Source organism: Streptohalobacillus salinus (genome assembly GCF_003201605.1).
GTDB classification, from domain to species: domain Bacteria; phylum Bacillota; class Bacilli; order Bacillales; family Amphibacillaceae; genus Streptohalobacillus; species Streptohalobacillus salinus.
On sequence record NZ_QJJR01000001.1, the window covers coordinates 288,358 to 339,036 of the forward strand.

Sequence of the window (50,679 nt, forward strand, 5' to 3'; positions counted from 1 at the left end):
TAGCGATTGCTCCCTATGAAGCGGATGATGTCATTGGTGCTTTAACCGAACGTTGGTCAAATGAAACAAGTGGGCATGGCTATATTTATAGTAATGATCGAGATCTTTTACAGTTGTTAAATTCACAAACAACACAAATAGTCGCAAAGAAGAAAGAAGAAATAATGTTTACAGAGACTTATTTTAAAACGCTCTATAATATTACGCCAAAGCAATGGATAGACGTTAAAGCTCTATTAGGCGATCCATCCGATAATATTCCTGGCGTACCTGGTGTAGGAGAAAAATCAGCTTTACCACTGATTCAGCAGTATCAAAGTGTAGAAAGCCTCTATCAAGCCTTGCCTAATATAGATCCGATTTTTAACCGTTATAAGAAAAAGTTGATCGCAGGGGAAGAACATGCAAAATTATCGAAAAAATTAGTTACAATTGATACCAACATTGAAGCTGTTCACGCCATAGATTTAATGGATTTACAGTATCAACAGGCGATCCATCCCATTCAAGATGTTTTATTGGACTTTGGCCTAAAGATAAAGATATACCAGTAAAAAACAAGCAGCTTCTGCCGAGGCTGCTTGTTTTTATTGGATCCACCACTTAGCGAATCAGAACTTTCTAAACTTAGTGTCGGTCCTTTATTGTAATGACAATCAAAGTTGTGAGTGACGGGACACCAACATAAATACTTAGCGCACCTAATCCAAGTCCAGTCCAACCACCAATCATGTAACTAATGGCGAGTACAATGATGGACATAACAAGTAAAACACCAAAAATAATTTTAATCACCTTAGCACTGACACTAGTTTTTTTGATGATAAAATAAATGAAATAGGCAAAGAGAAGTGAAGCTGCAAAGACGCCTAATATGATTCTGATATCCACCGTTGAAAGTCACTCCTCTCATAAGAATAATTCTTTTGTTAAGCCAAGTAGAATTATTTTCTAACGACGCAACGTTAGCATGCAATGTTCAACTAAAAATTAAATGGTCCATTCATCAGAAAGAATCCCAATCAACACATAGTCACCATTTTCTGTTTCTTCTAAAACAAAATGTAGGCTACGCCAATCCATGCCACTGTATTCTCCAGAGCCTTCGTTATGAATTTCAACAACAGCATCATGATTTGGGAAAGCTTCCTCAATATTATTCAATGAATTCCCATTTTGACGGTACTCATTAATGTAGGCATTTTGTGGTTCTTGTAATGCATCCGAATGGATATACTCTTCGTAATAAGTTTCAGGTGTGACGTCGATAGGTTCACCTCTACCGTCCGTGTATCCGAATAAATAAGTAGACGAATCTTGACTAAAGTTCGCGACAGTTGACTTATCAAAGTTTAATGATTCATCGTCAACATGTAGATATGGTACGAGTGTTAGCCCGTTATCTTCAGATACGTATTGACTTAATTGTTCAAAATCACCATCACGTAAATGTTGAATTATTGGTTGCACGAAAGTCAGCGCTTCAATATCTTCACCGGTAACAAATAAGTATTCGAATGTTGAAACAGCATCATTTGTTAAAGCCTTCTTCATTGTGTAACGCGTAAGGAGTTGACCAGTTAGTTCTGTTTCGGTGAACTGGGACAATACAGCGGTTTCTGAATCAATATCTTGAACCGTCATATCATCTTCTGGATCAATAACGCCGTAGTCATCTGTTGGAATTATTTCAACCCCTTCATCGGTTTCTTCATAATAGGTATCAGTGATTTCTGTGGCAACGGATTCACTCATTACTTCAGTGAAATAACTTTTCACATCATCAAGGGATTGATAACTTTCAAGTATATATTGATCGTTAGCATCATTTAATACAGTGTAATAATGTTCTTCGAACTGTTCAGCTAAGACTTCAGCACGGTGTTCAATGTTAAAGAGCCGAAGTGAACTTTCCCGATCTTGCTCGCTTAGGAGCGGATAGCCTTCGTATGTCGAAGCAACTAAACGTTCATTCGTTGTACTACACGCGACTAGGAAAAAAGTTAGTAAGAGTATGGAAAGGGTTAGCGTATAATGTTTTAATGATTTGTTAGACATAAGATAACCTCCAGAACGATAGTTTAAAAGTACATATAAAACTATTCCTTTTTTGAGTATGATTAAACATGAAAAATTAGGTGAAGTGATTAAAGGGTTAGTTGATACTTTTGTGACTTCAATAAGGGACGATTGACATGAAAAGTCTGAGGATTATTTTATGGATGGCGACGATGTCTCCAGTAAGTAGAAATGCTAAAAAGATAGTTCAACGATGGATTGTGACATGCTATACTAAAATAAGTAGTATATAAATTAATAGCTTGAAACAGTAGAGAGAGGGACATATATGTTGTTATTGTATGCATTGATTGGGCTTTTTGCGACAATTCTTGGTTCACTTGCTGGTTTTGGTGGCGGAATTTTAATTAAGCCGATACTAGACTTTTTGGGTCACTATGATCTAAAGACAATTGGGGCACTGTCTGCTTCAACCGTTTTAGCAATGGCTACAGTGTCTGTTTATACGCGTAGACGTACACTTAAAGACATGAACAAGATGCATGCACTTTTACTTGCGCTTGGCTCAATTGTTGGTGGTGTTTCTGGAAAGTCTATCTTTAAGTCTTTACTTGTTTATCATTGGATTGGTATGGTGCAAACTTTGAGTTTGATTGTTATTTTCTCACTCGTTCTTATCTATGTGAATAACAAAGAGAAGTTTCCACGTTATCAAATAGAGAAGTTGCCAATCATATTTATCGTTGGTCTCATGCTTGGTCTCACGGCCTCATTTTTAGACATTGGTGGCGGCCCGCATAATGTGGCGATTCTCAGCATGTTATTTGCGTTTGATACACGTAAAGCTGGTTTTTATTCTATCTTTATTATTTTCTTTAGCCAATTAGCGTCGGTCTTATCCCTCATCTTTACTTCAGACTTATCAACCTATGACTTATCGATGTTGCCGTACATGGTCTTAGGGGGTATCAGTGGTGGTGTGATTGGTTCGCGATTAGCAAAGTTTTTACCAATCAAAATTGTAGAAAAAGTGTTCAATATTACAATATTTAGTTTGATTCTATTGAATACGTATAACTTCATACAGTACATGTAAGGCTACTATTTCTTTATTTAAATATTGGAAAAAATCCCCCACTGCAAACGGCTCGTAAGCGCGTTAAGTGGTGGGTAGTTCAAAAGGGGTGTTTTAAATGGAAGCAATCGAGATTATTGATGTGTTTGATTTAGATTTACCTGAACGTACAGCTTCGTATTATTTAAAAGGAGAGGTACCGACGTTGATTGAAACGAGTGCCGCACCGTCGATTCCTTTTTTACTCCAAGGGTTACAAAAACGAAACATTGATTTAGATGCAATTCAATATGTCATTGTTACGCATATCCATCTCGACCATGCAGGTGGTGTGGGGTTGTTACTTAAGTGGTTACCAAATGCAACAGTTATTGTTCATCCACGTGGCTTACGTCACTTAGTTGATCCAAGCCGTTTAATTGAAAGTGCTAAAATGGTCTACGAAGAAGCGTTTGATCCATTATTCGATCCAATTATACCCGTTCCGAAAGCGCGTATCCGCTCGGTAAAAGATGGTGAAACCTTAGTGATTGATGCTGACCGTATGTTAACATTTTATGACACACCGGGCCATGCAAAACATCATTTAGCAATTCATGATTCCAAAACGAATAGTATTTTTACTGGTGATACGTTGGGCACACGCTATCCTCAGCGGTTCACACAAGGCACGGATTTTATTTTACCATCAACATCACCCGTTGATTTTGATCCGGATCAGATGCTGTCATCAATGAAACGCATCCGGGATTTGGACGTTGCGCGTATTTACTTTGGTCATTTTGGATACTCAGACGAACCAATTGATGTGTTTCATGCTTTAAGTGTATGGTTGCAGCGCTTTACTAAGATTGCTGAGGCACAGTATCACCATCACAAAGAAGAAAGCGATGAGGCACTTGTTGAACGAATTCAGGAAGCGTTATTCAATAAAGTTGAAACAGAAGTCGATTACCTTGATCCTGGTATTTTTGACTACCTAAAACATGATTTGCACGTAAATGCACAAGGATTAGTCCATTATTATCGGGCGAAATCATCTTGATGCAAGTGCGTATCCATTACGCGCTCGTTGTTAAAAAAAGACGACTTTCTTTTCGTTCTGATATACTCGAAGCACAGTCGGCCCTATCTTTCCTGGAAGTATTAGAAAGCAACAAAAAAATTGAGGACTTAATGATAGAAGATGATACTGGTGATCATTATACACCGAAATTATTTCGTAAACGGTTAGCGAAGGTTGCTGAAGAAATTAGTCAACTTAGTCTTTACTTTGATGCGAACTGGCAAGACGCAAAACAAACGGCAGGGCTTGGTGTCGTTATTTATTATTATAAATCAGAGAAATCTTACCGCATCCGGAAGAATTTGATGACAAATTTGCCCTCTTCTAATAATGAGGCGGAATACTTCGCGCTCTTTCATGGTTTAGAGCAATTGAAAGCACTCGATCTAAACCCACAAACCATTGATATTTATGGAGATAGTTTAGTCGTTATTAATCAACTGAAAGGTGAGTGGCCCGTCTTAGACGAAGGCCTCAACAAATGGGCAGATGATATCGAGCATTTACTTGCTGATTTAAAGATAACACCGACGTATCATGCGATAAAACGAGAAAAAAATAAGGAAGCAGATCGCTTAGCAACAACAGCTTTAACGGGTGTAGATGTATTTAGTACGATAAACAGGGAGGCAAAGCCTAAATGAAGCTTGGGTTCAGAAAACCCAACCTTAAAAAACGGCTACGTGCTCGAACATCAGTTAAACGTCAAATGACCCAACGCCAGAACATCAAGATGCCTAAAGGTAAAGGATGGTTAAGAAATCCTAAAAGGTCTGCTCGTAATAAGGTTTATAATCTAACTAGTTTTGATCTATTTAAAGTAATAAAAAAATTGTTTAAGTAAAGTGAGAGTATGTTGATTGAACGTAAAATGGTGCGAAGAGGTTAGCAATTTAATGATAGTGAAATGAGACTTTTACCTGCAATCAATGGGTAAAGGTCTTTTTTGTATGAGGAAAAGTCTAAACAGGTGAAAATAGTGAAAAAGTCATGTTTTTTTGAAAAGGCTTGATTATTTTCGTTATGGTGTTATATTTAACTATAACAGTATAACAAATAAACGAAAGAGGGAAAAAACATGATTAAAGTCGAAAACTTATTATTTAATTACGGAAAAAAGAAAGTATTTGATCACTTTCAGTTAAATCTATCAGGCGGTTCGATTTATGGCATCCTTGGACCGAATGGTGTAGGCAAGACAACGCTCTTTCAATTACTCTCTGGCTTAACATTTCCAAATGATGGACGCGTGATAGTGAATGGACACGTACCAAAAAAGCGTGAAGAAGGATTCTATCAAAAAATGGTCTATTTGCCAGAAGACTTAACAACCCCGACAGTTTCTCCTTATCAGTATGTGAAATTGTTAGGGCCCATGTACCCGAATTATGATGAACAGATATTTCTTACCTATAGTGAAAGGTTTGGAATAGATTACAATCAAGTTTTTAATACAATGAGCGCGGGTGTCTTACGGAAAGCATGGCTAGCGGTCGTGTTGAGTTATCAAACGCCGTTATTAATGCTAGATGAGCCATCAAAAGCAATGGACATTGAAGGACAACGGTTATTACGCAAAATGTTGCTGGAAATCCAGGCTGAGGGCCGTACGATTGTGTTATCGACGCATCATCTAAGAGAAATGGAACAATTATTTGATCATGTTACGATTATGAATGAAACCGGACATGTTGTCCTAAGTCAACCTGTTGATACGTTGACTCAAGACTTTAGAACCGAGTGGATTGATGTCAAACCAACGTCTACGGCAGTAATCAGTTATGAACGATCATCACGTGGCTACTTGGCACTTTTTAAAGAGCCATCAGATAGTGGTAGCGATATTCCATTAGAACTGATATATAATGGCCTTACTAAACGTAAGGAGGTGTAGATGATGAATATATTCAAGCGATTGAAGCAATCGAATCTTTACACCATAAGTAAACTGACGATTTTTTCACCCATGTTGCTGATTTATGTATTTATTGGTTTTACCATAAGTGTGACGAGTTTTGCGTTTAGCAAGATAGGGGTTCAATATTTTTCGATCACAGAAGAAACACTTCGGCAGTTAAGTTTTTTTACTGCTTTTGGCTTAACGATGATGGGTTGGACAACGCTCATTCGGGACGGGGTCGTGACTTCAAAACGCCTCATGCTCTTTATTCAATTACCTTTGTCGTTCACTAAGAAAAAATGGTGGTTGTTAGGAAGCTATCATCTTTTACCAACGTTTTTGGTGATTATGGGGAGTCTGACCTACGAAGGTGATTTTCTCATCAATCATCTAGATAAGCTATTGGTTTACGTATTTATTTCAACCCTTCTTTTCTTTTTGCACTATCAAGGTGGCTTTCACACGTTTGATACTGATACCTTGTTTGGAGGGGTAGCGACAAGGAATATCCCGGGTATTGGCTTTTTACAACTTTTAATTGCACTATCACCGATCGCTTGGGTGTTCTTGAGTCAACAAGCATTGCTTATCTTGTTGGTTTTACTAGCGTTAGTGACCATTATTTATTACCGTAACGGCTTTTTACGAACAGAGTACAAAGGCGGAGATCCTAGGACAAAGAAAAAGGTAAATCGTTTAGTCGGTGAATCGTGGCTGAAAAGAAATAAAAAACCGACGGTTAACTATTTCTTATTCCTCCATGTTGAAGAGTTAAATCGCCCTTATCAAACCTTTATTGTCCAGTTAATCCTTAACCTTTTTATTCTACTTACTTATTATATAACCGCAGGTTTTCTTTTTAATGACACGGTGTTTTTTGAACAAATGCACTTTATTGCGGCCATTAGTATTTATAGTTGTTTTTTCTTGCGAGTGAGTTCAATGATAACGCCAACAGCGGCGATGTCGTTTTTACTCCCGCTATCAGATCAAAAGAAGATATTAGCAGAAGCGATAGATAAATTACTGTTACCGAGTATATATGGTCTTGTGAATTTAGGAATTGTTTCTGCTATTATTTATTCACTGCACAACTTACCGCTTCGGTTCATTGTGCCTTTCCATGGCAGTTATTGGTCAATGATTGAAGTGCTCTATGCGAATTATATTGGTTACCTTATTTTAAGCTATGGCTACATTCAATTGACACTCTTAATCAATGAAGGACTGATTGTTTTAAAACAACGTTTCTTCGTTAAATTGAAAGCGATGTGGGTAACGCTGATTAGTTTTATTATTGCCTTGCAGTATTTAATCATCATTTTAATTGATAAGGCACAAATTCTCTCAGCTTTAATGGTGGATTACTATGGAGAAATTGTGAGCTATACGTTATTATCTATAGTGGTGAGTATCGTAATTAGAATCAAATTAAGAAAACGACTGCAGGTGATGCCTTCATGACGCCATCATTTAATGATGATCAAACGATATATCGACAAATTGCACACGGGATTGAAAATCAAATATTGGGCCATGTATTTAATGCGGAAGATAAATTACCTTCATTAAGAGAACAAGCGTTAGAACTTGAAGTGAATATTAATACCATCACTAAAAGTTATAATGTTTTATTAGATGAAGAATTAATAGAAAAGCGACGAGGCCTAGGTTTTTTCGTAACATCAACAGCTTACCAAGCTATTTTATCCAAGCGTAGGCGTCAGTTTTTTGAGACCGTCGTACCTCGTATTAAGAAAGACATGTCATTATTACAGATAGAGACTGAAGAATTAGTGAAAGCACTTATTCACGAGCAAGAGAAGTAAATGGCTGTATTGAAGAACGCAGGTGGCGATGGTTATGCGTAAAACAAAGACAGAAATTAAGGGAAGAAATCATTCCTTTGATTTCTGTTTTTTTAGTTTTTGAAACAGGTTAAAACATCTTGTTGACGTGAACACTGTTCTAGTTATTTTAATGTGTGCGTATAAACACACAGCTTTCTTTTAACAAGCTACGTTTGATTCTAGGAAAGCTGTCGATAAAATCATAAATCTATAGTTTTTAAAGTGAATTAAAAATAAATGGTATAGTTTTTTGGATGAAGTCTAAATTAGTTAGGTGTCAGCGTTGTAAGCGCTTTACTATAATGGAGTGTGTACTTAGAAATTTGAAAGGAGGACCCAAATAATCGAAAACTAGTTTTCATTAATTTTTAGGAGGATGGTTATGGTAAAACAACGTTTAACTAATTTTTTTGTGCGAGTTATGATTCTGTTATTATTCATATCAAGTGTATCACCAGCAATTGTAAGAGCAGAATTAACGGGGAATCCCCCTGTGTATCACACTGATTTTTCCGATGGGAATGATCGATTGACGGTGGATAATGGAACGGCTGAGCGGACAACCGTATCAATTGACGGAACAGATACAAGTGCGTTAAAAGTAAGTGATCGTGTCGGAAATTATTACGGAGCTGATCTAACGTTTGCTAATGCGAATATGGAAGACGGCCGAACTTATTCAATCACAGTTAATGCATACATTGGAGCTGAAGAAGTTGTTCCGGATGGTGCTGAACTACTCATTCAAAATATTGAAAGCTACAATGGTTTATACTTAAATGCGCCGATGGTAGCGGGAGAAACAATCACCCTTCAAGGTGAGTATACGGTTAATCCTGATGTTGACCGTGCGATACGCATCCAATCGAATGAACCAGGTGCAACGGTATCATTTTATTTAACACAAGTGACCATTGAAGATATTACACCGATTGAAACACCAGTAGAAGAGCCAACTGCAGAATTCACACCGTTTACTGTTAAGTCATTTGACTTTGAAGCGGGTACGACAGACGGTTTTGTTGCGCGTGGTGATAGCGTAAATATTGCAGTGACAGACGAAGCAGCCTCAACGGGTTCACACAGTTTGAAAGTTTCAGGACGTGAAGCTAACTGGCATGGTGCTGCTTATGATTTGACCTCCCTTTTACAACAAGGGGCACGTTATAAGATTACCGGTGATGTACAAGTTGTTGACCCCATAACAGACGCAGAAACCCTAAAAGCATCAATGCTTTCTACTGTTTCGGGAGAAACGGCTTATCCAACCATTCAAGAATTTAGTGTTAGTGACAATGGGTGGATGGCTTTTGAGGGTGAATTCATACTTGATTATGAATCGGATCAATTACTTCTCTACGTTGAAGCGACAACGGAAAATTTAAGTTATTACTTAGATAACGTGGTCATTACAATGGTTGCGCCTGGAGAAGTTGCACCGAATAGACCAGCCGCACCCGTTTTAGAAACCATCACTTTTGAAGATGAAACAACTGGTGGGTTCGCACCACGCGGGGAAGTTGAAACAGTTACAGTTACAAATGAGACGAATCATACTGAATCTGGGAACTTTTCCTTAAAAGTTGAAGGCCGTGAACAAAACTGGAACGGGCCGTCACTCAATGTGATTGATTATGTTGATCAAGGCGATGAATATTTAGTTAGCGCCTGGGTTAAGATGGCCTCCGGAGAAAGTGCTGAATTACAACTTTCAACACAAGTTGGAACGGGAGATACAGCAAGCTATAATAACATTACTGCAGGAAACGTGACAGATGCTGAATGGGTAAAGCTCGAGGGAACTTATCGTTATTCGAGTCTAGGTCAAGGTGCCTTGTCAATCTATATCGAAAGTAATAACGCGACTGCTTCTTTCTATGTTGATGATGTAAGCTTTACCAAGACAGCAGCCGATGAAGTGGTTGTCGAAGATATCACACCACTGAAAGATATTTATCAAAATGATTTCTTAATTGGTAACGCCGTATCCATGTCTGAATTTGATGGGATTCGTTTAGAAATGTTAAACAAACATCATAATTTAGTGAGTGCAGAAAATGCAATGAAGCCGAGCTACGCTTATGATGCCGATGGTAACTTTGATTTTACTGGTGAGGATGCGTTAGTTGAACGTGCGATTGAGGAAGGGTTTGACGTTCACGGACATGTGCTTGTCTGGCACCAACAATCACGTGAAGCGTTATATCAAATGGCAGATGGAACGCCATTATCACGCGAAGAAGCACTTAACAATATGTATACACACATTGAAACGGTCATGACACATTTTGCTAAATACGATGATAACCTTATTTCTTGGGATGTTGTCAATGAAGCAATTCGTGATGATGCTCGTGCGCCTTATGAAAATTGGGAAGATAATTTGCGTGAGTCAGGTTGGTTAAAAGCCATCGGGACGGACTATCTTGAACTTGCCTATAAAAAAGCAAGAGAAGTTGCGGATCGCTTAGGTCTAGACGTTGTGCTCTATTACAATGATTACAACGATGATCAACAAAACAAAGCACAAGCAATTTACCATATGATTAAGGATATTAATGCGCGTTACAGTGCTGAAAATAATGGGGAGCTACTTATTCAAGGGATGGGTATGCAATCACATTATAATATGAATACAAATCCAGAAAATGTTCGTTTATCAATGGAACGCTTTATTGATTTAGGTGTAGAGATTGGCGTAACAGAATTAGATGTAACAGCTGGTGATGGTGGTGTGCAGACAGAAGCACAAGCAAATCGTCAAGCGTTCATCTATGCGAGTCTATTTCATCTATATAAAGAACATAGTGAACATATTTCTCGGGTAACACTTTGGGGTTTAAACGATGCAACAAGTTGGCGTTCAGAGCAAACCCCTCTGTTATTCGATAATAATATGAAAGCAAAGCTTGCTTATGAAGCTGTTGCTAATCCTGAAGCTTTCTTGGCAAACTATCAAGAAGAGGAAGTGCCGGTTCGTCAAAACGAAGCACTTTATACTAACATAGCACCTGTTTTAGACGGGAAGATTGATGATGTTTGGCAAGATGCTCCTCGTTTAGCTATTAATCGTTTCCAACAAGCATGGGCTACAGCAACGGGTGTTGCTCGCATTTTATGGGATGATAATAATCTCTATGTCTTGTTTGAAATAAGTGATAGTGTCTTAGATGCTAGTAACGAAAACGCTTGGGAGCAAGATTCTATTGAAGTATTCCTCGATCAAGAAAATGGAAAAGCATCGAGTTATCCAGAAGTGGGTGTGGGCCAATATCGTGTTAACTTTAACAATGAACGCTCCGCCGGTGCTGGGGGTTCCTATGATGGATTTGACTCAGCGGTAACAGTGAATGGTTCATCATATGTTGCTGAAATGATCATTCCACTTTCTGAAATTAACCCAACAAATGGGGGCGTGATTGGTTTTGACGCACAAGTCAACGATGCCGCAGATGGTGCTCGTGCTGGTGTGGCAACCTGGAATGATACTACCGGTCAAGGTTATCAAGATCCATCAGTGTTTGGTGAAGTGACCCTTGTTAATGAAGCATCTGATGAATCAGAAGAAACAGTTGTTCCAGTTGATAATGAAGCGATCGTTGTCTATCCAGGGGAAAAAATCAAGGTGGAAAATAGTCAAACAGCTGTTACGATGCCACTTGATTTACCGATTGGTACGACGATTGAAATTAATAAGTATCAGCAAGATCAGTATCTGTCTGATGATGGTGAAGCACTTACCCCAGCAGGAGAAATGATCACGATTGATTTAACTTTCCCTGCAGGAGAGGAAGATTATACTGGTGATTTTGTTTTAGAACTTGGTTACGACACACATGTGAATGAGGTGGCGATTTTCTATCTTGGTGAGAGTGGTTGGGAATTTAGAGGTGGAGAAATGGCTAATGGCATCATTCGGATAACTGTGCCAGGCTTTTCAACTTATGGTGTCTTTGAAGTTGCAACAAATACAGTACCAGAAGAAGAAGCAGAAACACCAACAAATGAAACGGAAGCACCAACAAACGAAAACTCAACGACTGATGACTCAACTGCTGGCGATGCTGACGCAGCTGACAGTAATGAAGAAGTAGACGTCGAAAACGGCGAACCATTGCCTAATACGGCAACAAGTATGTTCAATGTGATGACAGTTGGATTCTATCTTTTACTAATTGGGGCAGCTTTCTTGTATCTTAGTCGCAAAAAAGCTTAATGATTCCTTGTGTTTCTTTAGCAACACATGTGTTTAGCTGAGAGGGGAGGATGAAATGAAAAAGACGATTTGTCTCTGTTTCATGTTATTAGGGATTTTGTTGATAACGGGTTGTAATGACTCAAAAGAGTCGGTTTCATTTACAGGAGAAAGTGATGATTGGACGGTTGAGCTAACTGTCGAATCCGCAGAGTCCGTAGGTTCATATCTGCATGAGATTGAAATGAACGTAAAACCTATCGGTGATGATTATTCTTTTGAAGCAACGGATACTTTTTCTTACCACTTAGAAATGAGTGAACTTGGAATCAGTAAGCAAGCCGAAGATTTTGAAGTGACCGTCGATGTGCGTGCTTATCACATCACTGACAGCTTTACAACTGAACAACCCTTTAACGCAAGCCAATCGATTCAATTAACACTCACTTGGCAAGACCGAACAGACACCATTGATTTAACACCTATAACTGAATAAATCAAACAACCATGAAGTCAGCAGTGCAACGACGCACTGCTGACTTTTAAGTTGTCTACGGAATGTTTTAAGGAAGTTAATTTATTACTAGTAATGATAAAATATCACCCGTGAATACGCTTACATAACCTTTTTTAATCGATTATAATCTAACTTGTAAGACAAAAACAAAAAGTGAGAGGGGTTACAAAAATGTTAAAAAGTCGTAAGTATTTATTGATGTTGCTAGTCGGTTTATTGATGAGTGTATTGCTCATTGGTTGTTCAGGGGATGGGGAAGAAGATACATCAGGAGATAACGACACAGATACAACAGAAGATGACTCAGAAGATACAAGCTCAGATGGTGTAAACGTAGGGATTGTTTTACCAACGCGTGACGAACCACGTTGGGTACAAGATGAGCAACGTTTTAAAGATGCTTTAGCTGATTCAGATTATACAACAGAGATTTTATTTAGCCAAGGATCATCAGCAAATGAACTACAAAATGTTGAAACGTTAATTAGTCGTGGTATTGATGTACTTATCATCAGCCCACAAGATGGTGACGCTGCTGGGGCGGCTGCTCGTGCTGCCAACTTAGAAGGGATTCCTGTTATCTCTTATGACCGTTTAATCACAAATACAGATGCGGTTGATTATTATGTAACCTTTGATAGTTTAGCAGTTGGTGAAGCACAGGGTCAATATTTAGTTGATAACGTTGAAGGAGAAGGTGTTCCACTTTACCTTTATGCAGGAGCTGCTTCAGATAACAATGCATTCTTATTCTTTGAAGGTGCATGGTCTGTGCTACAGCCTAAAATTGCTGATGGTACTTTCGTTGTAGCAAACTCAAGTATTGCAGAAGAATTATCTGACACTCAAGAATTAACACGTGATGATATGGGCCGTATTCTAGGCCAAATCACGACAAACTGGGATCCAAACGAAGCAATTAACAAAGCACAAACACACTTAACGTCTGCAGGACCTGAATTAAAAGGTGACATTGCTATTTTAGCTCCAAACGATGGAACAGCACGTTCAATTGCAGATACATTTGCTGCAGATTCAGAAGTAACTAACTATGTTATTACTGGACAAGATGCTGAAAAAGCTTCAATTCAATACATTATTGATGGTAAACAATCAATGACTGTCTTTAAGGATGTTCGTCGCTTAGTTGAAGATGCAATGGGTATGGCAATTACAATCTTAGATGGTGATACACCAGAAACAACAGGTGCATATGATAACGGTTCAGTCGAAGTACCTGCATTACAGTCAGAAGTTATCGTTGTAGACGAAGAAAATGTTCAATCAGAACTTATTGATTCAGGCTATTACGAAGCAAGTGAATTCACAGGACTCGAATAAACAGTAAACAATTGAAATGGACAAGACGACATGCACTCGCTGTCGTCGTCCATTTCAACTGTTATTGAAGGTGGAATTAATATGGCGAAGACGATTTTAGAAATGGATAATATCACAAAAACCTTCCCAGGTGTCAAAGCTTTAGACAACGTTAATTTCAAAGTTGAAGAAGGCGAAATTCATTTTCTAGTGGGTGAGAATGGAGCAGGAAAATCAACACTAATGAAGGTGTTAAGTGGTGTGTATCCTTATGGTGAGTACGAAGGAGATATTGTTTATCAAGGAAAAGTACAACAATTTCATAAAATTAACGACAGTGTTGATGTCGGAATTGCAATTATTTATCAAGAGCTTGCACTTTTTCCGGACTTATCAGTCTATGAAAATATTTATATCGGTAATGAAGTTAAACATAACGGAATCATCAACTGGAATCAAACAATTGTAAAAGCAAAAGACATGCTTAAAAAGGTAAATCTGAAAGTAAAGCCAGAAACACTCATTAAAGATTTAGGGGTTGGAAAGCAACAATTAATTGAAATAGCAAAAGCCTTGAGTAAAGAAGTTAAACTGTTGATTTTAGATGAACCAACAGCAGCTTTAAACGAGGATGATAGTGAGAACTTATTAGAACTAATCAAAGAATTGAAAAAACAGGGCATCACTTGCATTATGATTTCTCACAAGTTAAAAGAAGTGGTTGCCATTGCAGATAAAGCAACAATTTTACGAGACGGACAAACCATTTGTACCCTAGAAAAAGCAAAAGGTGAAATTGATGAAAAAACTATTATTCGTCATATGGTTGGACGTGAGATGAATCAAATATATCCGAAACGTGAAAATCATGAAATTGGCGATACCATTTTAGAACTTAAAAATTGGTCAGCTTATGACGGACAACTCGGCCGTCATGTTGTTAAAAATGCTGATTTAAAATTAAATCGTGGAGAAATAATAGGAATTTCAGGTTTGATGGGTGCTGGGCGGACAGAACTGGCATTAAGTATGTTTGGCAACCCTAAGAATTACAAATTAAAAGGGGATTTAGTCCTGAATCAGCAACCTGTTCACTTTAAGCATACCAGTGATGCGATTAAAGCAGGCATGGCTTATGTGACCGAAGATCGAAAAGGAAATGGGCTTTTTCTTTTACAAAACATCACGAAAAATGTCTCAGCATCTAAGTTACAAGGCATCGCCCATCACGGGATTATTAATAATAATGAAGAAATAAAGATTGCAGAACACTATAAAAATTCACTCCATATTAAAGCCTCCTCGATTGAACAACTCGTCGGAAAATTAAGTGGAGGGAACCAACAAAAAGTTTCGCTTGGGAAATGGTTGTTCGCAGGACCTAATATTTTAATTCTTGATGAACCGACACGTGGCATTGATGTCGGAGCGAAATTTGAAATTTACACGGTCATGAATGAATTGGTTGAAAAAGGTTTAAGTATTATTATGATTTCTTCAGAGCTCGGTGAAGTATTAGGGATGAGTGATCGCGTTTACGTAATGGCTGAGGGCGAGATTAAAGGTGAACTCGATAGTCAGTCAGCGGATCAAGAAAAAATTATGGAACTCGCAACGCAATAGGAGGCAGAAAACATGAAAATATTACAAGAGACACAACAGTTAATAAAAGATAACATTAGAGATTATGGGATGTACATTGCATTATTTGTCATCATGTTGACATTTAACATGATGACAGATGGAACGTTTATGTCTTCTCGAAACATTAGTAACTTGCTTGATTCGGCTGGATACATTGCTGTTCTTGCGGTTGGTATGACCTTAGTAATTGTCATCCGTCACATTGACTTATCCGTTGGCTATGTGGCTGGTTTCCTTGGGGCCATCGCGGCGATTCTATTGATGCAACAAGGCCTTTCGATTTATCTAGTGATTCCGATTATTTTAGCGTTAGGGATCATTATTGGTTTAGCAAATGGTTTCCTTATTGCTCAACTTGGTATCCCGGCGTTTGTTGCTTCACTAGCCGGTATGTTAATCTTCCGTGGTGCCCTTCTAAAAGTAACGGAAGGCACAGGAACAATTATTGTGCAGAATGAAGTTTTTAATGCATTAGGTAATGGATTTATTCCTTCACTAGGAATGGTTAATGCACGTCATTTACTTACAATCATTATTGGTGTACTCGGGGTTTTATTCTTTGTCTACAGTGAACTTAAAACACGCCATGATAAAGTGAAATACAATTTCGATGTTATCTCGGTGCCGATTTTCGCGGTGAAACTGACACTGATTTCACTAATTATTGCTTACATTACTTGGATATTAGCTGGTTATAATGGCTTCTCTTGGACATTGATGATCGTTTTATTTGTCACCATTGTCTATCACTTTATCTCAAATAAAACAGTACTAGGGCGTCAAATTTACGCCGTCGGTTCCAACCCAGAAGCTGCACATTTAAGTGGAATTAATGTTAAAAAAATCACTTATCTCGTCATGGGTTCAATGTCGATGTTAGCAGCGCTTTCGGGTATCCTTTATACCGCTCGTCTTCAATCAGCAACAACAACGGCAGGTATGTTGTTTGAGCTTGATGCCATCGCTGCAGCTTACGTTGGTGGGGTATCGTCTGCAGGCGGTGTTGGTAAAGTTACCGGTGCAATAATAGGTGCAATTGTTATGGCGTCATTAACAAACGGAATGAACTTACTCGGTGTTGGTATTTCTTATCAATACATGATTCGTGGTGGTGTCTTAGCAGGAGCAGTTATCTTCGATGTATTGACACGTAAAAGAGGTAAATAATTTAGGTGAGGAACCCAGAAGGGCTCCTCACTTTTCGGTGTGTTTGTTCATCTATAAAAAGAACGATGACAAAGAAAATGCAGCAATGATTGTTACAAAGATTTCTTCTGTATTCCAGACAAGCAACAGATTATGTGGTAAAATACGAATATTCTATATCACTAGAGGAGTTTCTTTATGCGTAAAAATGTAACCGCTTTATTTATTATCGGTTTCTTAGTGATCTTATTTTTTACTGTTCGCGCATTTGTTGATGTTGTTAAAGGCGATTGGCAGGCACCTACGCAAGTCTACGTTGAAGATGATGACACGCGATTGGTGTTAATTACCCAGCAAATCAATACCCCTTTTTTTGATGCGGTTGCACGTGGAGCCATTGAACAGGCCGAGATGGAAGGGGCAAGCTTAGAAATCGTCGGTGACTATAGTCAAAATGAAGAAGCTTTTCTTAACCATCTAGAATTAGCGATTCATGCAAAGGTAGACGGTATTATTGTGCAAGGAAAAGATACAGATCGTTTTAAAGAATTAACCAAAATAAAAGCGGCCTTTTACAGTATTCCGGTGATTACCATCGCCGAGGATGTCCCGATGGAAGAAAGCTTACGTCGCACGTATGTGGGTTCAGATCAAGAAGAAGCTGGACGAATGCTAGCTAATGCGTTAGTGAGTCAAGTTGATGCGACAGGTTCAGTTATTTTATTAATGGATCAATCTCATCCATATATCCAAACAGAACGGTTAATCGGTATTGATTCTGTTTTTAATAAATATGCTTCGCTTGACGTTGTCATGGTTGAATCAGATACATCGCGTGAACAAATCAAGGAAGCTACGCAGCGATTATTAAATCTTTATCCGGACGTTGAAGCGATTCTACCGTTAGATGCAGCTTTTACGGAGCCTATGATTGATGAAATCACATCACGAATGCGTTTATCTGACGTACGTATATATTCCTTTGATGATGCACCAGATATCTATCCACTCTTTAACGCTGGCAAAATAGAAGCCCTCATTCAACAGACGCCTGAAGATATGGGAAGATTAAGTGTCGAACTTGTATTTAAATGGTTGAACGGTGAAACCTTACCGCTTGATTTTGATGGCTATCATACGCCCATTTCTTTGATAAAGCGAGCTGATACTGATGCACACGATTAAGCGGAAAGTAACCCTACTCGCCGGTAGTGTGATTGTGATCTTGTTAACGATTTGGATTTCATTGACCTTTTTCAATCGTCAAACGCAAGCACAATATAATGTCATACTGGAGCGCTACCTCGTACTGAATGAGGTTAACCAGAATAGTCAACTGTTGATGACCGATTTGAATGCCTACTTAAATCAACCAACGGAAATGACACGTAGCGAGTTGATTGATGACATGGACGACTTGTTGCAACAAGAACATAATATTTTGAAATTGGAGCATCAAGGGAATCACTACCCTTTAACGAATTATATCAACTTGGTCGATAGTTTAATTGAATCAATGAATCGTTCGCTGAGTTTATTTGACCAAGATGATCCGGAAGCAGCACGCTTAGAGTTCGATGATGCGACACGGATTCAAAATTATATTTCAGAAACAACCTTAGGGTTACTCAATCAAGAACTTACCACGTATGAAGATTTTTACCGAAATATGATTGGTCAGTCTGTTAAAATTAATCGTTTTGGCATTTGGTTACTGTTGTTACTTGTCGCAAGTGTCATGTTGGTGACGTATCTTTTTCAAAAGAGTATTACGCGTCCAATCCATCAATTAACAGATGCGGCCAATGCCCTTTCTCGCGGTGAATTTGATGAAGCTATTTATGTTGATTCAAAAGATGAGCTAGCTTTTCTAGGTAAAACATTTAATCGCATGCGAATTAATATCAATCAATTGATTGAAGAAATACAAACAAAAGCTCAACTTGAGAAAGAACTGCAAGAAAATAAATTACTTCTCCAAGCGTCGCAGTTTCGCAGCTTACAGAGTCAGATTAACCCACATTTTTTATTCAATACATTAAATACCGTTTCAAAGAAAGCTTATTTAGAAGGATCAGTTGAAACAAGTGATTTACTTGTTAATGTTGCTGATCTCTTACGTTATAACTTAAAGCAAGTCGATCGTGAAGTGACCTTAAAAGATGAAATTGAGGTACTCCGTCAGTATATTGCGATTCAACAAGCACGTTTCGGCAAGCGGCTACATTATGTTGAAATCATTGATCAATCAGCGCTCGACTTACCGATGCCTGCATTAACGTTACAGCCGATTGTTGAAAATGCGGTGATCCATGCGATTGAGAAAAAACGTGAAGGTGGCACGGTCACATTAGAGATACAAAATCAAGCAGATATCATACAGGTAACAATCAAAGATGATGGACCTGGAATGACAAAAGAGACAAAGCAACAGTTGTTGGATGGTTCAATTGTACCTAAAGAAGGTCACTCTACTGGCATTGGTTTTAATAACGTCGTGAAACGCTTAAAGTTGTTTTACGAAGCGGACGGAATTGTGACGATCGATACGGTGTTAAGTGAAGGAACAGCTATCCACTTGACGATACCTAAAATAAAGGGGTGAGTCGACATGTTTAAAATTTTAATTGTCGATGATGAAGAAATCGAACGCGAAAGCATGAAACAAATCTTAAATCAGGCATTTGAGTCACTAACCATCATCCAAGCAAGTGATGGTCAAGAAGCAGTTGAACGAACGCTTAGTGACCAGCCTGATTTGGTGTTAATGGATATTAAGATGCCAGGTATGTCAGGCTTAGAAGCAATTAAAGCAATACAAGCGCAAGGTATAAAAATGAACGTTGTCATTGTGACAGCTTATGATACCTTTAGTTTTGCGAAAGATGCGATTAAATTAGGCGCACGCGACTATTTACTAAAACCAAGTAAAATTAGTGAGATTGTTGAAACAATGGGTCGCATTATTGATGAAATAAAAGAAACAAAACTAAAGATGGAAGAAAGTGAGAAGCGCCGACTAACATTTGAACAATCAAAACGAGTGATGGAACGCGATTTGGTGACGCAAGTATTGCTTGATCACGTCCATGATGTCGAGGCTGAGCACTTGTTGGAACTTATGGAACGAGAAGTCACAGAAGAAATGTTTTGTTTTGTCGTAGTTATTGAAGCGCATCAGTCAGATGTTTATCCTGTTTTACAAAACGCCATTGCTCGTCTTGGGGATGGGTTTATTGGCCCGCTATATCGTCATCAACTCCCGGTCATTTGCTTTAGAGATGAACGTAGTTATCGACAACAGGCAACTGAGGTAGCCAAAAAGCTCATTAAAGTTTTACAGCATGAGTTAAAGCTGCCCGCTGTCATCGGTTTAGGGCAACCTTCTACTAAGTTAGAAGAGATGAAAGATTCTTATCAACAAGCAATTATCGCATCGATGGAATTAAGACGCACCTATGCCTTTAGTTTCTATGATGATATGAAGATGAGTGAACATCAATGTGATATTCACTATCATACGTATTTATCTGGTCGTTTCTTTGATGACATTAGAGAAGCAGATTTTAGAGAAATTAAACAACAAGTGGATAAGATTTTATTGTGTTATGAAATGGAGAAGTTTCCTGTTGCAGAAGCCAAACAAAAAATTAGTCAACTTATCTGGATGATGGGAAAAACATTAGAAGAGGTGCATATCTCGATTGAGTGGGAGAAGTATTCATTTTTTGCGACGGATTATCAAGCGTTGTTTGAAGAAGTTGATGTGTACTTTAAAGAATTGATTGCTAACTATAATGCGTTCACGGAAGATAAAGAGACGGACCGGATGACACAAATTAAACAATATGTGATGGAACATGCAACCGAAGATTTATCTTTAGATGTGTTAGCGAGTCACGTCCATTTAAGTCCCATTTATATTAGTAAATTATTCAAAGAAAAATTAGGGGTCAATTACATCGAATTCTTAACCACGTGTCGGATCAAGCATGCAAAACGATTGTTAAAAGCTGATCAGCTCAGTATTAAAGAAGTAGCTTATGAAATAGGTTATCATGATCCAAACTATTTTAGCAAAGTGTTCAAAAAGTTCACTGGATTTTCACCAAAAACATACCGTGCGCACCGTCTAGTTGAACAGCAATAGTTTGATAAGGTCGGTGTGACTGGTTTTGTATGTGGTCATCTATTATTCGATGAGATGCGAGGAGAGGTATCAATGCAGCGTCAAGCACTGATGAAGATTGGATTATTACTAAGCCTTGTTACACTAGTAGCCTGTGAGACAACAACAGCACCAACCGAACCGAAAAAAGAAAAAGAGGTTGAACGTGAACAAGAAATTGTTGTTGGTTTATCAATGGATACTTTAATAGAAGAACGCTGGGAAAAAGACCGCGATATGTTTAAACAAGCGATTGAAGCCAAAGGTGCTCGTGTGATTGTTAAAGCAGCAAACGGAAATGATGCTTTACAAATAGCTCAAGCTGAAGCGCTGATTAGTCAGGGTGTTGATGTATTAGTACTCGTTCCGCATAATGCAGAGGCTGCAGCAACCATTGTCGGAAAAGCACAATTGGCTGATATTCCAGTGATTTCTTATGATCGATTAGTCAAAAATGCAAATGTTGATCTGTATATATCCTTTGATAATGAAGAGATTGGCCGCCTTCAAGCAAGTGCGATGCTTGAAGTTGTTCCAAAAGGAAACTATGTCTATATTGGCGGTGCAAAAACCGATAATAATGCCCACTTGATGAAGGATGGGGTGCTATCGGTATTGGCACCAGCGATAGATCAAGGAGATGTTACGATTGTCTATGATCAATGGACCGAAGGGTGGATGCCCGTGCATGCAAAAGAAAACATGCGCAAAGCCATTACGGCAAACGCGGGCGATATTGATGCGGTAATTGCCGCAAATGATGCCACGGCAGGAGCAGCGATTGAAGCGATTGAAGCGCTAGGTTTAGCACGGGAAATTCCAGTTGTTGGCCAGGATGCTGAACTCGAAGGCATTCACCGCATTATTAACGGTGAGCAATTGATGACGGTGTATAAATCAATTCGGGAATTGACTGATAGGGCAGCAGAAATAGCAATAAGTATGGCTAATGGTGAAAGCATTATAACAGAACATACTATTAATAACGGTAAAAAGGATGTGCCAACGGTTTTTTTAGAACCGACACCAATTGATGAAAATAATATTAACCTTGTGATTGAGGATGGTTTTCATACCTACGAAGCTGTCTATCAAACGAATTAACAAAAAGCATGCGAAGGGATTCGCATGCTTTTTGTTAAGCATAAACGTAAGCATCTGCAAGTGAAGACCAAGTAAAAGCATTACCCAGTCAGGGTAGGTGATAACAAATTGGAGGTGAGTACACCAAGAGAACAAAACACCAAGGATTCTTTCTAACGTCACGATTAAAGAGATCGTAAAAATAACCTTTTAGCGACTTAATATCAGTGAAGATAATTCGACATGTCTTTTCATCGCTGATGAGAGGAAAGATGCAGCAATTTATGTCGATCTTTGGTAATATTGAATGTGTAGAGGTGGTGTATAAATGGAAGCACGCATAGACGAATTAAGATTAGGGCTAACCAAAGGTTTTATTGACCGTGATTCCCCGTACGGTGGTAGCTTTGAACCTGAGCTACTTGTCAATGAAAAAGCAACAAAACAAATGGTTTTAACAACCATGCTCGAAGAGTTAAAAGCTGCTGAAGGTTTCATGTTTGCGGTAGCCTTTATTACAGAGAGTGGTCTGCAAGCGTTAAAGGCACATTTATTTGATTTACATAACAAAGGAATCAAAGGACGCATTTTGACGTCTACCTATAACTATTTCAATCAACCGAAAATCTTTAAAGAATTGCTTAAATTGAAAAATGTTGAGGTGCGCATTACAACAGTCGAAGGCTTTCACTCAAAAGGATACATTTTTGAACACCAATCTTACCGTTCACTGATTGTAGGGAGTTCGAATTTAACAGCTAGTGCTCTAAAGGTAAACTATGAGTGGAATATAAAGTTAACCTCGCATGAACATGGCTCAATTGTTGGCTATTTTAATGATCAATTTGAAACAATGTGGCAAGATGCTCAGCCCTTAACTGAGATATGGATCAAACGGTATCAAGAACTGTACCTCATCCAGCACGATCAGAAGGTGGCAGAGTTTCCAGCGAGTTATCAGACGAATAAAGTTGAAGATGCACTAAAGGTTATCCCGAATCAAATGCAAAGCCAAGCGCTCGAAGGGCTCAGAGCCATTCGTGAGAAGGGTGCGAAACGCGGCCTTATCGTCTCAGCGACGGGGACCGGTAAAACGTACTTATCTGCATTTGATGTGAGGCGTTTCAAACCAAAACGCATGTTATTTATCGTCCACCGGGAACAAATACTCACGAAATCGATGGAGGATTACCGCCGTGTTTTAGGAGGCGCTGAATCGGATTTTGGCTTACTTACGGGTACTAAGAAAGATTTGAACGCACGTTATTTGTTTGCGACGATTCAAACCATTTCGAAACAAGAAACACGGGAGCAATTTCATAGCGCTGCATTTGATTACATATTAATTGATGAATCACATCGGGCCGGAGCGAATACGTACCAATCGATTATTAATTATTTTCAGCCTGAGTTTTTACTCGGCATGACAGCAACCCCGGAGCGGTCGGATGGCTATAATTTATTTGAACTTTTTCATTATAATATCGCCTATGAAATCCGACTTAAAGAAGCACTAGAAGAAGATTTACTTGTACCCTTTCACTATTTTGGCGTGACGGAATTAATGGCACCGGATGGTCATGAGCTTGAGCTTTCAATTAATGATTTAAGTTTGGATCATCGGGCAAAACATATTGTTGAAAAAATCAATTATTATTCGCATGCGGGTGACACCCGGTGTGGTTTAATGTTCTGTCAAAGTAAAAAAGAAGCGCATGCGTTATCAGGTGCTCTCAATCAACAAGGATTAAAGACAATTGCATTGACCGGTGATAGTTCGCAAGAAGAACGAACCATGCAGGTGAATCGATTAGAAGCGGGTCGACTTGATTATATTTTGACGGTTGATATTTTTAATGAGGGGATCGATATTCCAAAAATTAATCAAGTCGTCATGCTTAGACAAACAGATTCCAGTATTATCTTCATCCAACAGCTAGGACGAGGCTTAAGAAAACATCATCATAAGGCGTTTCTAACCGTCATCGATTTCATCGGTAACTATGAAAATAACTATTTAATTCCTGTCGCCCTATATGGTGATTACCGCTTTAATAAGGATCGGTTACGAAAACAGCTCGTTGAAGGAAGTCGATCGATTCCAGGTGAGTCAACTATTAATTTTGAAGCAATTGCTGAAACGCGCATTTTTAATGCAATTGACCAAAAAAACCTAAGTTTAAAAAAAGATTTAGATGATGATTATGTCCGTTTGAAAAATAAATTAGGAAAGCAACCGATGATGATGGATTTCGTTAATTACGGATTTCGTGATCCGATGTTGTATGTTAGGTATGGGAAATCTTATTACAATTACGTGAAAAAGCAAGAAAAGTTCACAACTGAAATTTCAACGGATGCAAAGATTATTTTAGAAAAGCTAAGTGAACATGTTTTAGACGGGGTTAGACCCCACGAAGCTGTGTTAATGGTGTTACTATTAGACAAAGTTGCTGTATCTGACGATGACTTCGATCAACAATTAATCCGCCTTGGTTTACCAGCACTCACGAGCGCTACAAGGGCATCCGTTGTGCAAAATGTAAATTTACGTTTTGCGAGAGAAAAACACAAGTCACAAATGATAGCAATTGAAGCACGTTACGGCATCACGATGGTTGTGTTTGATGAGGAAGATTTACAATACAAGCGGCATCAAGATTTCGATCGCTTATTAAATGAAGAAGATTTTGCACGTTATTTAGCTGATCAAGTGACCTTTTGTTTACATCGTTATCAAGAACAACGGAGTGAAAGCCAGTTAATTGATGGGTTTTTACTTTATCAAAAGTATACTCGAAAAGATGTATTTCGAATTTTAGGCTTTTCAGAGAATCCAGTTGCGCAAAATGTTGGCGGCTATCTTGTGAGTCAAGATAAGCGCTTTTGTCCGATTTTCGTTAATTATCTTAAAGAAGAAGGGATAAGTGAAACGACGAAATATGACGATCAATTTATTACACCTGAATTGTTGCAGTGGATGTCTAAGTCTAATCGTCGTCTTTGCTCACCAGATGTTGATGCAATTTACCACCATCACAAACACCAGATGCGCTTGCCATTGTTTGTGAAGAAGCATAACGATGAAGGGGCATCGTTTTATTATTTAGGTGATGTTGAACCGGTGCAAACATCGTTTGAAGAAACGAACATGGAAAAGGAATCAATGAAAATGGTGCCAGTGGTTAAGATGTTGTTGAAATTAAAACAGCCGGTGGAGCGCAGCTTGTATACGTATATCACTAAAGAAAGTCATTAAATGAAGCAACGTGATTTTGCTGAAGGAATAAAAAATCGTGCCCGTGTTGGTAAATAAATGAAGAGATAAAAAACAGAGACGAATGGATCACAGTTGTGATCCATTCGTCTCTTTCTGTAAGGCCTCGACAATTGGAAGATCAGCGGGTGCCCAGTTTAGTGTTTCTAAATAGTCCGGTTTAAGCCAGATAACTGCCGAGTGTTCAAGTGCCGAAGGCATTCCATGCTTTAATTTCGCTTTAATTGCGGTTAGGTTGATGGTGAAGGTAGGATAATCATAAATAACTTCTTGGAAGATTTCATCTGCGAGTTCTACTTCACACGATAATTCTTCTTTTATCTCACGTTTTAGTGCCGTGAAGGCATCCTCACCAACTTCTACTTTCCCACCTGGAAACTCCCAAAGTTTAGGTAGTTTCATCGTAGCTGAACGCAAGGCACAAAAAATTTCATTGGCTTCATTTTCAATGACTGCAGCAACGACGTGGACATGATTTCTACTCATAACGAGCCCTCCCTTTTTAGTTGTAATCTCTTTAAACAAGCTAGATTAATCGGTTGAAAATTCAGCTTCAAATGCTACTAAAGCACGACAGAGTTTGCCTACGGGTAAACCAACAACCGTCGTGTAATCACCATTGATTTTTTCTACAAACCGTGCAGCATATCCTTGAATGCCATAACCACCAGCCTTATCATAAGGGTCGTCTGTCTCAATATAAGTATCAATTTCCGCCTTTGTTAAGGGGAAAAAGGTTACTTCTGTCCGTTCGACGAGTAGCTTTTGCTTCGTTTTACTACGAATCAGTACCCCAGTATAGACAACATGAGTCTGACCGCTTAGCGCTTGTAACATCGTGAATGCTTCTTGTTTATTATTAGGTTTTCCAAAAATGATTTGCTTGTAACTAACGACGGTATCAGCGGTAATAATCACTTCATCGTCAGATAAAAAAGGTAAAAAGGCGGCTTTTAATTTTACGAGTGCAGAAACCTTCTCGATCGGGTCTCTAGTTTTGATCTTAGATTCATCAACATCAGGTGTCCGTATACTAAAGGTAAGACCAACCTGTTCTAATAACTCTTTTCTTCTTGGTGAAGTTGATCCAAGTGTTAATTTCATCGTCTTTCCTTTCTTGTTGCTCAATGGATTTAAGTATCAGACTGGCTAGTTATCGCTCCAACTTACACTATAGCATAAATATCTCCATTTTTCTGTGACTGTAGATGCTATTTTTATAATATTGGCTTGTTGTAGGTCTAAAGTGGGAATAGTAAAGTATTAAAATTGAATAAGGCGGGTGAAGTCAATGTACAAGCAGCACCGGTTAATATCACTCATACTCACGTTTTTATTGATGACCCTTGTGGGCCTTTTTCGGTACAGCAGTGGTTACTTAGCACAAATTGATCTCATTATCATTATTGGAGTGATTATCCTTAGTTTGTTCTTGAGTTGGCGTCAACTCTTTTTGGTAGCACTAATGATCATCTTAGTTGTTGGTTTCAGTTTAATTTTCCTTACAGATCAGACCTTTTCAAATCAATTTGATTTGATTCAAGAACATGTGTTGCTCTCGGCAACTATTTTGTTGATTTGGGTAATCTCGGCCGTTGTTAAACAGCGGGAAAAACGGTATTTTGAACAGGCGTTACGTCTGAAAACACTAGAAAAATTTCAAGGAACAACCGAATTATTAACCGAAGCTGAATTTAAATCTCGGGTGCACCTTATCCAAAGTGGGACCAGCCGTCGTCAGGAACATAATACAGTGGTCATCGTCAATGTGCATAGTAAAACATTCACAAAAAATGCGATGCACCACTACATTAGTGATGTTTTGCAACATACGATACGTGAAGAATACGACCTAATCATGCGCAATCACGCAGGTCACTACATTATCTTTTTACAAAATGCTAATAAAGCAGGCGTTGAAAAAGTTGCAGAACGATTTTTTGCAGCGATTCGACCGCATCTAAATGAAATCGATTTACCTGTAACCTATACCTGCTATGGCGAAGAAGATTTTGACTTTGATACATTGACCCCAATTAAAGTAGGTGATGACAGATGATTTATCTATTGTATGTCATCATGGCGTTCTTTTGGTTGATGTTAATCTATTACTCAGTCTTGACGCTTGCTGGTGTTTATCGTCGTTTAAAGAAAGTTGATGATCAACCGTTGGCATTGTATCCATCGGTCGCTGTGCTCATTCCTTGCTATAATGAAGGGGTCGTTCTTAAAGAAACGTTAGAAGCTATGAGTCAACTGAATTATCCTGGAGAGCTGAACATCTATGTACTTGATGATCAGTCAACAGATAATACAAAGGCTATTGCACAGGCATTCATGACAACCTTCAGTTTCATACATTATTTGCTAGTTCCCGTGACAAAACATAAAGGAAAGTCATCAGTATTAAATTATGGAATAGCGGTGACGACTTCTGAATACTTTTGTGTTTTCGATGGAGATAATCAACCAGAACCCAATAGTGTCATGCGACTCGTACATGAAGCGGAACGAACGAAAAAGGCAGGGGGTGCCGTGGGTTACGTAAAAACATTTAATCAAAGCAAAAACTTATTAACGCGGATGATCGGTTTAGAATTTCAAGTCTTCCAACTGTTAATGCAGAGCGGTCGTTATCAATTGTTTAAAACAGGAGCACTCGCAGGAACAAATATGTTATTAAAGCGATCCGTGTTAGCAGAAGCAGGCGGTTATGATCCAGTTGCACTAGCAGAGGATGCAGAGTTGACTGTTAGAATTGCAGCCTTAGGTTACTTACTACCGGTTGTTCACCATTCACGCACCTGGGAACAAGAGCCCGAACAATTACGAGCATTAATAAAACAACGCACACGGTGGTTGAGTGGTAACTTGTATTTATTGGAAAAGTCGCTTTACCAATTTAAATTTTGGAAAGGTCGAACGTTTGTGCATTCGATGCAACATATCCTCACCTATCTAGTCTTTATCGTCTTTCTAGCGATTAGCAATGTATGGTTTATCTTAGGGCTAATCGGTTACCCGTTACCCGTTGTTGGGACACCCTTACTGCTCATCTGGTTTTTAAGTTATGTGGTATATACGGCCCAAATTATTAGTGCAATGGTACTTGAATCAACCCTGACGCCGAGAAATGTGGCCGTTGGTATGATCATGTATTTTACCTATGCACAGTTGTTTTTGATTTTACTATTCAAAAGTTTATTTCAGTACATCACAAGCCGCTTACGCCGGAAAACAATTCAATGGGACAAAACAAAGCGTTACAATAAAGGTGATGTTCAATGAAAAAACTTGGTTTAGTTGTTATCGGACTTGGAGTGATTTTTGTGAGCCTCTTTTATCTATATCAACAATTTGTTAGTAAAGTAGAAGATCCTCGCCAGGTCATTAAAGAATATTACTGGGATGACACATCCGGTATTCGAATGTATCCTGATCATGACACATTTCTAGTTGAATCACTGGGACAATATCTTTTGCTAATGGTTTATTTGGATGATCAAAAAGCTTTTGATGAAGCCTATACAATAATTGATGACTTATATCGAGAAGATGACTTTATAAAATGGCGTTTAAAAGATACCAGTGCGGATGCAGTTGTAGACACATATCGCATCAGTGAAGCCCTATTTAAAGCGACAGAGGTTTTTGACGATGCTTCTTATGCATCAATGGGGTTATCGTTCTTACGAACGATTAAAATGCACCATCAAAAACAAGGGATAATTAGTGATTTTTATGACTGGGCGTATCAATTACCTGGTGATACCATGCACTTGAGTTATCAAAATGTACCGATGTTAAGGACCTTAGATTTAGATTTAACGGTAACTAAACAGTTGTTTAATCAAGCAGAAGAAAAGCCATTTTTTAAAGAAGTCTACATTATCTCTCAATCATCCTTGCATGTGACCAACGAATTAACGGTTAATTTGATTGATCAATTGTTAACAGCGATTAGCTACGTAGACTTATTTCAAGAAACTCCGGCAACTTTTCATGAATGGCTAATGAATCAGTTAGCTGAAAATAATCGTCTAACCGGTTTATATTACCGTGATACATTAGAAGAAGCAGTCGACTATGAAGCAAGTGCAGTAAATAGTTTAGCGCTGATATATTTTAATAAAACGGAAGAAAAAACCTATGAAAAATTGATGTATGAGAAAGTAATTGAGCAGTTACAAAATCATGAAAAAAATAATTATCAAGATGTTCATGCTTTTGATTTCTTATATTTACACCTGGCTATAGAGATCTACCAAGCAAATCAATAGGTGATCTCACGATTACAATAGCTAAAGCTAAAGCATAAAGAAAAGAGAAGCAAAACTGTGCTCGTTTTTGCGGACAAAAAGATAGCCTAGTTGAAGAGACAAAACAAAAGATTGACGAAATTTACGGATAGCTATTTTCTAGCTGTAAAAATTATTGTATAATTAAAACGTTACCAATAGTTGTAACTGGGAGAGTTGGCTGATTAGCTGCACCATTCGTGGTCGTGTTAATCAGCTATTTTTTTGTTAGCGCTTTATCAAATGTCTGCAAAATAGGCGTGAGTTTGTATAAAGGGGTTGTTTTATCATTAAGGCGGATCTAAGTTAACCACTTGTTACGGACTGTCATGGTATGATTATGATTAGGTCCATCAGTTTTTTGAAGGGAGACGATTATTATATGACTCAACGTTACCGTGTTAAACCTAGTAAAGGTCAGTCAATGTTTGGATTTATAGTAGGATTAATGTTTGTTGTTTTAGGGTTTGTGCTCGTCGTGCCTACTTTTGGCGGCTTCGGTATAATCTGGTTGTTGGTATCGATTGGTATTACGATCATGCATGGGATCAATGCTTTTAGTGAAAAAGGCGTTGCTACCCACCAAGTCGACGTCCAATCTTCTAAAGATATCATGGATCAAGAAGGCGGATACGATCAAAAGATTCGGCAGTTACATAAGCTAATGCAAGACGGGATTATTTCAGAAACCGAATATGAAAGCAAGAAACGCGAGCTATTAAATGAACAATGGTAAGTGCTGGAGAGAAATCATTTAAGGTCAAGACTTGAAAGGTAGTCTTGATCTTTTTTTCTTTTAAAAAAGCTGAAATCATCACACATTCTTAAAGGTACTAGTAGTGTGTGACTGTCAGGAATTTCTACCATAAAGACACTTTTGGTTGAAAAACAGCTGTGTTTTGTCTAAAAAGGGTTCGATTGGTACGGTTATTAACATAAAGAGCCACTTTTTAGAACAATGACCGTATTGCTAAATTGGATTAAACTTTAGTTACCGCGGAATACTAAAGGATCCGATTTAGGGGATTTTATGATGGAACAAGATTTTAATCAATTACTTAATGATTTTGAGCCGATGATGTATCATTTATTAAAGAAATATCATGTGCGTGATGGTGAAGGTGAGTTTTATCAAGAATTAGCGATTGTTTTGTGGCAAGCAAGTTTAACCTATCAAGAAGAGAAGATGAAGTTTTCAACTTATGTCTACAGTAAAATGCAGTTTCATTTAATTGATTTATTTAGAAAAGAGGAACGTGCCCGCAATAAAATTGAGGCCTATCAACAACATCTGCGCAGTGACCTTAATCAATCGAGTCAGAATGATTATGATCCTACCTTTGTTGAAAAGATCAAAGCTATCTTAACTGACAACGAGTGGCTCTGGTTTGAGGGACAGATATTAAAAGGCCAAACACTCGTTGAAATAGGAAATGACCATCACGTAACAGCAAATGCCATCCGTCATTATAAACGTAAAGCTGTCTGTAAGTTACGTGATGCTATCCGAAAAGAACGCTAATTAAACAGGGGGTCAGGTGGTGGAGAGATGTGATAGGAAGGCGAAGGCTTGTTGATAGGGGCTAGCGTGAAAAGGAATGGGTGCAAATGCGCCTAAACGAAAAGCGGTGATGTTTTTTTAAAAAGCTACCACAAATAATAGGTTAGCCGGTTAATTCTTGCTTTGTATTTGTAAGTAAGTTTGTTATGATAACAGTAGTAATTACCTGCTTATGTTTTTAGTGAATGATTAGTTTATGAACGAAGATTGTAAGAAGCTAAAGGAGACAAACCATGCGTGATACATCACAACGGATTATTGATGCAGCGATCGATATCTTTATCGAAAATGGCTATCAAGCGACGACACAAGATATTGCGAAACAAGCAAAGGTTGCGGAGGTCACTTTATTTCGGAAATTTAAAAACAAACAAAATTTGTTTTTAATAGCGATCCAATCTAAAATTGAAATGATGTTTCAATCAGAAGCTATCCTTCGTGAGAATGAAGCGGAATTAGGCGACGTTCTTGTTGATTTATTTATGACAAGAATGATTACATTGAAGCAAAATCAACCTGTGATAAAAATGTTATTGGCAGAAAGTTTAAAAGGGCATTTACCCAGTCATATTAATTTTCCGGTACTCTTTTTTAATCAAATGACAGATCAACTGGCACCATTGAATGATTATGTGGATGTAAAAGCAATGGTCAGAGGCTGGATGGGTCATTTCATGACCGCGATTGTCCTTGATTTAGAGACGGAAACGGAAGCCATTCGTCATGTACTGATTCAACCCTTTTTAAAAGGAAATAGCTATAAGAGAAAGGATGGGCGAAATGCAACCTAACAAATTTAATTGGCGCATCATGCACGGCATCATGCTTGGTTTTTACCTATTAGGCTTAATTGCTTTCTTAATAATCGGTGACTTATCAAGTACGATCAATCAAATCTTATTTGCCCTCTTTGTGTTAATTGTGATTCGAGAAAGTCTGCGGTTCTACCGACGATTGAAACGCGAACAAGCTGCAGTGGAAGAAGAAGAGTAAAAATAAAAACTGGGAACAGTCACGAGTGTCCTCTAATTGGGACATTTACTAGGCTACTGTTCACCAGTTTTTTTAATGTCAACGATGCTTTGATTGATTTGAAGTTGAGAGGAAGTGATCCATTGAACAATAACACCGTCAGGATTGCGATCAACGTGTAATTCTTGTCTGAACCATAACGGACCATTGCGTTCGGCCATTAATACTTTAGGATTGTCACGTTGGTAAATATCGACCGTATAGCTGCCATCCGGTGAAGTGGTTGTCATCACCTTTTCTTTACCCGATACGAGCGCTTGCAGTGTTGGAAGCATTAACGTGATAGCTAACAGACTGGGAATCAAAATCGAGACATACTTATAGAAGCCACGACCTTCTTTTGGGATGCGAATGGCACAAAATAACCCGAGAAGCAAGAGGGGCCAAATCCATAGAACAGACGGCATGAATTTCCAGTTGTTATAAGTAGGGGCAAAATAAAATTCGCTAATTGATAATAAAGCAATAAAACTTGCTATCCATGAGATAGTTATTCTTTTTTTGCGCATCATTCAAACTCCTTTATGAAACACTTTGCTTAAATATATCTGACTATTCTTTATTTTACCTCGGATTGGAAAGGATTTCAAGATTGATTTCTGTTCCTAAACGTGGATGAGAGGTAAATGTCTGGTCACTAATCTATAGACGAAAACACGTGCGGCTAGGTTACATAATTTCATTGTCTAATACCGTAAACTATGATAAAATTTTGTTGCTTAAGCGGTGCATGAGTGCGTGACGTGAAACGTGTGATTAAATTCCTGTGACGCAATAAATAGCTTCTACCAAAGATAGGGTAGCGATCTCTATTTTTGATAGCAGCTATTTTTAGTATTTTATCAAAGGTGAGGAGGACACATGTATGTTAGAAAGTATCGCGATACTGTTACTTGGCGGGTTTATTGCTGGCATGGTGATGACAAAGTTCAACTTGCCTCCCCTGCTTGGCATGTTAGTAATTGGTGTCCTATTTGGTCCATATATGTTCGATTGGTTAGGGAATGATTTGTTACATATTTCACCAGAGATTCGCACCTTTAGTTTAATGGTTATCCTCATCCGAGCAGGTTTAGGGATCCATAAGCATGAAATACAAAAGGTTGGCTGGAGCGCACTGAAAATGAGCAGCATCCCCTCGTTAATGGAAGGCTTTGCGGTTACCGCTCTTGCCTATTTCTTTTTTAACTTTAGTTTTGCAGAGGCTGGTATGCTAGGGTTTATTTTGGCCGCGGTCTCACCAGCGGTTGTTGTTCCAAGCATGTTAGAATTAAAAGAAGCACGATTAGGTGAAGATAAGCAGATTCCAACCTTATTACTCGCGGGAACTTCGATTGATGATGTGTTTGCAATTACGTTATTTACCTTCTTTCTAGGACTTGGTACATCAGGTGGAGAGTCGATTGTCTTTTCGTTATTAAAGATTCCATTTAGTATCATTGTCGGTGTAATGATTGGGTTAGTTATCGGTTTGATTTTTGTGAAACTGTTTGATTTCAAGAAATTTCTTAAATCGAACAGTGAACGCTTATTACTTGTTCTTTCAGGGGCAATTTTCTTTTATCACTTTGGTGAACAGATAGGTATTGCGAGTTTGTTGGGGATTATGACATTAGGATTTATGATTGTTGAGAAACGACCAGAAGTAGCGAAAGGCTTAAGTAAACAATTGTTAGGCATTTGGGTATTTGCTCAAATCTTATTATTTAGTTTAGTAGGTGCTGCAGTCGATATTGACGTTGCTTTTCAAGCGGGCTTGATGGGATTGGTGATCATCGGTGTTGGCTTAATGTTTAGAACATTAGGGGTCGTGATTTCGCTCATTGGTACGAATTTAAATAGACGCGAACGTCTTTTTTGTGTGTTCAGTTATTGGCCTAAGGCAACCGTTCAAGCTGCCATTGGTGGCATCCCCTTAGCAAGTGGTGTGGGTGAGGGTGGCACCATCCTCGCGATCGCGGTATTGTCAATTTTATTAACGGCACCGATGGGTGCGATCTTAATTAAAAAAACAGCTCCACTGCTTTTAACACGCGCAAAAGAGCAATAACGTTTGTAGTTACATGAAGATTTGTTATTATTCTGGATGTAACTACACGTCATTTTGTGTATAATGGTAAAAACTACAGAAAAGGTGAGGTAGATGTTTTCATTTGAAATTGAGAAAAATTTAGAGCTTAGACCTTTACAAGCAACCGATACATCAAAGATATACGAGATGATTCAATATTCGCGTGAGCATTTACGCACCTTTTTAATATTTGTTGATTTAACAACAAAAAAAGCGGATACTGAACAATTTGTTAACGAAACAATGATTACAAATGCTAAAGGTGAATCGTTTGTCGCAACCATTTATAAAGACGGAAAGTTTTGTGGCCTTGTCGGTTACAATACAATTGATCAAACGAATAAACGTGCGGAAGTCGGTTATTGGCTCGGTGAACCGTATACGGGACTTGGAATTATGACCAAAGCGACCAAAGTGATTATTGACTATGGCTTTAACGCGTTAGCTTTGAACCGTATAGATCTGAAAGCAGCAACGGCTAACCATAAAAGTCGCGCCGTCGCAAAACGTCTAGGTTTTAGTGAAGAAGGTGTGATTCGTGAAGCTGAATGGGCACATGACCGCTACCTCGATCACGTCCATTACGGCTTGTTGAAGCGGGACTGGCAACAGTGAAGGCAGTGATAAAATGATAAAGTATAGGTTTAATCCGGATGAAGATGTTCAGCTACTCGATTATCTCTATAAACATGTTCCTGAAGCTAAAAATAAAGTAAAAGGCTATTTATCACGTGAACAAATTCTCGTTCAAGACAATGTAGTAACACAATTCAACCATCTTGTGAACAAGGGTGAAACGATTAAAGTATTAACGAAAAAACAAGACACAAAAGCGGTGCGACACATGGAAATACTTTATGAAGATGATGCCATTATTGTCATCAATAAACAAGCAGGTCTGTTGACAATTGCAACACAAAAAAATGAAGTGAAACCAACAGCCCATCGTCTTTTGAGTGAATACTTACAAAAGCAACAACCACATACGCGCATTTATATTGTCCACCGACTCGATCGAGACACATCAGGGGTACTTGTCTTTGCCAAAACTGAACAGGTAAAAAAGATCCTCCAAGAGGAATGGAAAACACGTGTGTTGGAACGTACCTATCAAGCACTAGTCGAAGGTCGAGTTAAAAAAGATAATGACACGATTGAGTCATACCTTAAGGAAACAAAGACATACCAAATGTATGTAACACAATCAAGTAAGGATGCAACGTATGCGAAATTAACTTATCGAGTAACTAAGCGCTTTAAACAAGAAACGTTACTGGATGTTTCCTTGGATACGGGTAGGAAAAATCAAATTCGTGTTCAACTTGCATCGATTGGCCATCCAATTGTGGGAGACAAAAAGTACCGTGCCCATACGAATACCATTAAGCGATTAGGGTTACATGCGAAGACGCTCGTTTTTAACCACCCGTTAACGAATGAAACATTAACCTTTACCAGTGCTTTACCAACCAGTTTTTTGAAGCGTCCTTAATTAGGAGGTGTTACCATGTATGTTGATTTAAATGAAGCTGCTGAGTATCTGGATATTCATGAAGAACAGGTGCGGAAGTTAATATTTGAAGGTAAAATTAAAGCGCATTTTGATGGTCAGGCCTATATGATTAATACCGGTCAATTTGATCAATATTTCAAAAACTTAGAAAAAGTACGTGCGCAAATCCAAGCATATCTCAATGAACCTATTCCTGAAAGTCTCTATGTCAAAGACGAAGATTAAAGGATAACAAAACGCTAATGCATTCAAAATAAGAAAGGACCTGGAGAACGTTTTCCGGGTCCTTTCTTATGGTCTAAGCTAAAACGTGAAGTTGTAGGATTATTAACATCAGTCAGAATGGTAGGTGGCACTAATCACTGACATCGGGGTCTTTCTCTGACCACGTAAATCAAGTTCATAATTTTCAAACGGATAGAAAATTATGAAGTTTTGACTGACGTTATCTGATAATTTACGAGGTAAGTTTTCGAGACTAGGGTGCCAGCCAATTGTACCTTGTCGCGCACTAATCGCCATGACTAAATCCTGTTTAGCTAATTTTAGGCAATACCGCTCGAGCATTTCCCAGTCAGGGAGATGCGTAAAACTCAACTGATTAATTGGTTTAATTTCTTCAATGACAGATTTTGTAGCTTCAAAATCATCATCCATCACAATATATAAGACGGTACAATTTAATTGCTTAATGATGTTTTTAGTGATGCGAATGGCATCTTTAAATCCGGGTTTATAAAGAATTTGTTTCGGTAAAATGACTACTAATCGTTTTGTCATTTGAATCGGTTCAGTCTCTTTTACAATCAGATGGCGAATATAGGTATGATCGATTACATTGTCAATAACACCGCCAAAGACTTTTTCTGAGTGTGTTTTTGGCCCCTTCCAACCTGAAATAACAGTGGTAATACGTTCCTCTGTAATGGCGCGTTCAATCCCTTTACCAACAGATAAACTAATCCGAGTCAGTGGTCGAATGGGCACTTCAGCGCCTGCGGCATAAAACATAGCATGTCCCAGCATCTTTTCAGCAGTTGCCACATCAGCTTCTGCTTGTTTAGCATGATTTTTAATTACTTTTAGTGGATAGAGCGGTTCATCAGATTGAAGGGATGCCCGAACAAGAAAACCTAAATCCATTAATGCTTCCATTGTATGCGGATTCGCAATTGGAATCAAAATACGTTCAGGTCTTTTTTCAGGATCTGGTTCCGTTTCAGTTTGCGCTTTTACTAATCGGCGACCATATTTTTCGGTCAGTGATGGTCCAACAATCGTTGAAATTAAAATCATGATGATAATCGCATTGACCGTATTTTGGTTGATCAAATTCAAGTCAAAACCGACCAACGTAGCAGCAAGTGTTGCCGCTGCTTGTGGAATGGTCAGGCCTAAGATAACAAGGCTTTCTGTCTTCGAGTAGTTAAATAGTTTTGCACTTAAGAAGGCAGCTCCTGACTTTCCAATAAACAAGCTAAAGGTAATGAGAAAAGTAAGCATAATTGATTGGACACTAGCGAATAACGCGGTAACATCCATCAACATACCAACACTTAATAAGAAAAACGGAATAAATAAGGCATTCGCGGTAAAGTCAATCCGATTCATTAATGATCCTTGACTGAAAATATAACGGTTTAAGCTTAAACCAGCAAGAAAGGCACCAATAATTGGCTCAAGTCCAGCGTATAAAGCCATCCAACCGCTAACAAATAAAATAACCAGGACATAATTAAATTCACTGGCACCATCGAGCCCATCAATTTTAAAGAAGTGCTTAGTTAGAAAGGGGACAAGTAAAAAAATGAGTAACGCATAGATACCTGTGGAAAGGATTAATTGTAACCAGAAGTACGCATTAACTTGACCGACTGACATTCCAGATATAACAGCTAAGAATAGCATGGCGAGAACATCAGTGACTAACGTACCGCCAACCGTTGTAATGATTGCCTTGTTCTTACTGATGCCCATTTTACTGGCGATGGGATACGAAAGTAACGTATGTGACCCGACAATTGAACCGAGCAGTAAGCTTGCTGGAATACTAAATTGAAAAACAATCCCAACGGAAAACCCGAGAATGAGAGGAAAGCCAAATGAAAGCAAGCCGAATATCAAACTTCGATGGCGATATTTCATAAAGCCTTCAATATCAAGTTCGAGTCCAGCAATAAAGATAATAAATAAGAGGCCGACCGTCCCTAAGAGCTCGATTGTTGCGTCGCGCGCTAATAGGTTGAGGCCATAGGGGCCAACCATTACGCCAGCAAGAATCGGTCCAACAATCCCAGGCATATGTAGCTTTTTCATAAGGATAGGGGTAATTAAGAAGATGAGCACAGCAATCGCAAAAATAATCACTGGTTCAGTTATAGGTTCGAACATCATGTATCACTCCGTTTTTTGAACTGTAAAAAATGATTATAACCTAAAGAATAAACAAGTACTAGTAAAAAGAACAAACACGCCTGCTCCAAAACTTGCATTGGGTTTCGACGTGTTCTGCTCAGATTATTTATGGTAGAATACTCAGTAGTTTAAACAGTAAGTTCTGTTAAGTCAGTTGTCTTGAAACAATGGTGACTAAAGATAATTGTCCAGATTGTTGCGTCGTTTGGTAGAAGAGTTAAATCATGAATCATAAAGCTTGTCGTAGCTGTTTGGTTTCTCTCAAGATAATTTGTCCTTATGGGCTCCCCACGATAAGGTGAAGATGTCTCGTTTACAACCAATGTCGTAATGAGTAACTGTTGTTTATGATTAAAGGCCTTCCGTAGCGGAATTAATGTTAATAAGTCGGAACTTAACGTCGACTGAGAGATTAAGTTTTTTTCTAGATAAGTTAAGTAGAGACGCTTATAATGATTGAAGTCATCATCAGCAATCTGTTTTTGCCAGTTTCTTTGCAACGTAAGTGTCATTTATATCACCTTTCTTTCCTTTAGTATAGCAAACCTTGAAAGAAACGAATAGAAAAGCTAAAATAAATAGTAGAAAAGAGGGATAAGTGATGGAAAATAATACAGTGAAATTATTGAAAGACTTGGTTCGTATTCCGAGTCCTTCTGGTAACACAACAGAAGTGATTCAATTTGTTAGTCAATACTTTGACACGCTAGGAATCGAAACAAAACGGAATCGCAAAGGCGGCCTTATCGCCACTTTGCCCGGTAAGAATAACAAGGAACAACGGATGTTAACAGCACATGTTGATACATTAGGAGCAATGGTAAAAGAAATTAAAACAGATGGTCGCTTGAAATTAGATCTTATTGGCGGGTTCCGCTATAACGCCATTGAAGGTGAGTACTGTCAGATTGAAACGAGCACGGGAGAACGGATAACTGGAACCATTTTAATGCATCAAACGTCTGTACATGTGTATAAAAATAATGGCGCGCTCGAACGAAACCAAGAAAACATGGAAGTGCGTTTAGACTTAAAAGTAGAGAATGCAGCAGATGTCCGCGCACACGGTATTGAGGTTGGAGATTTTGTTTCGTTTGATCCGCGTGTCGAAGTGCTTGATTCAGGATTTATTAAATCGCGTCATCTTGACGATAAAGCAAGCGTGGCCATTTTATTACAAGTTGCTAAAAGAATTGTGATGTCTGAAAAAACTTTACCGTATACGACACACTTTTTAATTTCAAACAACGAAGAAATAGGCTATGGTGGGAATTCAAATATCACTGAAGAGACGGTCGAGTATTTAGCGGTTGATATGGGAGCGATGGGTGATGGTCAACAAACAGATGAATTTACTGTCTCAATTTGTGTGAAAGATGCTAGTGGGCCGTATCACTATGGTTTACGAAAGCACCTTGTCGCTTTAGCAGAGTCAGAGGATATCGGCTACAAACTTGATATTTATCCTTATTATGGCTCAGATGCTTCCGCAGCGATGAATGCCGGGCATGATGTGATTCACGGTTTAATTGGTCCGGGAATTGATGCGTCACATGCTTATGAGCGGACGCATGTGGATGCGTTGCGTGAAACAGAAAAGTTAATTGAGCGCTACTTGTATAGTTCCTTGCAAAACTATTAAAGAAAAACTTCACAAGATTAGTATGTCGTTCTCCTTTAAAGGCACAGTGAAAAGTGAACCGGGTCGATTATCTGTTAGCAACCAAAGCTAATGAGATAGCGATCGGGTTTGTTTTATAGCTGTGTCTTTTGCGTCTTTAAATACCTGGGGTAATTAAAACACAATGTTTCTATCCTAAAAGAATAAACAAGTGCAAGCAATGAATAAATAGATGAAAATGTTAAATTTTAGCTTTTAACTTAAGCTGAAAACGGGTATACGTAACTACACAGCTATTCAAAACAGTGATTCAGTTGTAGTGGTTTTGGTGAGACGATTGCTTTCTTAAAACCCACGAGGATTTTAGGTTAAGTTGGTTCAAGCTTGAAAATTAAATAAGAGAAAGCCGAGGGAACTTCGATGGAAAACGCCATGTTGATTTATAATCCATCGTCAGGTGATGAACTTGCCGGTGAGTATTACTTAGATATTACAGAAGCAATTGAACAAAAAGGTTATCAATTAGAAGTCAGAGAAACAGAAAAATCGGGGGATGCAACAGTATTTGCTGCGGACGCTTGTAGACAAATGTTTGATCTAGTTGTTGCTGTAGGTGGAGATGGAACGATAAACGAAGTCATTAACGGGTTAGCGGAGCAACGTCATCAACCTTTATTTACGTTCATACCTTTCGGTACGGTTAATGATTTTGCCCGGGCGATTGGTATGCCAATGGATCCTGATAAAGCGATTGCTTATTTAAAAGAAGCAGATACTGAACAACGGGTTGATATTGGGAAAGTAAACGACCACTACTTTGTCAATGTGATTGCTGTAGGTGCTATCGCGGAAGCTACTTATGATGTGTCACCCGAACAGAAAACACGATTCGGGGCCTTAAGTTATTATATTGAAGGTGCGAAAAAGGTGACAGAAAATAATAGTTATCCAATTCGGTTAACACTACCTCATCAAGAAATTGAAGAACAAGCATTTTTAGTAATTATCGGTATGACTAACTCAATTGCAGGGTTTGAAAAGTTATCACTTGAAGCAGAACTAGATGATGGCTTAATGCATGTTTTTATCGTGAAAGAGTTAAAAGGTCTAGACATTGTGAGAATCATATCATCGGCGATGACCGGTACGTTTAGTGAACAAGATCAGGTCATCTACATAAAGACAAATTATGCCCGGTTGTCTTCAAAAGTGAAGCTTCATACGAATATTGATGGAGATGAAGGAGAAGATTTACCAATAGAGTTAAATGTTTTAAAAAAGCATATACGTTTATTGCGATGTCATGAGAAATAATCTGTAATAAAGGGGTGTTAATACGATGGATAATTGGATTGATGACTATCTCATTGATTGGCATACAGGAAGTGAATTGAAAATATATCGTGATTTTGAAGTGATTTCATTTATTGGCATTAAGCAGAATTGGATTTATACAATTGATCATTTGCTGGATATCGACTTACAAGCACTTGTAGCTAAGCAAACAGCGACAGAAACGTTCAATGAATTACTAAGACTTATTCCTAACGATGAACCAGTCTATATCACATCTACACCACTGGGTGCACACTTAAATAACAGCTACTTTTATAAATTGGCACTACCTTTACGCATTGATTATGCCATTCAAGTTGGCTTAGGTGTGGCTCGATCAATCCATCAACCTTCAGATTATTGTTTATATCCAATCGAAACAACGCTAGCGCATACTGATGAGGTTGATCAAAAAGCAATCGATTTATTACGTTTACGGCTCTATGTGCAGTTAATTCGAGGGAAACAAGCAATTGATCGGCAATTACAACAATTATGGATGCAAAATAAAGCATTCATTCAACAATTACTTTTTGCAGATGTTGATGATACAATGTCCCGTTTCAGTCAGTTATTTCAACGTGAATATCATCGCTAAGTAAACTTAAACCATTCGAAAAGAGGCTAATTTATGAAACACCAAATTGAAGCATATATTGATTTGTTATTTGAAGATGCAGAAAAAACAGAAGCCGTTCAGGAATATCGCCAATCCCTTACCTTAAAAGCTGATGCTGCTTATGAACAAGCGCAAGCACAAGGTCAATCTAAGGAAACAGCATACGGTTATGCGTTGCAAGCACTCGGCGATTTGGGTGCAATTAGACAAAAAATTCAACAAAAAGAACAGGAAAAAGATACAACGTTTCTTCCGGACGAATTATTGGAACGGTTTATTCACCATAGTTCTCGAGAATCAAAACGAATCGGTTTTGGTGTGATGTTGATCATTCTAGGTGTCAGTATAATGATTTCTTTAACCCGGTTTGCCTGGTTTGACCAATATATTATTTTAGGGTTATTGCCCCTGTTTTTAGCCGTTGTTATTGCTGTAGCAGGTTTTATTTACAGTGGTTTTAAGTCAGAGGCTATTAACGAAGAAATTAAAGATTATCAGCTATCAAAGGAACAAAAAGACACCGTTAAACAAAAATTAGCTGATAAGCGACAACATTTTGTTGTAAAGACCATTGTCGGGGTTAGTCTTTGTATTTTATCACCGTTAATTCTGATCGGATTTGCAACTGTTGATGACACATGGGCACTTACCGGAACGAGTCTGTTACTTCTGTTTGTTGCCATTGCAGTCTATCTCTTTATTACAGCAGCAAAACAAAAAGAAGATCTTGAATCATTATTAAATGAAGGTGGGCTCAGAAAAAAAGAAGAGAAAAATGAAAAGGAACATCAATTAGCTGCCATTGTCTGGCCGCTTGCTGTAGCTGTATTCTTAGTAACGGGTTTCTTGTACGAGCTATGGTATATAAATTGGTTGATCTTTCCACTCACCGCTTTAATCATGACCAGCATAGAAAACACCCATCGTTTATTTAAGAAATAATTTGGTAGAGGAGGACAAAACACATGGAACGAAAACGACTCGATCAACGGCTTGATCGTTTAGTGCATTTATATGATCATTTTGATCAAGTAATTGATCAGCTACCAGTCAATGTCCCAGCATCCGTTCGAAAACAAATAGAAAAATTTGTGTTTAAGAATGATGACCTTAAAGGTCTTATTGAAGATATAAAGACGAGGCGACCACCACGATTTATTTTAATGGGACGTACTGGGGTAGGAAAAAGCAGTCTCATCAATAGTCTTTTTGGAAAATATATCGCAAAAACGTCAGCGATTCAAATTGGTACAAAAGAAGTGGAGCGCTATCAGTATGAAGATAATGGCGACGTGTTATTTGAAGTGATTGATACCCGCGGACTGAAAGAATCCGTTACTCGTACTGAAGATAAGTCTGCCGAACAAGCCTTAAAGGTTGCGATAGAATCATTTGAACCAGATGCGGTTTTTCATTTAATGAATGCAACTGAACGGGCGGCAATGGATGATGACTTGATGCAAATTAAACGCATTAAGCCTTTATTAGGCAAAGATGTTCCAATTTTGACCGTTTTGACGCATGTTGATAACATTGAACCTGCTCGCATTAAAGAGGCTGAAAATTATCCCCAAATTAAATTGGATCGTATTGATGAAAAGATTGAACAAGTCAAGCATTTAATGAACGCACTCCAGATAGATGTAACAGAAGTAATTGCGGTTTCAAGTTATATTGAGTGGACCCATGACGCACCAGAAACATTATTTATCGAGGAACGCAAAAAGTTAGCGATTGATTTCGATGGACGTTATCAAATTGATTATTTGTTGGATTTCCTTGAACACAACATGGACTTTCAAGCCTCGATTCACTTAATGATGTCAACACGGATCGATCGAGCCATCAAGAAAATTACCAAACAGTTAATTCAAATCTTTTCAACAGCGGCTTCAACAGTGGCCTTAACGCCAATTCCGGTAAGTGATATGTCGGTACTTATTCCCTTACAGCTAATTATGGTTAGTTTTATTGCTTATTTAAGTGGTCGGGATTTAACAAGAGAAACCTTGAAAGATTTTCTTCTTAGTATTGGCGGGGTCGGCTCACTTGGGTATAGTTTTAAATTAATTGCTCAACAAGGATCCAAGTTGTTAAATGTGGTGTTACCTGGGTCCGGAAGTGTTATTTCCAGCACGATTGCTTTTTCAGGTACCTATGCAATGGGTAAGGCAGCTGAAGCGTATTACCTTGATGGCATGAACAAAAAAGATTTGAAACGTGTCATAAGGCAAGCAGATAAGGAAGCTAAACAAAAGGAGAAAGAATTAACGGATGACTAACATAATTTATCAGTGTTTAAATGGTTGATAGCGGGTGAACTCATGCCAACTGATTAAAAAGATAGTACGCGAGATAAAAAAAGATTGTACTTTGACAGCTGTCGTGGTAAACTCATAGAGCGATGAGCTGATTTGTGTAAATCCAGCACATCAAACGTTGTATGTGGCAACGGTGTTGGTCGCAAATTTTCGATGGTTGGTTAAATGTCCAATCAAAAAAACTCTGTCTTCTGTTGAAGGCAGAGTTTTTTAATGGAAAAATACAGGTGATTAACCTTCTTTTCTATTTGTGGATGATCAATACGAAGTTAGATGCCTAAAAAATCAATAGAAGAGGCATTGAATAATGTATATTTAAAAAGATAAGAGCTATGAGTAGGCTGAAAATAATTGAAATAGCTTCTGTTGTGATATAAGGGATCAAGAAAAATATGCAGGGTTGATTAAGCGGTTACAATGCTATGAATTATACTTAAATGCGGTTTGAATTGTTTGTGTATTAGCTACAATTCGAACGTTTTATGTTTATAATTCTGAAGATTTGGGTAATGGTAAGATAGGGTGAACTGACAGTGATCGTTATGTGTCAGTATTTAAAGAAAGTGTGAGAGGGGGATGCGGTACTGGTTTAACGCCTACTGCGTTGACATTAGATAACGAAGGAATCACCTATACTTTTCATTATTGATTTAAGCAAAACTTAATTGAAAATAACAAAAGAGTAAAGGGGACAATAACTTATGAAGAAGATTTTAGGAATAATCATGCTGGGACTAGTACTTATGTTAGTAGCTTGTGGTGAAGATGACACAACTGGAGATAATGATTCAGATAGTGATGCAGACGTAATTGTTGATGCTGAAGACGAAGGCTTTGATCTGGTCTCAGAGGGCGAGTTGACTTTTGCAGCTTCTGGAGAGTTCAAACCATTTAGTTACATGGAAGGTAATGAAATGGTCGGCTATGACGCAGCGGTTGGTCGGGCGATTGCTGAGCATATGGGCTTAGAACCGAATGCAGAACGTGCTACCTTCTCAGGTATTGTGACAGGTGTTAGTGAGGGCCGTTATGATATGGCTGTTGCAAGTCATACCATTACGGAAGAACGCTTAGAAGAAGTTGACTTTTCTATCCCTTATTACTATTCTGGTCCAGTCGTTTGGGTACGTTCAGATAGTGATGTTGCGAGTGAAGCTGACTTAGAAGGATTAGAAATTGCTGTTGCGCGTGGAACGACTTATTTAGATATGGCAGAAGAATACACCGATAATATTCCGCAATTGGATAGTGATGTTGTCGCTTTACAATCACTAGATAATGGTCACTACGATGTTGTTATTACTGATGATGTCACAGGTAACGAAGCGATTAATAATGGGTTAGATCTTAAACCTGCTTTTTATTTAGGTGTTAGTGAACAAGGGGTCGCTGTAAATAAAGATAACCCAGAACTTTTAGCTGCTGTTAACGAAATTTTACAAGAAATGATTGATTCAGGTGAATTAAAAGAATTAGCTGAAGAATGGGTAGGATCTGATATAACAGTTGAACCGGAAGGTGCTGAATAAAATAATTTAAGCGGCCACAAATGTGGCTGCTTAACCTACATAACATCACAAACGCTAAGATGAGAGAGAAGGAGAGGTCAAATTGGTTGAGTTTTTTGATATATTTATCGGAAGCACAGATGTATTTATTGAAGGTCTTTGGCTTACACTTAGATTATCTGTTGTTTCGTTATTAATTGCGATTGTTATTGGACTATTTATTGCTATGTTGAAAATATCGAACATTAAAATTTTGGAATGGATTGCAGACGGCTATATTTGGATTGTGCGTGGAACGCCACTGATTGTTCAAATATTTATATTGTACTATGGACTTGCAGAGGTTTGGTTGATTCCAAGTTTCTGGGCGGCAGGTATAGGTTTAGCATTCCATAGTGGTGCGTATATTGCTGAGATTATTCGGGGTTCAATTCAAAGTATTGCTAAAGGTCAACGAGAAGCTGCCCGATCACTCGGGATGAATCGATCGTTAACAATGCGTCGAATTATTTTACCGCAAGCATTTAGACGAGCGGTACCAGCGTTAGGTAATCAATTTATTATTGGTATTAAAGATTCATCTTTAGCTTCATTTATTGGACTACAAGAATTATTTGGTGTATCAAATACAATGGGGTCAAACTCATTTAATTACTTACCATATTTCTTTACAGTTGCTGTCTATTATTTAGTCATTGTATTAATCTTAACAATTGGTGTTAATATGTTAGAGAAAAAACTAGCGGTGAGTGATTAAGAGAGGGGAGCTGACGTATGACAGAATCAAAAGAGATGGTTCGTGTTGAAAAATTAAACAAATCATTTGGTGATTTACATGTGTTATATGACATTGATTTAGAGGTTAAAGAAAGTGATGTAGTTGTACTAATCGGTGCAAGTGGATCAGGAAAAAGTACATTACTGCGTTGTTTGAACTTTTTAGAAATTAAAGATGATGGCAAAATAATCATCGAAGGTGAGCAAGTTGAAGCGGATACGCATGATTTAAATAAGGTAAGACAAAATGTCGGAATGGTCTTCCAACACTTCAATCTGTTCCCGCATAAGACTGTGCTCGGAAATGTGATTGAAGCGCCGATGCAAGTGAAAGGTATATCAAAAAAAGAAGCAGTTAAAGAAGGTAAGCGTCTTTTAGATAAAGTCGGACTGGGTGATAAATATAATGTTTATCCGTCACGTCTATCTGGCGGACAGAAGCAACGGGTAGCGATTGCGCGTGCCCTTGCCATGCAACCAGATATTATGTTGTTTGATGAACCAACTTCAGCACTTGACCCAGAACTTGTTGGGGAAGTGTTAGAAACAATGAAGGAACTCGGAAATGAAGGGATGACAATGGTTGTCGTTACTCATGAAATGGGATTTGCTCGTGAGGTTGGTGATTGGGTTATTTATATGGATGAGGGAAAGATCATCGAAGTCGGACCACCCGATCAAATTTTTGACCATCCAAAAGAGGAACGGACGAAAGCATTTCTTGATTCAGTGTTTTAAGGTAAAACAAGTCATCTCAAAAAGATGACTTGTTTTTTTAACTACTTTAACATGTGAATATCACTTGCTATATCAATTCAAATACTTTTTACATCAATTGTTTGTATAAGTTAAAAAGAAGTGAGAACTTAACTCTAAAAGTTTCAAGTAGTTATGTTATGATTACTTTTGAGGTGATAAAATGAGCTTTTTAACTAAAGAAAAATTAAATGAACGCTTAGTGCGTATAAATGAGAAATATACGATTGATGAAGATGTTTTTTATGGCATCATTGAGCACTGGGATGAGGTTGATCTTTCCGTGGATGAGAAAATTGAACAAAGCTTTACTAGCCTTCTTAACCAAGTAAGTTTAGAAATGGATAAGATTGATGATATTATTGAGTTGAAGCCGACTTGCTTTATGGGTTGTGCTTTTTGTTGCTACTTTCCGATTATTGTAACGAAATTAGAAGCTAAGTTGATGAAACAGGCGATTCACAGTTATCCCAAAGAACGCAGAGATGCCATTTATAAACACTTAAAACAATATCAAGTGTTACATGAAGAAAAGCTTGCTATAGCACGCCAAATCGATTTTAAGGAAGACGATAATTTCAAGAAATCTTATCGGATGTTGGATTTACCTTGTCCATTACTCGATCCAGAAAAAAACATGTGTATGGCCTATGAAGTGAGACCGATTCCTTGCCGGACCTATGTGAATTATCTTAATCCCGTAATTTGTGAAGAAAATCGCATGCCAGAGGAAACAGTCAGCTATGAGTTTTTATACAGTCCATATTTTGAAGCGTTAAATACATTTATTCAATGGATGTATGAGGATGGTGACACAGGTGAGATCACTTATCCAGATGATTTGTTTACTGAGGACTACTTAATTAATTGGTTGAACATCTAAGGGTGTTATCGCTTGAAACTATATTACCACGATAAATAGGGGCATTACTGCTAGTTCGTAGCGGTAATGCCCCTAATAACGTTAAGTATAATCAACCAGTAAATATTTCACCTTTCGGATAAGAAATACGAGGTGGTGTTTTTCTAGCAATTGAAAAAGCAATGGTTAAAGGGCCAACCCGACCTATAAACATTAGAAGCATAATTATGGGTCTTCCAAGACTTGAAAGTTGATCAGTGATACCAGTTGATAGACCTACGGTTCCGAAGGCTGAGAAGCCCTCAAAAACGACTTGTAATGTTGGTAAGTCTTCAGTGATCGTTAACAAAAAGATTGAGAAGAAAACAAAGAATAAACCAACTACAATAATTGACAATGACCGCAGAATAACATCTGTTTCAATACGACTTCTAAAGGCAAACACTTCACTATGTCCGCGTAAATAAGCAGTAACTGCTAAAACAATGATAATAAAGGTGGTAACCTTAATACCACTGGCCGTTGATGCCGAACCTGCACCAATAAACATAAGTAAAATGGTAAACAGCAAGGTTCCATCATTCATTTGACTGTAGTCTAACGAATTAAAGCCTGCTGTTCGTGGTGTTAGCCCTTGGAAATAACTCCCCCACAACTGCTCACCAATAGAAAGATTGCCTAATGTATTCGGATTGTTCACTTCTAATATAAAGAACAACACGACGGCAACAACATTGATAATGAGTGTGCCGACGAGCATTACTTTTGTGTGCAAGGTAAGGGCTCGAAACTTTTTACGGGCCATTAATTCGTAGATGACGGTAAAGCCAATCCCACCGCTTACAAAAAGTAAGGTGATAACAATGTTGACGATGGGGTCACCAATATATTGTGAAAGACTGTCAGCCCATAAACTAAAGCCAGCATTATTAAATGCGGAGACAGCATGAAAGAGACTGGTAAATAAGCCGAAACCAAGTCCGTATTCAGGCACCCATCTAAAGGAGAGAATGAGTGCAGCAATTAATTCCATTGAGATGGCAAAATAAAAGAGCACGCGAATTAAGCGAACAATTCCCCCCATAGTGTTTTGATTCAAAGCTTCTTGCATAAGTAATCGGTTTTTTAATCTGATTTTCTTCCCTAAAAAGATAATACTCATAACAGCAAAGGTTAAAAAGCCTAAGCCTCCAATTTGAATTAAAATCATCAGTACCGTTTGACCAAATAGCGTGAAAGCAGTTCCGGTATCCACAACAATAAGACCTGTTACTGTTACGGCCGATGTTGCAGTAAAGGCAGCGTCAAGCCATGATAAAGGAGCATTTGTACTAATCGGTAATTTTAATAAGATCGTACCAAGTGAAATAATCGCGAAAAAACCAGCAGCTAATATTTGCGGTGGCGTTAATGGGTTATCTTTTAATTTTAAGAGTAAATTCATCGTATAGTTCCGCCTCTTTAAATTTTTCAATGTCTTTATTATGACCTAACACAATTAAAACATTTTTAGGTTCAATGATAAAGCCAGGGGATGGGTTTATGTCAATTTTACCCTCGTATTTAATGCCAAGTAAAGAAATACCGTATTTTGTTCTTAAATCTAAGTCTTCAACTGTCTTTTTGTTAATTTTCTTAGAAGATTTAAGTTCGACGATACTGTAATCCTGAGAAAGTTCAACAAAATCTAAAATATGACCATGAAGCAACTGACGCACCAACCGTTTTGCGATATCTTTTTCGGGGTGAATAATGTAGTCAGCACCAATTTTATCTAAAATTTTCGAATGATTTTTGTTTATCGCTTTAACCCATACTTTTTTAACGTTCATGTCCTTTAAAATTAAGGTTGTTAGTATACTTGCTTGAATATCTTCACCGATAGCGACAATCACGTAATCGAAGTTTGTTAAACCGAGTGAACTTAGTTTCGATTCTTCGGTTGCATCTGCAACAACCGCATGAGTTGCGAATTCTTTATAGTCATTAACTGAACGTGGATCTTTATCGATCACGAGCACGTCATGACCTTGTGATAGTAATGTATTTGCGACACCGCGTCCAAACTGACCTAAGCCAATGACAGCGAGTTGCTTTTGTTTTGCCATGAAATCCCTCCTAGATGACTCAGCTCTTAAGTCAATCTGTCTATCTGTACTCTAGTTAAGATACGCCAAATAGGTAGTAAAGTCAATTAAAGAATCAGAAATAAAGTGAAAGGAAATTGATCCCTTACGCTTAATTGGTTAACGATAAGAAATTAGCTTTCTTCATTAAATGATAGGCAATAATTTTATACAACATTTTTTTGGATGCGTTAAATTATTGAGCCCTCTTTAACACTTGTATGACTCACTATAACGGTACCTTGTGTCCGGTAACAAGTCCAGCCGCAAGTTTTTTTGATTGATTTGCTGTTTCGTTGGGGGATTGTGTTGAATGTGACATTTCATCTATTGTTGAACTAAACACTTCGCTTGTTGCTATGACTTAAGTCAACCAGCAATGCCTTAGTTCTAACATCAACAATTATTTATTTAACATCATCCAAATCTATCATATGAATAAGTCATTTACTCATTACGCAGTAAGTAAAATCCTTAGATGTTGAGATGAGGGTAGAAGTATTTTCTGTGGTCTGTTGTAAAATGAAATGCATAATCCCATTAGATATTAAAAAAGCCATGTAAATGCGCTATACTTATGAGTGACTAAACAAATAAGTTAGGA

46 protein-coding genes (1 of these 46 only partly in view) are annotated in these 50,679 nt (G+C 38.1%); 37 read left to right on the top strand and 9 right to left on the bottom strand.

Annotated features, from left to right (window positions below):
- Window positions 1-554: the 3' portion of a 5'-3' exonuclease gene (locus tag DES38_RS01225; protein WP_110250256.1), read on the top strand. It extends 334 nt beyond the left edge of the window; only the last 554 of its 888 coding nucleotides appear in the window; the start codon falls outside the window, past its left edge; its stop codon occupies window positions 552-554.
- A gap of 73 nt (window positions 555-627) precedes the next feature.
- Here the strand turns inward: DES38_RS01225 and DES38_RS01230 are convergent, their stop codons facing one another.
- Window positions 628-891 (bottom strand): hypothetical protein, encoded by a 264-nt coding sequence (locus DES38_RS01230; protein ID WP_110250257.1) that lies wholly within the window; start codon window positions 889-891, stop codon window positions 628-630.
- 99 nt (window positions 892-990) lie between these two features.
- Entirely contained in the window at window positions 991-2,058 is a 1,068-nt protein-coding gene (locus DES38_RS01235) for a hypothetical protein (RefSeq protein ID WP_110250258.1), read from the bottom strand.
- A gap of 289 nt (window positions 2,059-2,347) precedes the next feature.
- Between DES38_RS01235 and DES38_RS01240 the strand changes: the two genes are divergently transcribed.
- The 16 genes from DES38_RS01240 to DES38_RS01320 all read left to right on the top strand — a co-directional run bounded on the left by DES38_RS01240 (window position 2,348) and on the right by DES38_RS01320 (window position 25,242).
- Window positions 2,348-3,115, top strand: a complete 768-nt coding sequence (locus DES38_RS01240) for a sulfite exporter TauE/SafE family protein (protein ID WP_110250259.1) — start codon at window positions 2,348-2,350, stop codon at window positions 3,113-3,115.
- Between the two features lie 97 nt (window positions 3,116-3,212).
- Window positions 3,213-4,139, top strand: a complete 927-nt coding sequence (locus DES38_RS01245) for an MBL fold metallo-hydrolase (protein ID WP_110250260.1) — start codon at window positions 3,213-3,215, stop codon at window positions 4,137-4,139.
- Window positions 4,139-4,804, top strand: a complete 666-nt coding sequence (locus tag DES38_RS01250; protein WP_110250261.1) for a reverse transcriptase-like protein — start codon at window positions 4,139-4,141, stop codon at window positions 4,802-4,804. Before DES38_RS01245 ends, DES38_RS01250 begins: the two co-directional genes overlap by 1 nt.
- A gap of 434 nt (window positions 4,805-5,238) precedes the next feature.
- Window positions 5,239-6,054, top strand: a complete 816-nt coding sequence (locus DES38_RS01260) for an ATP-binding cassette domain-containing protein (RefSeq protein WP_110250263.1) — start codon at window positions 5,239-5,241, stop codon at window positions 6,052-6,054.
- Window positions 6,055-7,524, top strand: coding sequence for a hypothetical protein (locus tag DES38_RS01265; RefSeq protein WP_110250264.1), 1,470 nt, complete (start codon window positions 6,055-6,057; stop codon window positions 7,522-7,524).
- Window positions 7,521-7,889 (top strand): GntR family transcriptional regulator, encoded by a 369-nt coding sequence (locus DES38_RS01270; RefSeq protein ID WP_110250265.1) that lies wholly within the window; start codon window positions 7,521-7,523, stop codon window positions 7,887-7,889. Before DES38_RS01265 ends, DES38_RS01270 begins: the two co-directional genes overlap by 4 nt.
- Window positions 7,890-8,292: 403 nt before the next feature.
- A complete protein-coding gene (locus DES38_RS01275; RefSeq protein WP_170114297.1) occupies window positions 8,293-12,126 on the top strand; it encodes an endo-1,4-beta-xylanase in 3,834 nt (1,277 codons plus the stop codon).
- 55 nt (window positions 12,127-12,181) lie between these two features.
- Window positions 12,182-12,601, top strand: coding sequence for a hypothetical protein (locus tag DES38_RS01280; protein ID WP_110250267.1), 420 nt, complete (start codon window positions 12,182-12,184; stop codon window positions 12,599-12,601).
- A 192-nt stretch (window positions 12,602-12,793) separates the two neighbouring features.
- Window positions 12,794-13,963, top strand: coding sequence for a sugar ABC transporter substrate-binding protein (locus DES38_RS01285; protein WP_110250268.1), 1,170 nt, complete (start codon window positions 12,794-12,796; stop codon window positions 13,961-13,963).
- Window positions 13,964-14,044: 81 nt separating this feature from the next.
- Window positions 14,045-15,565, top strand: a complete 1,521-nt coding sequence (locus DES38_RS01290; RefSeq protein WP_110250269.1) for a sugar ABC transporter ATP-binding protein — start codon at window positions 14,045-14,047, stop codon at window positions 15,563-15,565.
- A gap of 12 nt (window positions 15,566-15,577) precedes the next feature.
- The gene (locus tag DES38_RS01295; RefSeq protein ID WP_110250270.1) at window positions 15,578-16,753 is read left to right on the top strand and encodes a sugar ABC transporter permease; all 1,176 of its coding nucleotides are present in this window, start codon (window positions 15,578-15,580) and stop codon (window positions 16,751-16,753) included.
- A 177-nt stretch (window positions 16,754-16,930) separates the two neighbouring features.
- Window positions 16,931-17,917 (top strand): sugar ABC transporter substrate-binding protein, encoded by a 987-nt coding sequence (locus tag DES38_RS01300; RefSeq protein WP_110250271.1) that lies wholly within the window; start codon window positions 16,931-16,933, stop codon window positions 17,915-17,917.
- Window positions 17,904-19,337: a sensor histidine kinase gene (locus DES38_RS01305; protein ID WP_110250272.1), complete on the top strand. Its 1,434-nt coding sequence runs from the start codon at window positions 17,904-17,906 to the stop codon at window positions 19,335-19,337. The genes DES38_RS01300 and DES38_RS01305 overlap by 14 nt, the downstream gene beginning before the upstream one ends.
- Window positions 19,338-19,343: 6 nt before the next feature.
- On the top strand, window positions 19,344-20,882 hold the full coding sequence (locus tag DES38_RS01310) for a response regulator (protein WP_110250273.1): 1,539 nt from the start codon (window positions 19,344-19,346) through the stop codon (window positions 20,880-20,882).
- 72 nt (window positions 20,883-20,954) lie between these two features.
- On the top strand, window positions 20,955-22,004 hold the full coding sequence (locus DES38_RS01315) for a sugar ABC transporter substrate-binding protein (protein ID WP_110250274.1): 1,050 nt from the start codon (window positions 20,955-20,957) through the stop codon (window positions 22,002-22,004).
- Between the two features lie 307 nt (window positions 22,005-22,311).
- Window positions 22,312-25,242: a DEAD/DEAH box helicase gene (locus tag DES38_RS01320; protein WP_110250275.1), complete on the top strand. Its 2,931-nt coding sequence runs from the start codon at window positions 22,312-22,314 to the stop codon at window positions 25,240-25,242.
- Between the two features lie 87 nt (window positions 25,243-25,329).
- Here DES38_RS01320 and DES38_RS01325 read toward each other — a convergent pair whose 3' ends face one another.
- Together DES38_RS01325 and DES38_RS01330 are read right to left on the bottom strand one after the other, a co-directional pair.
- Complete coding sequence (locus tag DES38_RS01325) at window positions 25,330-25,746, bottom strand: (deoxy)nucleoside triphosphate pyrophosphohydrolase (RefSeq protein WP_110250276.1); 417 nt, start codon at window positions 25,744-25,746, stop codon at window positions 25,330-25,332.
- Window positions 25,747-25,791: 45 nt separating this feature from the next.
- Entirely contained in the window at window positions 25,792-26,364 is a 573-nt protein-coding gene (locus DES38_RS01330) for a Maf family protein (RefSeq protein WP_110250277.1), read from the bottom strand.
- 187 nt (window positions 26,365-26,551) lie between these two features.
- Between DES38_RS01330 and DES38_RS01335 the strand changes: the two genes are divergently transcribed.
- The 7 genes from DES38_RS01335 to DES38_RS01365 all read left to right on the top strand — a co-directional run bounded on the left by DES38_RS01335 (window position 26,552) and on the right by DES38_RS01365 (window position 32,112).
- Complete coding sequence (locus DES38_RS01335; protein WP_110250278.1) at window positions 26,552-27,319, top strand: hypothetical protein; 768 nt, start codon at window positions 26,552-26,554, stop codon at window positions 27,317-27,319.
- The gene (locus DES38_RS01340; RefSeq protein WP_110250279.1) at window positions 27,316-28,548 is read left to right on the top strand and encodes a glycosyltransferase family 2 protein; all 1,233 of its coding nucleotides are present in this window, start codon (window positions 27,316-27,318) and stop codon (window positions 28,546-28,548) included. Before DES38_RS01335 ends, DES38_RS01340 begins: the two co-directional genes overlap by 4 nt.
- Window positions 28,545-29,540 (top strand): hypothetical protein, encoded by a 996-nt coding sequence (locus DES38_RS01345; protein WP_110250280.1) that lies wholly within the window; start codon window positions 28,545-28,547, stop codon window positions 29,538-29,540. Before DES38_RS01340 ends, DES38_RS01345 begins: the two co-directional genes overlap by 4 nt.
- Before the next feature lie 400 nt (window positions 29,541-29,940).
- Window positions 29,941-30,294: an SHOCT domain-containing protein gene (locus tag DES38_RS01350; RefSeq protein WP_170114299.1), complete on the top strand. Its 354-nt coding sequence runs from the start codon at window positions 29,941-29,943 to the stop codon at window positions 30,292-30,294.
- Window positions 30,295-30,588: 294 nt separating this feature from the next.
- Window positions 30,589-31,080, top strand: coding sequence for a sigma-70 family RNA polymerase sigma factor (locus DES38_RS01355; RefSeq protein WP_245881936.1), 492 nt, complete (start codon window positions 30,589-30,591; stop codon window positions 31,078-31,080).
- Between the two features lie 272 nt (window positions 31,081-31,352).
- Entirely contained in the window at window positions 31,353-31,910 is a 558-nt protein-coding gene (locus tag DES38_RS01360) for a TetR/AcrR family transcriptional regulator (protein ID WP_110250283.1), read from the top strand.
- Entirely contained in the window at window positions 31,900-32,112 is a 213-nt protein-coding gene (locus DES38_RS01365; protein WP_110250284.1) for a hypothetical protein, read from the top strand. The genes DES38_RS01360 and DES38_RS01365 overlap by 11 nt, the downstream gene beginning before the upstream one ends.
- Window positions 32,113-32,165: 53 nt before the next feature.
- Here DES38_RS01365 and DES38_RS01370 read toward each other — a convergent pair whose 3' ends face one another.
- Complete coding sequence (locus DES38_RS01370) at window positions 32,166-32,663, bottom strand: hypothetical protein (RefSeq protein ID WP_146206344.1); 498 nt, start codon at window positions 32,661-32,663, stop codon at window positions 32,166-32,168.
- Between the two features lie 353 nt (window positions 32,664-33,016).
- Between DES38_RS01370 and DES38_RS01375 the strand changes: the two genes are divergently transcribed.
- The 4 genes from DES38_RS01375 to DES38_RS01390 all read left to right on the top strand — a co-directional run bounded on the left by DES38_RS01375 (window position 33,017) and on the right by DES38_RS01390 (window position 35,960).
- Window positions 33,017-34,201: a cation:proton antiporter gene (locus DES38_RS01375; RefSeq protein ID WP_110250286.1), complete on the top strand. Its 1,185-nt coding sequence runs from the start codon at window positions 33,017-33,019 to the stop codon at window positions 34,199-34,201.
- 93 nt (window positions 34,202-34,294) lie between these two features.
- Window positions 34,295-34,837, top strand: a complete 543-nt coding sequence (locus DES38_RS01380; protein WP_110250287.1) for a GNAT family N-acetyltransferase — start codon at window positions 34,295-34,297, stop codon at window positions 34,835-34,837.
- Between the two features lie 13 nt (window positions 34,838-34,850).
- On the top strand, window positions 34,851-35,714 hold the full coding sequence (locus tag DES38_RS01385; RefSeq protein WP_110250288.1) for an RluA family pseudouridine synthase: 864 nt from the start codon (window positions 34,851-34,853) through the stop codon (window positions 35,712-35,714).
- A gap of 15 nt (window positions 35,715-35,729) precedes the next feature.
- Window positions 35,730-35,960 (top strand): helix-turn-helix domain-containing protein, encoded by a 231-nt coding sequence (locus tag DES38_RS01390; RefSeq protein WP_110250289.1) that lies wholly within the window; start codon window positions 35,730-35,732, stop codon window positions 35,958-35,960.
- Window positions 35,961-36,068: 108 nt separating this feature from the next.
- Here DES38_RS01390 and DES38_RS01395 read toward each other — a convergent pair whose 3' ends face one another.
- Together DES38_RS01395 and DES38_RS01400 are read right to left on the bottom strand one after the other, a co-directional pair.
- Entirely contained in the window at window positions 36,069-38,129 is a 2,061-nt protein-coding gene (locus DES38_RS01395; RefSeq protein ID WP_342767328.1) for a cation:proton antiporter, read from the bottom strand.
- A gap of 149 nt (window positions 38,130-38,278) precedes the next feature.
- Entirely contained in the window at window positions 38,279-38,662 is a 384-nt protein-coding gene (locus DES38_RS01400; RefSeq protein WP_110250291.1) for an SLAP domain-containing protein, read from the bottom strand.
- 89 nt (window positions 38,663-38,751) lie between these two features.
- Between DES38_RS01400 and DES38_RS01405 the strand changes: the two genes are divergently transcribed.
- The 9 genes from DES38_RS01405 (at window position 38,752) to DES38_RS01445 (ending at window position 47,970) form a co-directional block, all read left to right on the top strand.
- The gene (locus DES38_RS01405; RefSeq protein ID WP_110250292.1) at window positions 38,752-39,792 is read left to right on the top strand and encodes a M42 family metallopeptidase; all 1,041 of its coding nucleotides are present in this window, start codon (window positions 38,752-38,754) and stop codon (window positions 39,790-39,792) included.
- A 399-nt stretch (window positions 39,793-40,191) separates the two neighbouring features.
- The gene (locus tag DES38_RS01410) at window positions 40,192-41,085 is read left to right on the top strand and encodes a diacylglycerol/lipid kinase family protein (RefSeq protein ID WP_110250293.1); all 894 of its coding nucleotides are present in this window, start codon (window positions 40,192-40,194) and stop codon (window positions 41,083-41,085) included.
- A gap of 25 nt (window positions 41,086-41,110) precedes the next feature.
- Complete coding sequence (locus DES38_RS01415) at window positions 41,111-41,704, top strand: hypothetical protein (RefSeq protein WP_110250294.1); 594 nt, start codon at window positions 41,111-41,113, stop codon at window positions 41,702-41,704.
- Window positions 41,705-41,737: 33 nt separating this feature from the next.
- Complete coding sequence (locus DES38_RS01420; protein WP_110250295.1) at window positions 41,738-42,667, top strand: hypothetical protein; 930 nt, start codon at window positions 41,738-41,740, stop codon at window positions 42,665-42,667.
- Between the two features lie 23 nt (window positions 42,668-42,690).
- The gene (locus DES38_RS01425) at window positions 42,691-44,007 is read left to right on the top strand and encodes a GTPase (protein ID WP_110250296.1); all 1,317 of its coding nucleotides are present in this window, start codon (window positions 42,691-42,693) and stop codon (window positions 44,005-44,007) included.
- Between the two features lie 740 nt (window positions 44,008-44,747).
- A complete protein-coding gene (locus DES38_RS01430) occupies window positions 44,748-45,575 on the top strand; it encodes a transporter substrate-binding domain-containing protein (protein ID WP_110250297.1) in 828 nt (275 codons plus the stop codon).
- An 82-nt stretch (window positions 45,576-45,657) separates the two neighbouring features.
- A complete protein-coding gene (locus DES38_RS01435; protein WP_110250298.1) occupies window positions 45,658-46,311 on the top strand; it encodes an amino acid ABC transporter permease in 654 nt (217 codons plus the stop codon).
- Window positions 46,312-46,328: 17 nt separating this feature from the next.
- Window positions 46,329-47,069, top strand: a complete 741-nt coding sequence (locus tag DES38_RS01440) for an amino acid ABC transporter ATP-binding protein (RefSeq protein ID WP_110250299.1) — start codon at window positions 46,329-46,331, stop codon at window positions 47,067-47,069.
- A gap of 181 nt (window positions 47,070-47,250) precedes the next feature.
- Window positions 47,251-47,970: a YkgJ family cysteine cluster protein gene (locus tag DES38_RS01445; protein WP_245881937.1), complete on the top strand. Its 720-nt coding sequence runs from the start codon at window positions 47,251-47,253 to the stop codon at window positions 47,968-47,970.
- 91 nt (window positions 47,971-48,061) lie between these two features.
- Here DES38_RS01445 and DES38_RS01450 read toward each other — a convergent pair whose 3' ends face one another.
- Together DES38_RS01450 and DES38_RS01455 are read right to left on the bottom strand one after the other, a co-directional pair.
- Window positions 48,062-49,393 (bottom strand): TrkH family potassium uptake protein, encoded by a 1,332-nt coding sequence (locus DES38_RS01450; RefSeq protein ID WP_110250300.1) that lies wholly within the window; start codon window positions 49,391-49,393, stop codon window positions 48,062-48,064.
- Window positions 49,365-50,057 (bottom strand): potassium channel family protein, encoded by a 693-nt coding sequence (locus tag DES38_RS01455; RefSeq protein WP_110250301.1) that lies wholly within the window; start codon window positions 50,055-50,057, stop codon window positions 49,365-49,367. Before DES38_RS01455 ends, DES38_RS01450 begins: the two co-directional genes overlap by 29 nt.
- Between the last annotated feature and the right edge of the window lie 622 nt (window positions 50,058-50,679).

Coding starts and splice junctions, on each gene's coding strand:
- DES38_RS01235 (WP_110250258.1), bottom strand. CDS start 2,058: ATGTCTAACAAATCATTAAAACATTATACGCTAACCCTTTCCATACTC.
- DES38_RS01240 (WP_110250259.1), top strand. CDS start 2,348: ATGTTGTTATTGTATGCATTGATTGGGCTTTTTGCGACAATTCTTGGT.
- DES38_RS01245 (WP_110250260.1), top strand. CDS start 3,213: ATGGAAGCAATCGAGATTATTGATGTGTTTGATTTAGATTTACCTGAA.
- DES38_RS01250 (WP_110250261.1), top strand. CDS start 4,139: ATGCAAGTGCGTATCCATTACGCGCTCGTTGTTAAAAAAAGACGACTT.
- DES38_RS01260 (WP_110250263.1), top strand. CDS start 5,239: ATGATTAAAGTCGAAAACTTATTATTTAATTACGGAAAAAAGAAAGTA.
- DES38_RS01265 (WP_110250264.1), top strand. CDS start 6,055: ATGATGAATATATTCAAGCGATTGAAGCAATCGAATCTTTACACCATA.
- DES38_RS01270 (WP_110250265.1), top strand. CDS start 7,521: ATGACGCCATCATTTAATGATGATCAAACGATATATCGACAAATTGCA.
- DES38_RS01275 (WP_170114297.1), top strand. CDS start 8,293: ATGGTAAAACAACGTTTAACTAATTTTTTTGTGCGAGTTATGATTCTG.
- DES38_RS01280 (WP_110250267.1), top strand. CDS start 12,182: ATGAAAAAGACGATTTGTCTCTGTTTCATGTTATTAGGGATTTTGTTG.
- DES38_RS01285 (WP_110250268.1), top strand. CDS start 12,794: ATGTTAAAAAGTCGTAAGTATTTATTGATGTTGCTAGTCGGTTTATTG.
- DES38_RS01290 (WP_110250269.1), top strand. CDS start 14,045: ATGGCGAAGACGATTTTAGAAATGGATAATATCACAAAAACCTTCCCA.
- DES38_RS01295 (WP_110250270.1), top strand. CDS start 15,578: ATGAAAATATTACAAGAGACACAACAGTTAATAAAAGATAACATTAGA.
- DES38_RS01300 (WP_110250271.1), top strand. CDS start 16,931: ATGCGTAAAAATGTAACCGCTTTATTTATTATCGGTTTCTTAGTGATC.
- DES38_RS01305 (WP_110250272.1), top strand. CDS start 17,904: ATGCACACGATTAAGCGGAAAGTAACCCTACTCGCCGGTAGTGTGATT.
- DES38_RS01310 (WP_110250273.1), top strand. CDS start 19,344: ATGTTTAAAATTTTAATTGTCGATGATGAAGAAATCGAACGCGAAAGC.
- DES38_RS01315 (WP_110250274.1), top strand. CDS start 20,955: ATGCAGCGTCAAGCACTGATGAAGATTGGATTATTACTAAGCCTTGTT.
- DES38_RS01320 (WP_110250275.1), top strand. CDS start 22,312: ATGGAAGCACGCATAGACGAATTAAGATTAGGGCTAACCAAAGGTTTT.
- DES38_RS01325 (WP_110250276.1), bottom strand. CDS start 25,746: ATGAGTAGAAATCATGTCCACGTCGTTGCTGCAGTCATTGAAAATGAA.
- DES38_RS01330 (WP_110250277.1), bottom strand. CDS start 26,364: ATGAAATTAACACTTGGATCAACTTCACCAAGAAGAAAAGAGTTATTA.
- DES38_RS01335 (WP_110250278.1), top strand. CDS start 26,552: ATGTACAAGCAGCACCGGTTAATATCACTCATACTCACGTTTTTATTG.
- DES38_RS01340 (WP_110250279.1), top strand. CDS start 27,316: ATGATTTATCTATTGTATGTCATCATGGCGTTCTTTTGGTTGATGTTA.
- DES38_RS01345 (WP_110250280.1), top strand. CDS start 28,545: ATGAAAAAACTTGGTTTAGTTGTTATCGGACTTGGAGTGATTTTTGTG.
- DES38_RS01350 (WP_170114299.1), top strand. CDS start 29,941: ATGACTCAACGTTACCGTGTTAAACCTAGTAAAGGTCAGTCAATGTTT.
- DES38_RS01355 (WP_245881936.1), top strand. CDS start 30,589: ATGATGGAACAAGATTTTAATCAATTACTTAATGATTTTGAGCCGATG.
- DES38_RS01360 (WP_110250283.1), top strand. CDS start 31,353: ATGCGTGATACATCACAACGGATTATTGATGCAGCGATCGATATCTTT.
- DES38_RS01365 (WP_110250284.1), top strand. CDS start 31,900: ATGCAACCTAACAAATTTAATTGGCGCATCATGCACGGCATCATGCTT.
- DES38_RS01370 (WP_146206344.1), bottom strand. CDS start 32,663: ATGATGCGCAAAAAAAGAATAACTATCTCATGGATAGCAAGTTTTATT.
- DES38_RS01375 (WP_110250286.1), top strand. CDS start 33,017: ATGTTAGAAAGTATCGCGATACTGTTACTTGGCGGGTTTATTGCTGGC.
- DES38_RS01380 (WP_110250287.1), top strand. CDS start 34,295: ATGTTTTCATTTGAAATTGAGAAAAATTTAGAGCTTAGACCTTTACAA.
- DES38_RS01385 (WP_110250288.1), top strand. CDS start 34,851: ATGATAAAGTATAGGTTTAATCCGGATGAAGATGTTCAGCTACTCGAT.
- DES38_RS01390 (WP_110250289.1), top strand. CDS start 35,730: ATGTATGTTGATTTAAATGAAGCTGCTGAGTATCTGGATATTCATGAA.
- DES38_RS01395 (WP_342767328.1), bottom strand. CDS start 38,129: ATGATGTTCGAACCTATAACTGAACCAGTGATTATTTTTGCGATTGCT.
- DES38_RS01400 (WP_110250291.1), bottom strand. CDS start 38,662: ATGACACTTACGTTGCAAAGAAACTGGCAAAAACAGATTGCTGATGAT.
- DES38_RS01405 (WP_110250292.1), top strand. CDS start 38,752: ATGGAAAATAATACAGTGAAATTATTGAAAGACTTGGTTCGTATTCCG.
- DES38_RS01410 (WP_110250293.1), top strand. CDS start 40,192: ATGGAAAACGCCATGTTGATTTATAATCCATCGTCAGGTGATGAACTT.
- DES38_RS01415 (WP_110250294.1), top strand. CDS start 41,111: ATGGATAATTGGATTGATGACTATCTCATTGATTGGCATACAGGAAGT.
- DES38_RS01420 (WP_110250295.1), top strand. CDS start 41,738: ATGAAACACCAAATTGAAGCATATATTGATTTGTTATTTGAAGATGCA.
- DES38_RS01425 (WP_110250296.1), top strand. CDS start 42,691: ATGGAACGAAAACGACTCGATCAACGGCTTGATCGTTTAGTGCATTTA.
- DES38_RS01430 (WP_110250297.1), top strand. CDS start 44,748: ATGAAGAAGATTTTAGGAATAATCATGCTGGGACTAGTACTTATGTTA.
- DES38_RS01440 (WP_110250299.1), top strand. CDS start 46,329: ATGACAGAATCAAAAGAGATGGTTCGTGTTGAAAAATTAAACAAATCA.
- DES38_RS01445 (WP_245881937.1), top strand. CDS start 47,251: ATGAGCTTTTTAACTAAAGAAAAATTAAATGAACGCTTAGTGCGTATA.
- DES38_RS01450 (WP_110250300.1), bottom strand. CDS start 49,393: ATGAATTTACTCTTAAAATTAAAAGATAACCCATTAACGCCACCGCAA.
- DES38_RS01455 (WP_110250301.1), bottom strand. CDS start 50,057: ATGGCAAAACAAAAGCAACTCGCTGTCATTGGCTTAGGTCAGTTTGGA.